General features: G+C 72.2%; 49 protein-coding genes (2 of these 49 only partly in view). 37 read left to right on the top strand and 12 right to left on the bottom strand.

Annotated elements, in window-relative coordinates; genetic code table 11:
- Both ACH45N_RS20335 and ACH45N_RS20330 read left to right on the top strand, forming a co-directional pair.
- On the top strand, positions 1-381 hold the final stretch of the coding sequence (locus tag ACH45N_RS20335) for a SpoIID/LytB domain-containing protein (RefSeq protein ID WP_397397151.1). It extends 1,212 nt beyond the left edge of the window; 381 of the gene's 1,593 nt are visible here — the last part of the coding sequence; its start codon lies beyond the left edge, outside the window; it ends in the stop codon at positions 379-381.
- A 142-nt stretch (positions 382-523) separates the two neighbouring features.
- A complete protein-coding gene (locus ACH45N_RS20330; protein WP_397397149.1) occupies positions 524-3,136 on the top strand; it encodes a LamG-like jellyroll fold domain-containing protein in 2,613 nt (870 codons plus the stop codon).
- 126 nt (positions 3,137-3,262) lie between these two features.
- Here the strand turns inward: ACH45N_RS20330 and ACH45N_RS20325 are convergent, their stop codons facing one another.
- On the bottom strand, positions 3,263-3,502 hold the full coding sequence (locus tag ACH45N_RS20325; protein ID WP_051109391.1) for a hypothetical protein: 240 nt from the start codon (positions 3,500-3,502) through the stop codon (positions 3,263-3,265).
- A 198-nt stretch (positions 3,503-3,700) separates the two neighbouring features.
- Between ACH45N_RS20325 and ACH45N_RS20320 the strand changes: the two genes are divergently transcribed.
- The 23 genes from ACH45N_RS20320 to ACH45N_RS20210 all read left to right on the top strand — a co-directional run bounded on the left by ACH45N_RS20320 (position 3,701) and on the right by ACH45N_RS20210 (position 32,883).
- The gene (locus tag ACH45N_RS20320; protein ID WP_397397147.1) at positions 3,701-5,824 is read left to right on the top strand and encodes a type IIA DNA topoisomerase subunit B; all 2,124 of its coding nucleotides are present in this window, start codon (positions 3,701-3,703) and stop codon (positions 5,822-5,824) included.
- Positions 5,825-5,917: 93 nt separating this feature from the next.
- Positions 5,918-6,367, top strand: coding sequence for a DUF4430 domain-containing protein (locus ACH45N_RS20315; RefSeq protein WP_397397145.1), 450 nt, complete (start codon positions 5,918-5,920; stop codon positions 6,365-6,367).
- Positions 6,346-7,035, top strand: coding sequence for a DUF6580 family putative transport protein (locus ACH45N_RS20310; RefSeq protein ID WP_397397143.1), 690 nt, complete (start codon positions 6,346-6,348; stop codon positions 7,033-7,035). The genes ACH45N_RS20315 and ACH45N_RS20310 overlap by 22 nt, the downstream gene beginning before the upstream one ends.
- Before the next feature lie 365 nt (positions 7,036-7,400).
- On the top strand, positions 7,401-8,819 hold the full coding sequence (locus ACH45N_RS20305; protein WP_397397141.1) for a lipase family protein: 1,419 nt from the start codon (positions 7,401-7,403) through the stop codon (positions 8,817-8,819).
- A 230-nt stretch (positions 8,820-9,049) separates the two neighbouring features.
- The gene (locus tag ACH45N_RS20300) at positions 9,050-9,346 is read left to right on the top strand and encodes a WXG100 family type VII secretion target (RefSeq protein WP_182617598.1); all 297 of its coding nucleotides are present in this window, start codon (positions 9,050-9,052) and stop codon (positions 9,344-9,346) included.
- A 4-nt stretch (positions 9,347-9,350) separates the two neighbouring features.
- Entirely contained in the window at positions 9,351-9,632 is a 282-nt protein-coding gene (locus ACH45N_RS20295) for a hypothetical protein (RefSeq protein WP_397397139.1), read from the top strand.
- Between the two features lie 42 nt (positions 9,633-9,674).
- Positions 9,675-11,123, top strand: a complete 1,449-nt coding sequence (locus ACH45N_RS20290) for a hypothetical protein (protein ID WP_397397137.1) — start codon at positions 9,675-9,677, stop codon at positions 11,121-11,123.
- Entirely contained in the window at positions 11,120-11,851 is a 732-nt protein-coding gene (locus tag ACH45N_RS20285; protein ID WP_397397135.1) for a hypothetical protein, read from the top strand. The genes ACH45N_RS20290 and ACH45N_RS20285 overlap by 4 nt, the downstream gene beginning before the upstream one ends.
- Positions 11,848-12,615, top strand: coding sequence for a hypothetical protein (locus ACH45N_RS20280; RefSeq protein WP_397397133.1), 768 nt, complete (start codon positions 11,848-11,850; stop codon positions 12,613-12,615). Before ACH45N_RS20285 ends, ACH45N_RS20280 begins: the two co-directional genes overlap by 4 nt.
- An 85-nt stretch (positions 12,616-12,700) precedes the next feature.
- Complete coding sequence (locus tag ACH45N_RS20275) at positions 12,701-12,997, top strand: WXG100 family type VII secretion target (protein ID WP_182617598.1); 297 nt, start codon at positions 12,701-12,703, stop codon at positions 12,995-12,997.
- Positions 12,998-13,004: 7 nt separating this feature from the next.
- Complete coding sequence (locus ACH45N_RS20270) at positions 13,005-13,289, top strand: hypothetical protein (RefSeq protein WP_397397131.1); 285 nt, start codon at positions 13,005-13,007, stop codon at positions 13,287-13,289.
- Between the two features lie 83 nt (positions 13,290-13,372).
- Positions 13,373-14,647 carry a hypothetical protein gene (locus ACH45N_RS20265; RefSeq protein WP_397397129.1) on the top strand — a complete coding sequence of 425 codons (1,275 nt, stop codon included), beginning with the start codon at positions 13,373-13,375 and terminating at the stop codon, positions 14,645-14,647.
- Between the two features lie 72 nt (positions 14,648-14,719).
- The gene (locus ACH45N_RS20260; protein WP_397397127.1) at positions 14,720-15,370 is read left to right on the top strand and encodes a hypothetical protein; all 651 of its coding nucleotides are present in this window, start codon (positions 14,720-14,722) and stop codon (positions 15,368-15,370) included.
- Positions 15,371-15,381: 11 nt separating this feature from the next.
- Positions 15,382-16,107 (top strand): hypothetical protein, encoded by a 726-nt coding sequence (locus ACH45N_RS20255; protein WP_397397125.1) that lies wholly within the window; start codon positions 15,382-15,384, stop codon positions 16,105-16,107.
- Between the two features lie 130 nt (positions 16,108-16,237).
- A complete protein-coding gene (locus tag ACH45N_RS20250; protein WP_397397123.1) occupies positions 16,238-17,959 on the top strand; it encodes a LysM peptidoglycan-binding domain-containing protein in 1,722 nt (573 codons plus the stop codon).
- The gene (locus tag ACH45N_RS20245; RefSeq protein ID WP_397397121.1) at positions 17,952-19,793 is read left to right on the top strand and encodes a discoidin domain-containing protein; all 1,842 of its coding nucleotides are present in this window, start codon (positions 17,952-17,954) and stop codon (positions 19,791-19,793) included. The genes ACH45N_RS20250 and ACH45N_RS20245 overlap by 8 nt, the downstream gene beginning before the upstream one ends.
- A gap of 1 nt (position 19,794) precedes the next feature.
- Positions 19,795-24,255, top strand: a complete 4,461-nt coding sequence (locus ACH45N_RS20240; protein ID WP_397397119.1) for an FtsK/SpoIIIE domain-containing protein — start codon at positions 19,795-19,797, stop codon at positions 24,253-24,255.
- 124 nt (positions 24,256-24,379) lie between these two features.
- Positions 24,380-25,648 carry a HupE/UreJ family protein gene (locus ACH45N_RS20235; RefSeq protein ID WP_397397117.1) on the top strand — a complete coding sequence of 423 codons (1,269 nt, stop codon included), beginning with the start codon at positions 24,380-24,382 and terminating at the stop codon, positions 25,646-25,648.
- Between the two features lie 123 nt (positions 25,649-25,771).
- The gene (locus tag ACH45N_RS20230; RefSeq protein ID WP_397397115.1) at positions 25,772-28,222 is read left to right on the top strand and encodes a fibronectin type III domain-containing protein; all 2,451 of its coding nucleotides are present in this window, start codon (positions 25,772-25,774) and stop codon (positions 28,220-28,222) included.
- Positions 28,223-28,345: 123 nt separating this feature from the next.
- Positions 28,346-29,746, top strand: coding sequence for a WxL protein peptidoglycan domain-containing protein (locus tag ACH45N_RS20225; RefSeq protein WP_397397113.1), 1,401 nt, complete (start codon positions 28,346-28,348; stop codon positions 29,744-29,746).
- The gene (locus tag ACH45N_RS20220; RefSeq protein WP_397397111.1) at positions 29,743-30,420 is read left to right on the top strand and encodes a BMP family ABC transporter substrate-binding protein; all 678 of its coding nucleotides are present in this window, start codon (positions 29,743-29,745) and stop codon (positions 30,418-30,420) included. Before ACH45N_RS20225 ends, ACH45N_RS20220 begins: the two co-directional genes overlap by 4 nt.
- A gap of 39 nt (positions 30,421-30,459) precedes the next feature.
- Positions 30,460-30,828, top strand: coding sequence for a DUF2200 domain-containing protein (locus ACH45N_RS20215; protein WP_397397109.1), 369 nt, complete (start codon positions 30,460-30,462; stop codon positions 30,826-30,828).
- Positions 30,829-31,176: 348 nt separating this feature from the next.
- On the top strand, positions 31,177-32,883 hold the full coding sequence (locus ACH45N_RS20210) for a DUF222 domain-containing protein (protein WP_397397107.1): 1,707 nt from the start codon (positions 31,177-31,179) through the stop codon (positions 32,881-32,883).
- Between the two features lie 21 nt (positions 32,884-32,904).
- Here ACH45N_RS20210 and ACH45N_RS20205 read toward each other — a convergent pair whose 3' ends face one another.
- Positions 32,905-33,816, bottom strand: a complete 912-nt coding sequence (locus tag ACH45N_RS20205; RefSeq protein WP_397397105.1) for an SDR family NAD(P)-dependent oxidoreductase — start codon at positions 33,814-33,816, stop codon at positions 32,905-32,907.
- Positions 33,817-33,924: 108 nt separating this feature from the next.
- On the opposite strand from ACH45N_RS20205, the gene ACH45N_RS20200 reads away from it, so the two are divergent.
- A complete protein-coding gene (locus ACH45N_RS20200; RefSeq protein ID WP_397397103.1) occupies positions 33,925-34,347 on the top strand; it encodes a winged helix-turn-helix transcriptional regulator in 423 nt (140 codons plus the stop codon).
- A 150-nt stretch (positions 34,348-34,497) separates the two neighbouring features.
- Positions 34,498-35,952, top strand: a complete 1,455-nt coding sequence (locus tag ACH45N_RS20195) for a family 43 glycosylhydrolase (RefSeq protein WP_397397101.1) — start codon at positions 34,498-34,500, stop codon at positions 35,950-35,952.
- 118 nt (positions 35,953-36,070) lie between these two features.
- On the opposite strand, the gene ACH45N_RS20190 is transcribed toward ACH45N_RS20195, so the two are convergent.
- The 3 genes from ACH45N_RS20190 to ACH45N_RS20180 all read right to left on the bottom strand — a co-directional run bounded on the left by ACH45N_RS20190 (position 36,071) and on the right by ACH45N_RS20180 (position 39,794).
- Complete coding sequence (locus ACH45N_RS20190; protein ID WP_397397099.1) at positions 36,071-37,702, bottom strand: hypothetical protein; 1,632 nt, start codon at positions 37,700-37,702, stop codon at positions 36,071-36,073.
- Positions 37,703-37,815: 113 nt separating this feature from the next.
- Positions 37,816-38,784 carry a carbohydrate ABC transporter permease gene (locus ACH45N_RS20185; protein WP_397397097.1) on the bottom strand — a complete coding sequence of 323 codons (969 nt, stop codon included), beginning with the start codon at positions 38,782-38,784 and terminating at the stop codon, positions 37,816-37,818.
- Entirely contained in the window at positions 38,781-39,794 is a 1,014-nt protein-coding gene (locus ACH45N_RS20180; protein WP_397397095.1) for an ABC transporter permease, read from the bottom strand. The genes ACH45N_RS20185 and ACH45N_RS20180 overlap by 4 nt, the downstream gene beginning before the upstream one ends.
- Positions 39,795-40,138: 344 nt before the next feature.
- On the opposite strand from ACH45N_RS20180, the gene ACH45N_RS20175 reads away from it, so the two are divergent.
- On the top strand, positions 40,139-41,197 hold the full coding sequence (locus tag ACH45N_RS20175) for a LacI family DNA-binding transcriptional regulator (RefSeq protein WP_397397093.1): 1,059 nt from the start codon (positions 40,139-40,141) through the stop codon (positions 41,195-41,197).
- Positions 41,198-41,363: 166 nt separating this feature from the next.
- Here the strand turns inward: ACH45N_RS20175 and ACH45N_RS20170 are convergent, their stop codons facing one another.
- Together ACH45N_RS20170 and ACH45N_RS20165 are read right to left on the bottom strand one after the other, a co-directional pair.
- Positions 41,364-42,608 carry a glycosyltransferase gene (locus ACH45N_RS20170; protein WP_397397091.1) on the bottom strand — a complete coding sequence of 415 codons (1,245 nt, stop codon included), beginning with the start codon at positions 42,606-42,608 and terminating at the stop codon, positions 41,364-41,366.
- A gap of 71 nt (positions 42,609-42,679) precedes the next feature.
- Complete coding sequence (locus ACH45N_RS20165) at positions 42,680-43,294, bottom strand: TetR/AcrR family transcriptional regulator (RefSeq protein ID WP_397397089.1); 615 nt, start codon at positions 43,292-43,294, stop codon at positions 42,680-42,682.
- A 137-nt stretch (positions 43,295-43,431) separates the two neighbouring features.
- Here ACH45N_RS20165 and ACH45N_RS20160 point away from each other — a divergent pair, with 137 nt between their 5' ends.
- The 5 genes from ACH45N_RS20160 (at position 43,432) to ACH45N_RS20140 (ending at position 47,659) form a co-directional block, all read left to right on the top strand.
- On the top strand, positions 43,432-44,151 hold the full coding sequence (locus tag ACH45N_RS20160) for a hypothetical protein (protein WP_397397087.1): 720 nt from the start codon (positions 43,432-43,434) through the stop codon (positions 44,149-44,151).
- A gap of 49 nt (positions 44,152-44,200) precedes the next feature.
- Positions 44,201-45,745 (top strand): peptide MFS transporter, encoded by a 1,545-nt coding sequence (locus tag ACH45N_RS20155; protein ID WP_397397085.1) that lies wholly within the window; start codon positions 44,201-44,203, stop codon positions 45,743-45,745.
- A gap of 39 nt (positions 45,746-45,784) precedes the next feature.
- The gene (locus ACH45N_RS20150) at positions 45,785-46,249 is read left to right on the top strand and encodes a LysE family translocator (protein WP_397397083.1); all 465 of its coding nucleotides are present in this window, start codon (positions 45,785-45,787) and stop codon (positions 46,247-46,249) included.
- An 11-nt stretch (positions 46,250-46,260) separates the two neighbouring features.
- Positions 46,261-46,872: an AAA family ATPase gene (locus tag ACH45N_RS20145; protein WP_397397081.1), complete on the top strand. Its 612-nt coding sequence runs from the start codon at positions 46,261-46,263 to the stop codon at positions 46,870-46,872.
- 313 nt (positions 46,873-47,185) lie between these two features.
- Positions 47,186-47,659, top strand: a complete 474-nt coding sequence (locus tag ACH45N_RS20140) for a MerR family transcriptional regulator (protein ID WP_397397079.1) — start codon at positions 47,186-47,188, stop codon at positions 47,657-47,659.
- A gap of 67 nt (positions 47,660-47,726) precedes the next feature.
- On the opposite strand, the gene ACH45N_RS20135 is transcribed toward ACH45N_RS20140, so the two are convergent.
- The 3 genes from ACH45N_RS20135 to ilvD form a co-directional block, all read right to left on the bottom strand.
- Positions 47,727-48,647, bottom strand: a complete 921-nt coding sequence (locus ACH45N_RS20135; RefSeq protein WP_397397077.1) for a hypothetical protein — start codon at positions 48,645-48,647, stop codon at positions 47,727-47,729.
- A gap of 69 nt (positions 48,648-48,716) precedes the next feature.
- Positions 48,717-49,958, bottom strand: a complete 1,242-nt coding sequence (locus ACH45N_RS20130; protein WP_397397075.1) for an MFS transporter — start codon at positions 49,956-49,958, stop codon at positions 48,717-48,719.
- Positions 49,959-50,048: 90 nt separating this feature from the next.
- Positions 50,049-51,758 carry a dihydroxy-acid dehydratase gene (ilvD, locus tag ACH45N_RS20125; RefSeq protein ID WP_397397073.1) on the bottom strand — a complete coding sequence of 570 codons (1,710 nt, stop codon included), beginning with the start codon at positions 51,756-51,758 and terminating at the stop codon, positions 50,049-50,051.
- Positions 51,759-51,935: 177 nt separating this feature from the next.
- On the opposite strand from ilvD, the gene ACH45N_RS20120 reads away from it, so the two are divergent.
- The 4 genes from ACH45N_RS20120 (at position 51,936) to ACH45N_RS20105 (ending at position 56,747) form a co-directional block, all read left to right on the top strand.
- Entirely contained in the window at positions 51,936-52,928 is a 993-nt protein-coding gene (locus ACH45N_RS20120) for an aldo/keto reductase (protein ID WP_397397071.1), read from the top strand.
- A 175-nt stretch (positions 52,929-53,103) separates the two neighbouring features.
- Entirely contained in the window at positions 53,104-54,642 is a 1,539-nt protein-coding gene (locus ACH45N_RS20115) for a sugar ABC transporter ATP-binding protein (RefSeq protein WP_397397069.1), read from the top strand.
- On the top strand, positions 54,639-55,628 hold the full coding sequence (locus tag ACH45N_RS20110; RefSeq protein ID WP_397397067.1) for an ABC transporter permease: 990 nt from the start codon (positions 54,639-54,641) through the stop codon (positions 55,626-55,628). The genes ACH45N_RS20115 and ACH45N_RS20110 overlap by 4 nt, the downstream gene beginning before the upstream one ends.
- 123 nt (positions 55,629-55,751) lie before the next feature.
- Positions 55,752-56,747 (top strand): ABC transporter substrate-binding protein, encoded by a 996-nt coding sequence (locus ACH45N_RS20105; RefSeq protein WP_397397065.1) that lies wholly within the window; start codon positions 55,752-55,754, stop codon positions 56,745-56,747.
- A gap of 71 nt (positions 56,748-56,818) precedes the next feature.
- Here the strand turns inward: ACH45N_RS20105 and ACH45N_RS20100 are convergent, their stop codons facing one another.
- Positions 56,819-57,517, bottom strand: a complete 699-nt coding sequence (locus ACH45N_RS20100) for a FadR/GntR family transcriptional regulator (RefSeq protein WP_397397063.1) — start codon at positions 57,515-57,517, stop codon at positions 56,819-56,821.
- Positions 57,504-57,671, bottom strand: partial view of an enolase C-terminal domain-like protein gene (locus ACH45N_RS20095; RefSeq protein WP_397397061.1) — the end only. 1,209 nt of this gene lie beyond the right edge of the window; 168 of the gene's 1,377 nt are visible here — the last part of the coding sequence; its start codon lies beyond the right edge, outside the window; its stop codon occupies positions 57,504-57,506. The genes ACH45N_RS20100 and ACH45N_RS20095 overlap by 14 nt, the downstream gene beginning before the upstream one ends.

The following is a 57,671-nucleotide window of genomic DNA, read 5'->3' as shown; positions in this document are numbered from 1 at the left end:
GAGATCGCCGAGACGCCGTACTTCGCCTCGACCGGCCGCGGCGGGAGCTACTCGGGCACCACGAACAACCAGGACGCCTTCGGCACCGCCCCGCAGTCCCACCTCGCGCACGTCGCCGACCCCTACTCGGCGCAGGCGCCGGGCAACCCGAACACGTCCTGGACCGGGACGCTGACGCAGACGAAGGCGAAGGCCGTCTTCGACCTGGCCTGGGTCAAGTCGGTCAAGGTCACGGCCCGCTACTCCAGCGGCCAGATCAAGACGATGCAGGCTGTGTCGGTCCAGGGCACCACGCGGAACCTGACCAAGACCGCGGAGGGCTGGCGCACCACGCTCGGGTTCCGGGCCTCGTGGGCGGACACGGTCACGGCGCGGAAGTGAGCCCGTCGGTGATGAGCGCGAGGGGCGCGATGGGAATGAGCTGAACGTGGGGTAGGCGGCGCGACGGCCGGACGTTACGGTAGCCCCTGGCAACGATGCCTCCCTGTTGCCGACCGTGTTCGGGACCAGAAAGGTGACGCCGATGTCGCTAGCAAGGTCGCACCACACCCCGTCGTCCGCCCGCCCCGCACCAGCCGACGTCCGACCTCGTCCGGGCCGCCGCGCCCGACGTCGCCTCGGCGCGGCCCTCGCGGCCCTGGCCACAGGCGCCGTGCTCGCCGTCGTCCCGGGGACGGCCGCGCCGGCCGCCACCCCGGACGCGAGCCCGGGTGCCAGCCGGCCCGCGACCCAGGCGACCTGGCCGGTCAGCGACGCCCACCTGCCCACCCCGTGGACGCAGCAGGTGACGCCCGACAACGCGCTGCCGGAGTACCCACGGCCGCAGCTCACGCACGACCGCTGGGAGAACCTCAACGGCCTGTGGGAGTTCGCGGGAGCAGCTGAGGGGGAGGCCCCGCCGTTCGGCGAGACGCTCGCCGAGGAGATCCTGGTGCCCTACCCGACGGAGTCGGAGCTGTCGGGTGTCGACCGGCACGAGGACCACATGTGGTACCGCCGCACGGTCGAGGTCCCGGCGTCCTGGCGCACCGGCGGCCAGCGCGTCGTGCTCAACTTCGGTGCCGTGGACCACACGGCCACGGTCTGGGTCAACGGGCAGGAGGTGGCCCACCACGAGGGCGGCTACGGCCGGTTCTCCGCGGACGTCACCGACGCCCTCACGAGGTCGGGCCCGCAGGAGGTGCTGGTCGGGGTCACCGACCGCACGGACGCGACCTGGCAGCCCGTCGGCAAGCAGCGCAACGTCCCGGACCGCGGCATCTTCTACGAGGGCGCGTCCGGGATCTGGCAGACCGTCTGGATGGAGCCGGTCGCGCCGGGCCACGCCACGAAGCTGGACATGACCACCGACGTCGACACCAGCACCCTCACGCTCACGGTCGAGGGCAGCGCGGCGGCCGACGGCAGGCGGGTCGACGTCGTCGTCCGCGCGGGCGGGAAGGGCAAGGCCGTGGCGCAGACGGCCGGGACCGTGGGCGACGCGCTCTCGGTGCGCGTGCCGCACGCCCACCTGTGGACGCCGGACGACCCGTACCTCTACGACCTGGAGGTCCGCGTCCGCGACACGCGCGGCAAGGTCGTCGACACGGTCGGCTCGTACTTCGGCATGCGCGAGATCGGGATCGCGCCCGGCGCGGACGGGCGCAACCGCGTCACGCTCAACGGCGAGGTCGTCTTCCTGCTCTCCACGCTCGACCAGGGCTACTGGCCGGACGGCATCTACACCGCGCCCACGGACGAGGCGCTCGCGTTCGACCTGGAGCAGCACAAGGAGCTGGGCTTCAACACGGTGCGCAAGCACATCAAGGTGGAGCCGGACCGCTGGTTCTACCACGCCGACCGGCTCGGCCTGCTGGTGTGGCAGGACATGCCGGCGATGAAGCCCGGCCGTCCGCCGGTCGAGGCGCAGGAACGGTTCGAGCGCGAGCTGCACGAGATGGTCGACCAGAACTCGAGCTGGACCTCGGTGATCGGCTGGGTGCCCTTCAACGAGGGCTGGGGCGAGTGGTCCCAGGAGGCGACCGGGCGGATCGCCCGCGAGGTCAAGGCCCAGGACCCGACCCGCCTCGTCAACGCCCACTCCGGCGTCAACTGCTGCGACTCGCTGGGGGACAGCGGCGCGGGCGACGTCATCGACTGGCACCAGTACGTGGGCCCCGCCCAGCCGGTACCGGACGCCACGCGCGCCTCGATCGACGGCGAGCACGGCGGGTTCGGCCTCGAGGTGGACGGGCACATGTGGTTCGAGGACGGCCACGCCTACGAGATGACGCCCGACGTCGCCACGCTCACCCGGCGCTACGTCGAGAACCAGGAGGACGTGCTCATCGCCGCGCAGCAGTGCGGCATCAGCGGGTCGATCTACACGCAGATCACGGACGTCGAGCACGAGGTCAACGGCTTTTTCACCTACGACCGGCAGGTCGAGAAGATGGACTTCGGGCAGGTGCGCGCCGTGAACGAGTCGATCATCGAGGGCGCGGACGGCTCGGGCGCGGAACCGCCCGTCGTCGACCCCGGGACCCCGGGGCTGGCCGGGGTGCACGCCTGGGGCTTCGACGAGGGCACGGGCACCGTGGCCGCGGACGGCGTCGGCGACGCCGACGCGACGCTGACGGGCACCACCTGGGCCGACGGCGTGGCGGGCGGCGCCCTGTCGTTCGACGGCGCCGGCGAGGCCGACACGGGGCGGACCCTGGTGCGGACCGACGGCTCCTACAGCGTCTCGGCGTGGGCGCGGCTGGACGTGGCCGACGGCGGTTTCCAGACCGTCGTCAGCCAGGACACCGGCGGCAACAGCGCGTTCTTCCTCCAGTACTCCGGGCAGGACCAGCGCTGGGCGATGAGCTTCGTGGGCGCGCGTGCGCTGTCGCCCACCAAGCCGGAGCCGGGCCGCTGGTACCACCTGGTGGGCGTGCGCGACGCCGCGACGGGGGAGCTGTCGCTCTACGTGGACGGCGAGCGGGTCGCCACGAGGAACGTCTGCACCGCACCGGAGACGCAGGGGCCGCTCGTGATCGGCCGCGGCCAGTACGGGGGCAACGAGGTCGACCACCTGCGCGGGGACGTCGACGACGTCCGGGTCTTCGACCGGGCCCTGACCGCCGAGGAGGTCGCGCAGCTCGCGGCGGGCTGAGGCGCCGGGCCCGAACGGAACCGTGCCCGGACATGACGACGCCGGCGGTGGGTCACCCTTCGGGGTGGCTCACCGCCGGCGTCGGTCTGTCGGCGTCTGTGGTCCGGTGGTCGTCCGGCCTGGGTGTCAGGCCTGGCCGTGCTCCGCGTGGAGCCGGTCGGTCTCGTCCTGGACATGGGTGGCGACGTCCGCGTAGGCGGACGCGTGTGCGCGCGCGTGGTGGCCGCAGAAGAGCAGCTCGCCCACGGGCAGAACGACGCGCACGTAGGCCTGCGCGCCGCAGCGGTCGCAGCGGTCGAGGGCGGTGAGCGGTTCGGTCGTCAAGGTCGTCACATCTCCATCCAACCATTCGCTCGCGCGGTTCATGCCGGCCCGGGTGGGCGGTTCGCTGCGAGCATAGCGGCGTCGCTCACACTTCTGGTGCCGTTCCGCCCCCAATTGCGCTGAAAGGGTAATTTCCGTCATGGGGTGAAAACTGGCGTCACACAGCCGTTCGCAGGGCGTTCGGGCCACGTCGCGGGGCGCCTGACGTGGGTTGTCGGTGACCTCGTCTACGCTGTCGCCGTGACCGCAACGTCCGAGTCGTACACCGCTCGCCACCTGTCCGTCCTCGAGGGCCTCGAGGCGGTGCGTAAGCGTCCCGGTATGTACATCGGGACCACCGACTCCCGTGGCCTGATGCACTGCCTCTGGGAAGTCATCGACAACTCCGTCGACGAGGCCCTGGGCGGCCACGCCACGAAGATCGGCGTCGTGCTGCACGCCGACACCTCGGTGACCGTCTCGGACGACGGGCGCGGCATCCCCGTCGACATCGAGCCCAAGACGGGCCTGAGCGGCGTCGAGGTGGTCTACACCAAGCTGCACGCGGGCGGTAAGTTCGGCGGCGGCTCCTACCAGGCGTCCGGTGGTCTGCACGGCGTCGGCGCCTCCGTGGTGAACGCGCTGTCCTCCCGCCTCGACGTCGAGGTCGACCGCGGCGGCAAGACGCACCGCATGACCTTCCACCGTGGCGAGCCGGGCAACTTCTTGGACCCGGCGTCCGGTCCCAGCCCCGACGCGCAGTTCCAGCCCTTCGTGGACCACTCCGAGCTCGCCGTGGTCGGCAAGGTGCCGCGCGGCCGCACCGGTACGCGCGTGCGCTACTGGGCCGACCGGCAGATCTTCCCCAAGTCCGCGGTGTTCAGCTACGACGAGCTGGTCACGCGCGTCCGGCAGACCACGTTCCTGGTGCCGGGCCTCGAGATCGTGGTGCGGGACGAGCGCGGCCTGCCCGGCACGCCGGGCGAGAACGGCCCGCACGAGGAGTCCTTCAAGCACACCGGCGGCGCCGCCGACTTCGTCGAGTTCCTCGCCCCCGACACGCCCGTCACGGCGACGTGGGTGCTGCAGGGCTCGGGCAGCTTCACCGAGACCGTGCCGGTGCTGGACGAGCGCGGCCACATGTCGCCGCGCGAGGTGCAGCGCGAGTGCGAGGTCGACATCGCGCTGCGCTGGGGCACGGGCTACGACACCGAGGTGCGCTCGTTCGTCAACATCATCTCGACGCCCAAGGGCGGCACGCACCTGACGGGCTTCGAGCAGGGTCTGCTCAAGGTGATCCGCAAGGGCGTGGAGACCAACGCGCGCAAGCTCAAGGTCTCCACCAAGGACGGCGCGGAGCGCATCGAGAAGGACGACGTGCTCGCGGGCCTCACGGCCGTGGTCACCGTCCGTCTCGCGGAGCCGCAGTTCGAGGGCCAGACCAAGGAGGTGCTGGGCACCGGCCCGGTGCGCCAGATCGTCTCCCGCGTGGTCGAGAAGGAGATCCAGGCCCGCCTGACCTCCACCACCCGCGACGGCAAGACGCAGGCCTCGCTGCTCCTGGACAAGATCGTCGCCGAGATGCGCGCCCGCATCACGGCCCGCAAGCAGAAGGAGATCTCGCGCCGCAAGAACGCGCTGGAGACCTCCTCGCTGCCGGCCAAGCTCGCGGACTGCCGCTCGAACGACGTCGAGCGGTCCGAGCTGTTCATCGTCGAGGGCGACAGCGCGCTCGGCACCGCCAAGCTGGCCCGGTCCAGCGACTTCCAGGCGCTGCTGCCGATCCGCGGCAAGATCCTGAACGTCCAGAAGGCGTCGATCAGCGACATGCTCCGCAACGCGGAGTGCGCGGCCATCATCCAGGTGCTCGGCGCCGGCTCCGGCCGGTCCTTCGACATCGAGGCGGCGCGCTACGGCAAGATCATCATGATGACCGACGCCGACGTCGACGGCGCCCACATCCGCACCCTGCTGCTGACCCTCTTCTACCGCTACATGAAGCCGATGGTGGAGGCCGGCCGCGTGTTCGCGGCGGTGCCCCCGCTGCACCGGGTCGAGGTGATCGGCAACGGCCGGCGCAAGAACGAGTACATCTACACGTACTCCGAGGCCGAGCTGGGCGTCACGCTCAAGAAGCTCGACCGCGCGGGCCGGCGCTACAAGCCGGACATCCAGCGGTACAAGGGCCTGGGCGAGATGGACGCCGACCAGCTCGCGGAGACCACGATGGACCCGCGCCACCGCACGCTGCGCCGCGTGACCGCGGAGCACGCCGAGGCCGCCGAGCGGGCCTTCGAGCTCCTCATGGGCACCGACGTCGCGCCGCGCAAGGAGTTCCTCATCGCGGGGGCCGCCGAGCTCGACCGGTCGCGGATCGACGCCTGAGACCGGGCCGAGTCCGACGCCTGAGTCCGACGCCTGAGATCGGCGCCTGAGACGGCGGCGCCGTCGTGTGCACGCCGACCTAGACTGGCCGGCGTGAACACGACTTCCCGCCATCCCCTCCGGACCGTCGCCTCCGCGGCGGCCGCCCTTCTCGTCGCCGGCCTGCTCGCGGCCTGCGCCGGTACGGCGGCGGAGCCGGAGCCGATGGTCTCGGCGACGCTGGGACAGCAGTCGGCAGACGAGTCGTCGCCGTCTGCCGAGGCCTCGCTGTCGACCGACGCGTCGGGCGAGGTCGAGGGCCTCAGCTACGGCGGCCGGACCGGCGCGACCGCCCTGGAGCTGCTGCTGGAGGCCGACCCGTCGGCCGAGGTCACGGGGGAGGGCGCCAACGCGTTCGTCACCGCGATCGGCGGCCGGGTCGCCGACGACTCGAAGAGCGAGTTCTGGTCGCTCGCCGTGGACGGCGAGCTCGCGCAGGTCGGCGCCGGGGCGCTGGAGACCGAGGACGGTCAGGAGATCACGTGGACCCTCGAGACGTACTGACGCCGCCGTCGGACGGACGCGACGAGACGGCCCGCGAGGTGCCGGGGCGTGCCCCCGCTCGACGTGACCCCGCTCGTCGTGAACCCGCGCGTCGTGACCTGACCGTCCGGGAGCTGGCCCACCGCTGGTGGCGGCCCGCGACCGTGGTGCTCGTGCTGGCCGCCGCCGTGGGGTGGCGGCTGGTGGCGCCCGGCCTCGGCGCGCCCCCGAACCTGGAGATCGCCACCGCGGCGACCTTTCTCGCCGTGCTCCTGCTCCGCAACCGGTGGGCGGCCGTGGTGCCGTTCGCCGTGGTCGCGGTGAGCGACGCGGTGCTCGGCAACACGCAGATCATGTGGTTCACCTGGTCGGCGTGGGCCGTGGTGGGCGCCGGCGCGATCCTTGCGCGGCACCTGCGCGGGCCCCGGCGGTACGCGGCGGCGCTCGGCGTGGGCGTCGTCGGCTCGCTGTGGTTCTTCGCCTGGACCAACTTCGGCGTCTGGCTGCTGGACGGGATGTACCCGTCGACCCTGGACGGTCTGCTCGCGAGCTACGTGGCGGGCCTGCCGTTCCTGCGCACCATGCTGCTCGGCAACCTGGTGCTGGTGCCGTTCGCCGCGCTGCTCGCCGGCCTGGTGGAGCGCGCCGAGACGGCCGCGTCGGCGGCCCCCGCGGTCGCCCGGGGCTGAGCCGCGGGCCGCTCGCGGCTGAGCTCAGCTGATCGCCGGGCAACTGTTCCTGACCTCGGTCCGTTGCACCGAGATCGGTCCGTCGCACCCAGATCGGTCCATCGAACGACCGACCTCGGTGCAACCGACCGATCTCGGCGGTCCGGGGGCGGGCAGCCAGCGTGCTACCCAGGCCGAGCGCGCCAGCTGAGCCGTGCGTGCCAGCGTGCCAGCCGTCGACCGCATGGCTGGGCTCCGGTCCGGGAGCGGACTTTTCTGTCCGGATGCTGTTGTCTCCGTGCTATTGCGGTTAGAGTCAGTAGCGGCCCGCTCGCGGGTGCGGGCGCTCAACGCCGAGCGTCCGAGGACCTCACCGAGGAGATCCGATGCCGCTCGTCCACCACTCGCACGTCTCGCACCTGTCGTCCGCCATCCCGAAGGCCGTTCCCGACACCGTCCGCGAGAGGGGCCGCAGGGCTGTTTCCTCGGCAGTCCGGCGTCGAGCTCGACTGCGCTGGACAGCCGTCGTCGCGGCCGTGACCGTGCTCGCTCTGCCCGCGGTCGCCGTCCCGGCCGCGGCGACGTCCGACCCGTCCGACCCGTCCGTCCAGCCCGGCGCCGCGTCCGTCTCGTCCGGCCCGTCCGACCAGCCCGGCCCGTCCGACCAGGCCGACCCGGCGTCCAACCCTGTGTCCGACGTGCCCGACGTCCCCGTCGTGCCGAACCAGGCCGTCCCGCTCGACGACTTCTACACCCCGCCGACCCCCCTGCCCGACGGCGCGAACGGCGAGGTGGTGCGGTGGCGCGAGGAGCCCCGGCAGCTCAGCGCCCGCAACTACCTGGTGATGTACCACTCGACGAACGCCACCGGCCAGGACATCCCGGTGACCGGCCGGGTGCTGGTGCCCACCACGCCCTGGCGGGGCGAGGGGCCGCGGCCGATCGTGTCCGTGGCGAGCGGGACGCGCGGCGTCGGCGACACGTGCGCGCCGTCGCGCTGGCTCGACTACGAGCGGCCCTTCATCGAGCCGATGCTGCTGGCCGGCTGGGCGGTCGTGGTGACCGACTACGAGGGGCTGGGCACGCCGGGCGGGCACACGTACGTCGTCGGGCAGTCGGAGGGGCGCACCGTCATCGACATCGTGCGTGCCGCCACGAACCTGCCGGCCACCGGCTTGCAGGCCGGGGGCAAGGTCGCGTTCTCCGGGTACTCGCAGGGCGGCGGGGGAGCGATGTGGGCGGGCGAGCTGCAGCCGGAGTACGCGCCGGAGCTCGACCTGGTCGGCGTCGCCGCGGGCGGGGTGCCCGCCGATCTCAGCGAGGTCGCGGACGGGCTCGACGGCCAGGTCGGGTTCGGGTTCCTCCTCTTCGCTGCCTACGGGCTCGACGCCGCCTACCCCGAGCTCGATCTCGGGTCGTACCTCAACGAGCGGGGCCGCGCGACGTACGAGCGGGAGAAGGACGCCTGCGTCGAGGCGACGATCGCCCACGCGTTCCAGAACATCGGGATGTTCACCTCGACCAACCCGCTCCGGTCGCCGCAGTGGCAGGCGCGGCTCGCCGAGAACCGGCTCGGGGCCAACCCGCCCGACGTCCCGATCCGCCTCTTCCACGGGACGCTCGACGAGATCGTGGCACCGGGCCAGGCCAGGGCGCTGCGGGACGAGTACTGCGCCGCCGGCGCGGAGGTCCAGTGGGAGTGGCACCTCGGCGAGCACGTCTCGACGATGGTGACCGGGGCACCCGGCGTCATCACGTTCCTCGACCGGCGGTTCAAGGACCGGCCGTTCCTGGTGCACTGCTGACGGCGCTGCCGAGGGTGAGGCACCGCTGAAGTCCATGCAAAAGCGCAGGTAAGACCCACTTTTTGTGCCGCCGACGACGGGTCCCGGGTGATCCCCGGGCCCGTCGTCGCCATGCCGCGTGCCGTTCCCCCGCTGTTCACTCCGGCGTCGCCGTCCGGTTAGTCCCATTGATGACGATTGCCGGGTACGTGAGTCCGTCCGAGAACGACCAACGCACGAGGGGTTCTGTCATGGCCAACATCAATGTGACCTTCCAGCAGATGGAGGACGCTTCCCAGCGCATGAAGCAGGAGGCGGACGACATGCAGCACAAGCTGGACCAGCTGCGTTCGATGGTGGACAACCTGGTGCAGGACGGTTACGTGACGGACAAGTCCTCCAAGCGGTTCGACGAGTCCTACAAGGAGCTCGACAAGGGTGGCAAGCAGGTCATGGAGGGTCTGACCGGTATCGGTGAGTACCTGAAGCAGGCCGCCGAGGCGCTCCGCAAGACCGACGAAGAGCTCGCGAACGCCCTGAACAAGTAGTCCCGTGGCCGACCTCGTAGTCACGTCGGTCGCCGTCGACGAGGCCGCCGAGCAGCTGGCGGCGATCATCGACGAGTTCAAGAACATGGGAAAGCTGTGGGAGGACGGCACCGTCTGGGGCCACGACACGGTCAAGAAGGCCATGGACGACTTCGTCGAGGACTGGTGGGTCAAGCGGGAGAAGCTGACCACCAACCTCTCGGACCTGCAGAAGAAGATGGCGCAGGCCGCGGAGCAGTGGAACGACCTGGAGATCGAGCTCGCGGCGTCGTTCGACGAGCAGTAGCTAACGAGCCAGTAGCAGACGAGCAGCAGGAGGACGACGAGGATGGGCGACACCCGGGCCGGGGAATGGCATCTGCTCGACTACGACTCCGACCCCGTCCCGGCCGACGTGGCCGGGCTGGACCCGGTGATCAAGCACTACGAGGACATCGCGCTGGCGATGTCGACGCAGGCCAAGCTGCTCAAGAAGATCGGCGACGGCGACGAGACCCTGCTCAAGGGCAAGGCTGCCGACGCCATGCGCAAGCGCTCCCGGGAGAGTGCTGACGCGCTGAACAAGGCGTCCGGCCGGTACGACGACATCCGGGACGCGCTGCGCACCTTCCGCCCGGAGCTGGAGTACGCACGCTCGGAGACGGGCCTGGCACTGACGGCGGCCCAGGACGCGGCCGCCGCGCAGAAGGGTGCCGAGGGCCTGCCCGACCCGGTGAACGCCGACCGGCCGGACGACGCGCCGCCGCTCACCGACCAGGAGAAGCAGGAGTCCGAGAGCCGCGCCGGCAAGATCAACGAGGCCAGGGGCGACCTGGAGGCGGCCAAGGCCAAGGCGCGGGCAGCCATGGTCAAGTTCGACGCCGCGGCCACCGCCGCCGCGAACAAGATCCGCGAGAACTGGGGCGACGACGGCCTGCACCACAGCGGCTGGGAAGCGTTCCTGCACAAGCTGAACAAGTTCCTCAAGAAGCTGGTCGAGATCCTGATGTACATCGGGATGGCGCTGGCGATACTCAGCATCCTCATCCCGGGCCTCGGCATGCTCACGCTGCTGAGCGTGATCGCGACCGTGGTCTCCGTCGCGGCGAGCTTCATCCTGGCCGTGCAGGGTGAGGGCAGCTGGCTGAGTGTCATCATCGGCATCCTGAGCCTGGGCCTGATCGGCGTCGCGGCCAAGATGGCCGGCTCGCTCAAGACCATCCAGGCGGCCCAGCTCGGCTCCAAGGTGAAGTTCACACCGGGGGCGATCAAGGAGCTGAACAGCCTCGCCAGCCGGCTGGCCATCTACTCCAAGAACCCGATGCGTCCGTTCGACCGGTTCATGACCGGCAAGCTCGGGGCCCAGATCAAGCCGTTCACGAACTGGGGCAACTTCATCCAGACCACGCGCGTGTCACCGGGCTGGTGGCAGATCGGCAAGCCGAACGCGTGGGTCAAGGGCGACTTCAGCAAGTTCGGCGCGTGGTTCAAGAACGACTCGAGCCGCTTCCTGGCCGCTGTCAAGGGCGGCCCGTGGCGCTGGGACCGGCTGATCGGCATCAGCGACATCAAGGACGTGCAGAAGATCAACGCGGCGCTCAGTCAGCTCGGGATCACCGGGTTCGCCATCAAGCCGTGGATGTACATCGGCCCCGTCTCGTACACGTTCGGCTGGTCCATGCGGCCGTTCAGCCTGATCAACCCGTCGAACTTCAACCCGACCGACCCGCGCTGGAGCCTCGACGGCTGGCGCGACGCCGACTACAGCGGCCTCTACTCGGAGCAGACGGGCCTATGAGGACACCGGAGACCCGCACGACCCGCACGACCCGCACGACCCGCACGACCCGCACGACCCGCACGACCAGCCCGTCCCGTGCCCTGGCGGCGTCCTGGGAGTGGCGGCTGGACCTGCCCGACGGCTGGCTGGAGGTCCCGGGCGGCATCACCGGGGCCGCCGAGGACCTCGCCGCCTGGGAGCGCGGGGCCAGGGCGGTCGTGCGGGAGTCGCTCGAGCCCGTACCCGACGAGTCGGGCACGCCGGTCGAGCTGGACGACGACGCACGCGCCCAGCTCGACCAGCTGGCCGCGATCTCGGTGGCGAACCTCCGGGAGTTCGCCGACGGCATGGCCCCCGGCGACCATCGCGTCGTCGCGGCCCTCGGGGTGCTGGGACGCAGCCCGGTCCCGGTGCTCGTCGCCGTCGGGATCAGTGACCCGGCCGCGCCCGACGACGACCTCCTGGCCGCGCTCGGCGCGACGGGCGGCCACCCGGCGGCGCCACCCGCCGTCGAGTACCCCGACATGCCCGACGGCGACGGGGTGCGGGTGATCCGCCTCGACATCGGCGAGGAGAGCGGGGGCGCCTGGATGAGCGTGGGACTGGGGCGCCGCACCGAGCACCCGGACGCCGTGGTGGACACGGTGCTGGTCTGGCGCACCCAGGACCTCGTGCTCGGCGCGGCGATGGTGGAGCTGCTCGACGAGCTCATGCCGGCCGTACGGATCGACCGGGCCGCGGCATGACCGGGCCCGCGGCAGGACCGGCAACGGGGCCCGGAGCAGGACCGGCCGCAGGATCGCCGGCGACGCCGACCGACACCTGGGCCTTCCTCCTGCCCCCGGGATGGGCGCGGTTCCCGCTCGGCGAGGGGCGCGGCAAGGAGCGCGACGCCGCCGTCGACGAGGTGGTCGCCCGTGCGCTGCCGGAGGACCGGGCGCTCGGCGGCGGTCCGCAGGACACCGGCGTCGCGGCGCACCGGGAGCTGCTCCGGGCCGCGCTCCGCGTGGCGCTCGCCGGCACGAGCACCGGCACGAGCACCGGCACCAGCATCGGCACCAGCACCGGAGCCGTCTACCTCCCGACCGTCCCGATCGCGGGCATCGCCGTCCCGGCGTCGATCACCGAGACCGAGCTCTTCGGCGAGGTGGGGCGCAGCCCCGCCGACGTCGCGGAGCGGGTGCTGGGCCGGACCCACGACACGTGTGAGGCGGTTGACCTGGACGGACGTCCGGGTGCGCGGGTCGTGCGGACCGGGCACGATGTGCACCGAGAGGGCGGTCGGCCGGCACGCTCCACACGTGAGGTGACGTATGTCGTCTCCCGGGACGAGGCGGCCGGCGACTGGCTGGTCCTGTCCTTCAGCACCGGCTGGACCAGCCGGGACACCGAGCGGCTGGCCGAGACACTGGTCGAGTTCTTCGACGCCGTCATGGCCACGTTCCGCTGGACCGGACCCGGTTCGAACCCCGGGCACCTGCCCGGACGAAGGGTCCCCGGATCCGCGTAAGGGATTACCCGAAGATTCACCCCAGGGGTGTCCGGTTCATGTACGATCGCCCTGTTTTCCACGAGGCAACCCGAGAGGACCGATCATGGCCAACATCAATGTGACCTTCCAGCAGATGGAGGACGCTTCCCAGCGCATGAAGCAGGAGGCGGACGACATGCAGCACAAGCTGGACCAGCTGCGTTCGATGGTGGACAACCTGGTGCAGGACGGTTACGTGACGGACAAGTCCTCCAAGCGCTTCGACGAGTCCTACAAGGAGCTCGACAAGGGTGGCAAGCAGGTCATGGAGGGTCTGACCGGTATCGGTGAGTACCTGAAGCAGGCCGCCGAGGCGCTCCGCAAGACCGACGAGGAACTCGCCAACGCGCTGAACAAGTAGTCGTCAGATGGCCGACCTCGTCGTTACCTCGATCGCCGTCGACGAAGCTGCCGAGCAGCTGAAGTCGGTGCTCCATGAGCTCGAGAACATGAAAGAGCTCTGGGACGACGGCGACCTCTGGGGTCACAGGACGGTGAAGAACGCCATGGGCGACTTCGTCGACAGCTGGTGGGTCAAGCGGGAGAAGCTCCAGGAAAACCTCAAGGACCTCCAGGACAAGATGGAGAAGGCCGCCGAGACCTGGAACAACACCGAGATCGAGCTGGAGAAGTCGCTCACGCCCGAGAGCTGAGCCGACGGACCCGAGGCTCGACAGACCCGAAGACCTGGTCGCCGCCGGACGGCGCGGCCAGGCCCGAACTATGAGGAGGCCGGATGAGCGCCGCCCGCGTGGGTGAGTGGCATCTGCTGGACTACGACGACGACCCTGTTCCGGCCGAGGCGTCCGGTCTGGATGCGGTGATCAAGCACTACAAGGACATCGCCGAGATGATGACCACGCAGGCGGCGCTCCTCAAGAAGATCGGCGACGGCGACGAGACCCTGCTCAAGGGTGAGGCGGCCGACGCCATGCGGGGACGCGCCGGGGAGAGCCACGAGCACCTCGCCGCCGCCGCAGGTCGGTACGACGACGTCCGCGCCGCCCTGGAGGCCTACCGTCCCGAGCTGGAGACCGCGCGCTCGGAGACGGGCAAGGCCCTGGCGAAGGCCGAGGACGCGGCCGCGGCCCAGAAGGGCGCCGAGGGCCTGCCGGACCCGGTGAACGCGGACCGGCCGGACGACGCGCCGCCGCTCACCGAGCAGGAGAAGCAGGAGTCCCAGAACCGGTCGAACAAGATCGAGGGCGCCAAGGGCGAGCTGGCGGCGGCCAAGGCCATCGCCGTCGCCGCGATGTCGGCCCTCGACTCGGCAGCCGAGCGGGCGGCCGCCAAGATCAAGGAGAACTGGGGCGACGACGGGCTCAAGCACAGCGGCTGGGAAGCCTTCGTGCACGGGTTCAACAAGTTCCTCAAGGGGCTGGTCGAGATCCTCGGCTACATCGGCATGGCGCTCGCCGTGCTCGCGATCCTCCTGCCCGGGGTGGGGGCGTTGGCGCTGGCCGGCCTGATCGTCGGCGTCGTGAGCCTGGTCGCCTCGATCGTGCTCGCGGCCCAGGGCGAGGCGAGCTGGATGGGCGTCATCCTCGGTGTCATCGGCGTCGCGGCGGCCGGCGTCGGCATGGTGGTCGCGAAGTCGATCACGGCGTCGGTGAAGGCGGCACAGGGTGCGGTGCTCGCCGGCAAGGGTGGCTCGAGCACGTTCATCGGCACCCTGGGCGGTTTCATCATCAAGCCGATGCAGCTGCAGAAGATCTCGATCATGATCACGAACAAGCTGCCCGGCTGGGCCTCGATCGTGTCCCCGATCAAGTCCTGGTCGCTCAGCGGCGCGCTCGGCCTCGGCGGGCTCAAGGAGCTCAGCCTGCTCGGCCTGTGGGGCGCGAAGTTCACGATCAAGCCGTGGATCTACGTCGCCGGTCCGGGTGCCATGCTGTCGGGTCTCATCAGCGGCCTCTGGGGCGCCGTGCCGCCCACGAGCTTCCCGGGCGAGGACCGCCGCGGGGACTGGACCGGGGAGACCGACTACGAGTACAACCACCTCACCACCTGAGCCAGGAGCCGATTCAGTGTTTGCGACTTCGTGTGCGACTCCGCTGTGTGCGACGAGACGTAGGGGGCCGGCATGAGCGGCGTCGGCGTCCAGGACTGGACCTGGACCATCGAGCCGCCGGCCGGCTGGCTGGTCGTGCCCTCCACGGTGACCGAGCCCGCCGAGACGGTGGGCGCGTGGCAGGGAGAGGCCGTCGAGCTCCTGCTCACGTCGTTCCTGCCGGAGGAAGCGGACGGCGGGACGGCGCAGCCCGACGCCGGCCACGTGGAGCTCGTCCGCGACTCGCTGGCGCAGACGGTCGCGAGCCTGGTGGCGTTCGCCGACGGGGCGGCGACCGAGGGCGCCCGGGCGGTCGCGGGCCTCGGCCTGCTGGACCGCGGCCCCGTCCCGGTGCTCGTCACCGTCGGCATGATGGACCCGGACGAGTCGGACGACGCACTCATGACCGTGCTCGGCGCGACCGGCGGCAACCCGGTGAACCCGCCGAGCATCGAGTACCCCGAGCTGCCCGACGGCGACGGCATCCAGGTCACCCGCGTGGACATCGACGAGGCGGGCGGTGCCTGGGTGACGGTCGCCGTCGGCCGGCGCACCGAGCACCCGGAGACCGTGGTGGACACGGCCCTGATCTGGCGCAGCCAGGACCTCGTGCTCGTCCCCACGATCCTGGACACGCTCGTCGGCCTGCTGCCGGCCGTGAAGATCATCCGGAGCGAACCGTGAGCGAGAGTCCCGTGAACGAGAATCCTGTGCGTCAGGCCCCCGCGAGCCAGGCTCCCGCGAGCGAGAACCCCGGGCGGCCGGGCGGCAAGCCGACCGACGCCTGGGTGATGCTCCTGCCGCCCGGCTGGGCCCGGTTCCCGACGGGTGAGGGCCGCCAGCGCGAGCTGGACGAGGCGGTCGAGCAGGTCGTCGCCCGGTCCCTCCCGGACTCCCTGCCCCGTGACAAGGCCGAGCCGTTCCGGCACATGCTGCGCGACGAGCTGCACAAGACGCTGGGCCAGGCGCGCGACGCCGGCACCGGCGCGGTCTACCTGCCGACCGAGCCCATGGAGGGCGTGATCGTCCCGGGCTCGATCGCGGAGATCGAGGTGGTCAGCGACGTCGGCACCGACCCGACCCGGATCGTCACCAGCATCCTGAGCGACGGGTACGAGCAGAGCGAGCTGGTCGAGATCGACGGCCGCCCCGGCGTCCGCGTGGTGCACACCGAGCACGGCGTCAAGAGCGAGGACCTGGAGCTGTCGACCCGGCAGGTGCTGTACGCGGTCTCCCGGGACGAGACCGACGGCGAGTGGCTGGTGCTGTCGTTCACCACGATCTGGAACAGCGAGAACACGGAGCGCCTGGCCGAGGCCATGGTGCTCTTCTTCGACGCCGTGATGACGACGTTCCGCTGGGCCGGCCCCGGCACGAACCCCCTCAAGCTGCCGGAACGCAGCGTTCCCGGCTCGGCCTGAGCGACCTCCTGAACGACCCTGAGCGACGTCCTGAACGACCCTGCACGACCCGGGCCTGAACCACCCGGCGCACCACCCCTGACTGACGCGGCTCACCCTGGAGCGCGACACATCTGAAGACGGAGCAACTGTGCAGCACGCACCCCGCATCGCCGCCGCTCTCGCAGCGGCGGCCCTGTTCACGACAGCCGTCACGGTTCCTCTCGCGGCCGCCGCGCAGGCGGCCAGCACGGGTCCCGTTCTCGTGGGCGCAGCCCACACCACGGTCCACGCCGGCCCTGCCGCGCACGGCTTCGCCGCCCACGGCTTCGCCACTCATGACCTCGCGGCTGACAAGCTCGCCACGGCCACGAAGGACGGCGAGAAGGTCAAGTACTACGTGGTCCCCGCCAAGCCGGAGGGCCAGCAGGAGTTCCTGTTCGACATCGCCCAGCGGTTCCTCGGCGACGGCAACCGGTACAGCGAGATCTTCGAGCTGAACAAGGGCCGCACGCAGCCCGACGGCAACGCCCTGGTCGACGAGACCGTCCTGCTGCCGGGCTGGGTCCTCCAGATGCCCGACGACGCTGCGGGCGAGGGCATCGAGACCGGCGTGCTGCCGACGGGGCCCGCCGCGGGCGCCGGCGAGGCGAGCCCGTCGCCCGAGGCGTCGGTCGCGCCGTCCGTGCCCTACTACGTGATCGCGACGACGCCCGAGGGCGAGCCGGAGTTCCTCTACGGGATCGCCGAGCGGTTCCTGGGCGACGGCGAGCGGTACACGGAGATCTTCGAGCTGAACGAGGGCCGCACGCAGCCCGACGGCGGCAAGCTCACCGACCCGGAGACCGTGACGGTCGGCTGGGTGCTCCAGCTGCCCGAGGACGCCAAGGGCGAGGGCCTGCAGAACGGCCCGCTCCCGGGCCCGAGCGCGCCGCCCGAGCAGAACGCCCCGACCGAGGCGACGGACCCGGCCGGCGCGGCCGGTCCGGATGAGCAGTCCACCGGCGGGTCCGGGCTCGAGCCCGTGCTGATCGGCATCGGCCTCGCCGTGGTCGCGGCGGCCCTCGTGCTCCTCGTGGTCTACGCGGTGCGCCGCTCGCGCTCCGGCCGCGCGGAGCCCTTCGACGACAGCCTGCTGCGCACCGACACGTCGGCGTCGTGGATGGTGGACCGCGCCCTGCGGGTGCTGCTCGCGTCGTGCGAGCGCGACGGCGTCGAGGTGCCGGGCGTCACCGGCGTCTTCATCGAGGGCGGCGCGATGCGGCTGCGGCTGGCCGGACCGGTCTCGCCGGCGGCCGAGCCGTGGGTGGCGAACGAGGACGGCCAGAGCTGGTCGGCACCCCTGGCGCGGCTGCAGGCGGCGCCCGCCAGCGAGGCCTCGACCGCGCAGTTCTCGCGGCTGGTCACGATCGGTGTGGCCGAGACCGGCCGGGTGCTGGTCGACTTCGCCCGCGCCCGCGGCGTCATCAGCCTGGACGGTCCCACCCGCGCCCGGCACGAGGTGCTGCGCCGCTGGCTGGGCGAGCTGACGGGCAACCCGTGGTCGAACGACCCGCGCGTGGTCATGGTGGGCAACGGCCTGCCGCAGCCGGAGCAGGTCGAGCACCTGGCGGCGATCGAGCAGGTGATCCCCGAGCTCGACGCGACCGCCGGCGGCGTGCTCGTGCTGTCGCAGGCGCCGTCGGTGGCGCAGCAGGACCTGCTGGCCGCCCGGTTCGCCGACCCGCGCTTCGCCTGGGTGGTCATCGTGCTCGGCGAGTCGACGTCGGCGAAGTGGCGGATCACCGCCGGCGACGACGGCTGGCTGCGCAGCGGCTTTCTGCCCGACGTCCGCTATACGGAGCAGACGGCGGTGCGACGGGCCGGTGAGTGAGCGACTGACAGGGGTCGCGCGCCGCGTCCTGGCGACGACCCTGGTGACCGCGCTGCTCGTCACGCTCGTCGGCACCGTTCTCCCGGGGGTCGCGCCGGCGCGGGCGGCGGAGGACCCGGTGCTGCTCTCGCAGGGCAGGCCCGCCGTCGCGTCGTCGCTGGAGAAGCCCGAGTTCCCCGCGCGCCAGGCCGTGGACGGCAACCCGAGCACCCGGTGGTCGAGCGCGTTCAGCGACCCGCAGTGGATCCGGATCGACCTGGGCCGGTCCACGACCGTGCACCGGGTCGAGATCGACTGGGAGGTCTCCTACGCCACGGACTACCGGATCGAGCTGTCGAACGACGGCGAGTCCTGGGAGACGCACTGGTTCGGCCCGGGCGACGGCGGCAACGACGTGATCAACATCCTCGGCGAGGGCCGCTTCGTGCGGATGTACTCCGGGGCGCGCGTCGGCACGGCGGGCAACTCCATCTGGGAGATGCGGGTCTACGGCGAGCCGGAGCCGACGCCGACCCCGACGCCGTCGCCGAAGAAGCCGGACCCGAGGCCGAGCGTGACGCAGCAGGCGGAGGCCACCCCGACCCCGACGCCCACGCCGACGCCCGTGCCGAGCCGCAGCGGCCCGCCGGGCTCGGTGCTGTACTACGTGGTCCGGGCGACGCCCGACGACAACGTCGAGAAGCTCAACGACATCGCCGAGCGGTTCCTGGGCGACCGGGAGCGCTGGCCGGAGATCGCCGCGCTGACCGAGGGGCACCGGCAGCCCGACGGCGAGTACCTGACCGACCCGAGGACCCTGACGCCCGGCTGGGTGCTCCGGATGCCGAAGGACGCCGTCGGCAAGGGCCTGAAGTTCGGCCCGCTGCCGGGGTACGAGGGGCCGTCCCCCTCGCCGTCGGCCACGCCCTCGCTCGAACCGACCGCGGCCCCGGCGTCGACCGGCGACGTGGCCGGGGCCGCGGACGCGGCCTTCACCGTGCCCGTCGTCCCGGTCCTGCTGGTCGTCGGCGGGCTGGTGCTCCTCGCGCTCCTGGGGCTGGTGCCGCTGTGGCTGGTGCGCCGGCGCAAGCGGCACGAGCCCTTCGACGACAGCCTGCTGCGCACCGACACCTCGGCGGCGTGGACCGTCGACCGGGCGCTGCGTGTGCTGATGGCGGCCTGCGAGCGCGACGGCCTGGAGATACCCGGCACGACCGGGGTGTTCATCGAGGGCAGCTCGCTGCGGTTGCGGCTGACCAACCCGGCCTCCCCGGCCCCGGCCCCGTGGCAGGTGAGCGAGGACGGGCAGAGCTGGTCCGCGCCGCTGGCGAAGCTCCAGTCCGGGGCGGCGTCGGAGAACCCGACCACCCGGTTCGCGCGGCTGGTCAACCTGGGGATCGGGGAGACGGGCCGGGTGCTCGTGGACTTCTCCGTGGCCCGCGGCGTGATCAGCCTGGACGGCCCCACGAGGGTGCGGCACGAGGTGCTGCGCCGCTGGCTGGGCGAGCTGACGGGCAACCCGTGGTCGAACGACCCGCGCGTGGTCATGGTGGGCAACGGCCTGCCCCGGCCCGAGCAGGTGGAGCACCTGGCAGGGATCGAGCAGGTGCTGCCCGAGCTGGAGGTGGGTGACGGCGGCGTGCTGGTCCTCTCGCAGGCGCCGTCCGCGGCGCAGCAGGACCTGCTCGCGGCCCGGTTCGCCGGCCCGGAGTTCACCTGGGTGGTGATCGTCCTCGGCCAGGCCCCGTCCGCGAAGTGGCGCTTCACCGCGGGGGACGACGGCTGGCTGCGCAGCGGGTTCCTGCCCGACGTGCGCTTCGACGAGCAGACCGCCGTGCGGCGGGGAGGCGAATGACATGCACGCTCTGATCACCGTGCGCCACGGCGCGCGCGAGACGCTCCTGTCCCTGGACCTGGACGAGCGCACCAAGGCGGCCGACCTGGCCGAGCGCTTGGCGGCCGAGGTGGGCGCGCCCCGCGGCAGCACCATGTACGTGGACGGCAGCGCCGTCCAGGGCCACGGGGTGCAGGACCGCTCCGTGCACGGCGCCGCGACCACGGCCACGACCACGACCACGACCACGACCGGGACCGCGCCGGGCGCCGAGCTGCTCGTCGCCGACTCCGGCGTCCGGGACGGGGCCGTCGTCACGTTCACCGAGCCCGGGATCGGGAACGGCTTCGCGGGCGGCCCGGTCGACCTGTGCGTCACGGGCGGCATCGGCACGGGCGCGGTCGCCCGGCTCGGCGTCGGCGAGTCGATCCTGCAGGTGGGTCCCGACGGCCGGGTCCGGGTCGACGAGCCGCGTGAGGGCGGTCTCGCCGCCGTCGCCGTCGTCGTCGGCCTGGACGGCGCCGTGCGCGTGCGGCGCATGCCGGACCCCCGCTCGGTCGGCCGCCTGGTCCACCTGGACCGGTCGGAGGACCCGCTGGGCGAGGACGACGCGCCGTGGCCCGCGGGCACGCAGCTCCGGATCGGCCCGAGCGTGCTGACGGTCCAGCCGGCCACGCGGCCCGACGCCGACCTGCGGCCCGCGACCGAGCCGGGGCACCTGGACTACAACCGGCCGCCCCGCCTGCTGCCGCCGATGCCGGCGACGCACTTCCGGCTGCCGGCCGAGCCGGCGGCGCCCAGCCGCAACCCGCTGCCGTGGCTCGGCATGGCCATGCCCGCGGTGCTGGGCATCGTGATGGCGATCGCGCTGAAGCAGCCGTACTACCTGTTCTTCGCCCTGGCCTCGCCGCTGATGGGCTGGGGCAACTGGTGGATGTCCAAGCGCAACGGCGTGACCACGCACAAGGAACGGCTCAAGCAGCACGCCGAGGAGCGGGCGGCGCTGGAGGAGGAGGTGCTGGACGCGGTGCGGCGCGAGCAGCACCGGCGCCGGGTCTCCAGCCCGGGTGCCGCCGAGCTGCGCCTGATCGCCACCACGCCGACGCGGCGCCTCTGGGAGCGCCGGAGCACCGACAGCGACCACCTCACGGTCCGGCTCGGGCTCGCCGACGCCACCAGCCAGGTCGAGGTCGAGGACAGCGCCGAGCCGGAGCACCGCCGCAAGACCCGCGCGACCGTCCGGTCCGTCCCGGTCACGGTGTCGCTCAAGGAGGCCGGCGTGGTCGGCCTCGCCGGTCCGGGGGACTGGCCGCGTCGCCGGGCCCGCTGGATGGTGGGCCAGCTCGGGGTGCTGCAGAGCCCGCGCGACGTGCAGGTCTACGTGCTGACCAGCTCCGAGCACGTGCAGGACTGGGCCTGGGCGGCCTGGCTGCCGCACGCGCGTCCGGCGTTCGGCCAGGACGCCGTCGCCCTGATCGGCACGACGACGGACACCCTCGCCGCCCGCGTCGCCGAGGTGAACTCCCTGATCACGCAGCGCCGGGCCGCCATGGAGGGGGCCGGCGGCAAGGTCATGTCCGGCCCGCAGGTCGTCGTGGTGCTCGACGGCGCCCGCCGCCTGCGCGCCCTGCCCGGCGTCGTGTCCATCCTGCGCGACGGCCCCGGCGTCGGCGTGAGCGTCGTCTGCCTGGACGGCGACGAGCAGCTGCTGCCGGAGGAGTGCACCGTCGTGGCGCTCGCCCGGGTGGACGGCGGCATGACGCTGCGCCGGCAGGACGCCGACGACCTGCGCACCATCCTGGTCGACGAGGTGAAGGACGACTGGTACGAGCCCGTGGCCCGCGCCGTCGCCGCGGTGCACGACGTGACGGCCAGCGAGGGCGAGGGCCTGATCCCCGACTCGGCACGCCTCGTCGAGGTGCTCGACATCGAGGAGGTCGACGCCGAGCAGATGGTGGCGCGGTGGCGGATGATCTCGACGAGCGGCAAGGGGAGCACGGCGGCCGTCGTCGGCGTGTCCCTGGACGGGCCGTTCGTGCTCGACATGGTGCGCGACGGGCCGCACGCCCTGGTGGGCGGCACGACCGGCTCCGGCAAGTCCGAGTTCCTGCAGACCGTCGTCGCCTCGCTGGCCGTGGTGAACACGCCGGAGACCATGAACTTCGTGCTGGTCGACTACAAGGGCGGCGCGGCGTTCAGCCAGTGCGAGCAGCTGCCCCACACGGTCGGCATGGTCACCGACCTCGACACGCACCTGGTCGAGCGTGCGCTCGACTCGCTGCGCGCGGAGCTCACCTTCCGGGAGCACGTGCTGGCGGCCGCCGGTGCGAAGGACCTGGAGGACTACCTCGACGCGCAGGGTCGCGGCTACGTCGGCCCCACGCTGCCGCGCCTGATGATCGTGATCGACGAGTTCGCGTCCATGGTGCGCGAGCTGCCCGACTTCGTCACCGGCCTCGTCAACATCGCCCAGCGGGGCCGCTCGCTCGGCATCCACCTCATCCTCGCCACGCAGCGCCCGTCCGGCGTCATCTCCCCGGAGATCCGGGCCAACACGAACCTGCGCATCGCGCTGCGGATGACGGACAAGAGCGAGTCCAAGGACGTCATCGACGCGAACGAGGCCGCGGAGATCGCCAAGTCGCAGCCCGGCCGCGCCTACGCCCGGCTCGGGCACTCGTCGCTGGTCCCGTTCCAGTCGGCACGCGTGGGCGGACGGCGCCTGTCGCTGTCCGACGCCGGGCAGGTCGAGGCGCCGTTCGTGGCGCGGATCCCCGTGACCGACCTGGGCGCCCCGGTGCCCAGCCGCCCCCGGGTCAAGCGCAGCGAGGACGTCGAGACCGACCTCGCGGCGCTGGTCGAGACGCTGCGGGAGACGGCACGCGTGGGTGGCTGGGACGAGCCGCGGCGGCCGTGGCTGCCCGCGCTGCCCGACCTGCTGCCGTTCGGCCGCCTGGTGCAGCCGAGCCCGCAGTCGCAGTTCGCCTGGGCGCTGGAGGACTCGCCGTCCGACCAGCGGCAGGGGCCCGCCGTGATCGACCTGGACGAGTTCGGACACCGCTACGTGGTGGGCGCGCCGGGCAGCGGGCGCTCGACGGTGCTGCGCACCAGCGCGTTCGCCGCGGCGAGCCAGATGTCGGTGGCCGACCTGCACCTGTACGCGATCGACTGCGGCAACGGCGCGCTGACAGTGCTCAACGAGCTGCCGCACACCGGCGCCGTCGTGCAGCGCGGACAGGCCGAGCGGGCCAAGCGCCTGCTCACGCGCCTGCAGGCCGAGCTCGGCCGGCGCCAGCAGGTCCTCGCGGCCGGCAACTTCGCCAGCGTGACCGAGCAGCGTGAGCTCGCCGAGCCGGGCACCCGCCTGCCGCGCGTGCTGGTGCTGATCGACCGCTGGGAGAGCTTCATGAGCACCTACGGCGAGGTCGACAGCGGCAAGCTGGTCGAGATCGTCCAGGAGCTCCTGCGCGACGGCGCGAGCGCGGGCATCCACCTGCTCGTGTCCGGCGACCGCAGCCTGCTCTCCAGCCGGATGAGCGTGCTGACCGACGACGCGCTGGTGCTGCGGCTCACCGACAAGTTCGACTACGGGATGGTCGGCATCGACCACAAGAAGCTGCCCGAGGAGATCCAGCCGGGCCGCGCGTTCCGGTCGGGCAGCGGGCTCGAGGTGCAGGTGGCGATCCTCGGCGACGACCCGTCGGGTCGCGCCCAGACCAGCGCCGCGCGCCTCCTGGCCGCCACGGTCCGCGAGCGGGAGGACGTGGTGCCCGGCACCGGCCCCTTCCGCGTGGACGACCTGCCCTCGACGATCACGGTCGACGCCGCGTACCAGTACGTCGGTCCCGAGGCCGCGCAGCCCATGTGGGCGCTGCTCGGCGTCGGCGGCGACGACCTGACCGCGTTCGGCATGGACCTCGCCGGGGACGCGCCCGCGTTCCTGGTGGGCGGACCCTCCAAGTCGGGGCGGTCCACCATGCTCGCCGTCATGACGGAGTCGCTGCTGCGCGGCGGTACCCAGGTGGTCATCCTGGCGCCACGCCCGAGCATCCTGCGCGACCTCGAGGGCAGGGAGGGCGTGCGCGCCGTCCTGACCGGCACGGAGATCACCGAGGAGGACCTGGTGCCGCACCTCGCCCCCGACGGCGAGCCCGTGGTGCTCGTCGTCGACGACGGCGAGCTGGTCGCCGACGTCCCCGCCAAGTCCTGGCTGCGCGCGTACCTGCGCACGGCCGCCGACAACCGGCGCGGCCTGATCCTCGGCGGCGACGCCTCCGAGGTGGCGAGCGGCTTCTCCGGCTGGCAGGTCGACGTCAAGAAGAGCCGGCGCGGCGCGCTGCTCAGCCCGCAGGACCGGTTCGACGGCGACCTCGTCGGCGCGAGCCTGCCCCGCTCGGCGGTCTCGACGCAGGTGACGCCGGGCAAGGCGCTGGTGCACCTGGGGTCGGGCGAGCTGATGACGGTGCTGGTGCCGACGCTGTAGCCGCTTGACGCGGGCTGTCGCGAGCCGGGACCGGGATGCCGGTCCCGGCTCGCTCTTCTCTGTCTCCGTGTCTGTTCGCCGGTCGTTCGCGGACCGTTCATCCCCGTGGTGGATGGTGCCCCGCGTGCGTCGCTCTCTGACCGTCGCGGCCGTGTCCGCGCTCACCGCTCTCGTCTCGCTCCTCGTCCTGCCCGCCCTCGCCGCCCCGGCGGGCGCGCACGGCTTCACCTCCACCGTCTACGCCGACGCCTCGACCCCCGAACCCGGCGTCGTGCGCACCGAACTCGCCCTGGAGTACGACCTGCTCGTCGTCTCCGCCGCCGAGTACCAGGACGACCGCGCCTTCTTCGACGAGGGGATGGCCCTCTGGGAGACCGACGACGAGCCGACGGCGCTCGCGGCGCACACCGACACGGTGCTCGGCTACGTGACCGACCGGTTCGAGGTGACGGCCGACGGCGTCGCGTGCGCCCCGGCGCAGGTCGGCGACTTCGAGATCACCGACCGCGAGGGCGTGCCGTACGCCGTGCTGGTGCTGGACCACGACTGCGGTGCTGTCCCCGGCGGTGCTGTCCCCGACGGGGCGGCGTCCGGCGACGCCGGAGGCGAACCCGTCGACTACGAGGTGCGCAGCACCCTCTTCGCCGACGACGAGGGCTACGTCACCGGCACCACGACCATCCTGGACTACGAGCTCGACGGCGCCGCCGGCAGCGCGGCGCTCACGCAGCACACGCCGTCCTTCTCGACGGTCGAGCACTGGTACGAGCGCATGGGCCACTTCTTCGTGCTGGGCGCGGAGCACCTGCTGGGCGGCCCGGACCACCTGCTGTTCCTGCTCGCGCTCATCGTCGGCTCGCGCCGCCTGCGGGACGTCGTGCTCGCCGCGACGTCCTTCACGCTGGCCCACTCGGTGACGTTCCTGCTGGCCGCGCTCGGTGTGGTCAGCGCGCCGGCGGCTGTGGTCGAGCCGGTCATCGCGCTGTCGATCGCGGTGGTGGCGGCGTGGCACGTGTGGGGGATGTGGCGGGGGCGGGGAGCGCTGCATGCCGGAGTCCTGGAGCCGGCCCGGGCCGGGCGGCTCCAGCTGGAGCGCGCCGACTGGTTCCGGCTCGCCGTCGTCTTCGCCTTCGGCCTGGTCCACGGCCTCGGGTTCGCGGGGGCGCTCGGCATCGACGAGCCGTTCTCGTGGACGCTGCTGTGGTCGCTCCTGGTGTTCAACGTGGGCATCGAGGTGGTGCAGCTCGGCATCATCGCCGTCGTCTTCCCGCTGCTGATCCTGCTGCGCCGCCGGGCACCGCGCACCGCGCTGTGGACGGGCGTCGTGGTCGCGGCCGGGGTGACGGTCGTCGGGCTGTTCTGGTTCGGCCAGCGGGTGCTCGGGCTGGGCTGACCAAAGATCACCCGCCGTCACGCCGCATGTTCATCTGCCGCTCATCCCGGCGTCGGCACCGATTCGTCTCCCGGGGCAAGTGTCGGCTCGGCGCCGCTCGGCGCTCCCTTCACTGGAGGACTCATGCAAGCGAATGACCATCGCCCGGCCGCGTCCGTGCGCGGCTGGGGTCGTTCAACCGTCGCGGCGGTGGGGCTCGTCTCCGTCGTCGCGGGCGGCCTGACCTACGCCGCGACGTCGGCGGGCGCAGCAGACCTGCCCTCGACGTTCCTGGGCGGCACGACCACCTGGGCGTACTCGGACGACAACACCGACCCGGCCGCGGGCAGCAGCGACCGGCTCACCTGGACCTACGCCGGGTTCGACGACGCGGGCTGGCAGCGCGCCACCGGGCCGTTCGGCGCGAAGAACGGCTCGGCGACGCCGGACCTCGGCTCCGGCTTTCCCGTGACCACGGTGCTCGACCACTACGTGGACCCGGCCGCGGCGACGAAGGTCGCGATCCCCACGTACCACCTGCGCACGACCTTCGACGTCACGGCGGACCAGCTCGGTCAGATCGCGTCGCTGCGCGGCGACGTGACGTTCGACGACGCGGTGCAGATCTTCGTCAACGGCACCAAGGTGGCCGGTTTCGTGGACGAGCGCGTCGAGGCCGTCCCCGACGCGCAGAAGAACCTCACCTACGCCGGCGCCAGCGCCGGGAACCCGGTGAACCAGCAGTTCAGCGTGCCCGCCGACGTGCTCCAGGCCGGCGCGAACACGCTGGCGATCGGCCTCTACAACGACCGGGCGAGCAGCTCCGACGTGTACCTCGACCTCAGCTCGCTGGTCCCCGTGGAGGTGCCGGTGGAGGAGCCGACCACCACGGTGACCGACCTCGTGCTCGGCATCGGTGCGACCCAGGCCGAGCGCAACCTCGCCTGGTACTCGGACCAGGACACCGAGCAGGTCGCCCAGATCGCGCCCGCGGGCGAGGTCGTGGACGGCGCCTTCCCGGCCGACGCGGTCAGCGTCGCCGCCACGGGCGGGCCGTCGTCGAGCGGGGAGTTCTACCGCCACGCGACGTTCACGGGGCTCCAGGAGAACACCGCGTACTCCTACCGGGTGGGTACTGCGGGTGCGGCCGGTACGGAGGGCGCCTGGTCGGCGGTCTCGACGTTCCGCACGCAGGACTTCGACGGCGACTTCGACTTCCTGTTCTTCGGCGACCCGCAGCTCGGCTCGTCCGGCAACGTGCCGCGCGACACCGAGGGCTGGATCGACACGCTCGACGTCGCCACGGCCGCCTACCCGGACGCCGAGATGCTCTTCTCGGCCGGTGACCAGGTGGAGTCGGCGAGCAGCGAGGCGCAGTACGAGGCCTTCCTGTCGACGGACCACCTGCGCCAGATCCCGTTCGTGGCGAACAACGGCAACCACGACGTCGGCAACAAGGCGTACCGCCAGCACTTCAACACGCCGAACCTCGACGAGAGCGCCGGCCCCGGTTCCGGCACGAGCTCGGGCGGCGACTACTGGTTCGTCTACAACGACGTGCTGTTCCTCAACCTCAACTCCAACAGCCGGGACTACGCCTCGCACGAGCGGTTCGTGCGCGACGTCGTCGCGGAGCACGGCGACGAGGCGAAGTGGAAGGTCGTGTCGTTCCACCACTCGATCTACTCGGTGGGCCCGCACGCGACCGACAGCGACGTGATCGACCGCCGCAACACGTGGCCCACGCTCTTCTCCGAGCTGGGCATCGACCTGGTGCTCCAGGGCCACGACCACAGCTACGCCCGCTCGTACCTGATCCGCAACGGTGAGAAGGCCGACCCCGCCGAGGAGGCGGGTGCCGACGTCCTCACCCCGGGTCCCGGCGGCGTGCTGTACGTGACGGCGAACTCGGCGTCCGGCTCGAAGTACTACTCGGCGAACGCGGCCGGCTCGTGGTGGCTCTCGGCCTTCAACCAGGAGAACGTGCGCAACTACACGGCCGTGGAGGTGTCCGACGACGCCATCTCGGTGCGCACCATCCGCTCCGAGGCCAAGGACGCCGACCGCCCCGTGAACTCGGTCGTGGACCAGGTGACCATCGCCAAGCCGGTCGACCCGAACACCCAGAAGCTCCAGGTCGTGGTGCCGCAGGGCGCCCCGGGCGAGTTCGTCTGGAGCATCGACGGCGCCAACACGCTGGTCGACCTCGGCACCGCCGAGGCCGCCGGCGACCACTACGCCGCCGAGGGTTCGATCAACCCGATCCGGGTGACCGACACGCGCCGCGGCGGCCCGCAGTGGTCGCTCTCGGCCCAGGTGGGCGACTTCACCTCCGGTGACCGGTCGTTCTCCGGCAAGTACCTCGGCTGGACCCCCGACGTGATCGAGGCGGGCGGCGGCTCCCTCGCCGGCGCGCAGGTCGCGACCGGGTTCGACGGCGGACCGGGCCTGTCCGAGTCGGCGACCCTCGGCCGCGCCGCGGCCGGGCACCCCACGGGTTCGGCGCTCTTCGGCGCCGACCTCGACCTGAAGATCCCCGTCGACGTCACCGACGGGACCTACCGGGCGACGCTCACGCTCACCGCGCTGAGCTGACCGAGGCAGGACCTGCCGCGCGCCAGGCGGGCGGCGCTCTCACGAGGAGCGTCGCCCGTCCGGCGACCCGGGTCGATCCCCGTCCCGAAAACCTGTCTGTCCCGCACCACCGAAGGAAGTTCCATGTCCGTGCCCGCCGCCCGCGCGACCACGCGTCGTGTCGCCGCTCGCTCCTCGGCCGCGCTGGCGGCCCTGTCCGTGGGGCTCGCGGCCCTGGTCGTCGCCCTCGGGACAGGGCTCGCGGGGCCGGCTGCCGCTGGGCCGGCTGCCGCTGCGCCGACCGCTGCTGGGCAGTTGAGTGCTGCGCCGATGACTGCTGCGCCGATGATTGCGGCGCCCGCGACCGCGCCCACGGACGACGTCACCTGGGGCGTGCGCACCGCGACCAACGACCACGGGGCCGAGCGGGAGAACTTCCGCTACACGGTGGATCCGGGTGCCAAGGTGTCCGACGAGCTCGTCGTCACCAACCACGGCGAGACCCCGCTGAAGCTCGACATCTACGCCGCCGACGGCTACACGACGACGGCGGGGCAGCTCGACGTCCTGACGCGGGAGACCGGCGCCGAGGACGAGGAGACGGGTTCTGATGACACCGGCTCTGCCGACACCGGTTCCGTGCACGTCGGCTCCTGGCTCGACCCCGCCGTCGACCAGGTGCACCTCGCGCCCAGCGAGAGCGCCGACGTCCCCTTCACACTCCGGGTGCCCGACGACGCGACGCCCGGCGACTACGCCGGCGCGATCCTCACCTCGCGCACCGTCACCGCACAGGAGGCGGGGCTGGACTACGAGACCCGGTCCGGGATCCGCGTGTACCTGCGGGTCGCCGGCGACCTCGCGCCGAGCCTGACGGTCACCGACGCGCACGTCGAGTACCACCAGACCCTCAACCCCTTCGGGCCGGGGGACGCGACCGTCACGTACACCGTCCGCAACGACGGCAACGTCCGGCTGGCCGCGAACCAGGACGTCGGCGTCGCCGGCCCGTTCGGCTGGCTCGCCGCGCAGGGCGCGGCCGCCGACGTGCCCGAGCTCCTGCCGGGCGAGTCCTGGCCGGTGTCCGTGCCGGTCGACGGCGTGGCGCCGCTGTTCTGGCTCGGCGCCGACATCGTGCTCGTCGCCCAGCTGCCCGACGTCGAAGGTCCGACCCCCGGCGTCGCCCCCGTCGAGGCCCACGCGTCCGGCTGGGCCGTGCCGTGGCTGCCGCTCGCCGTCGTCCTGCTGCTGGTCGGGGCCGTCGTCGTGATCGTGCGCCGCCGTCGGAGCCGCGGGCGGCGCGAGGACGCCCGCGTCCAGGCCGCCGTCGCCAAGGCGCTCGCGGAGCGCGCGGCGGCGGAGGGCGTTCCTGCGGAGGGCGTTCCTGCGGATGAGGCGGAGAAGGAGGGCGCGGTGGAGGAGGGCGCGGCGGGGGAGGCCGCGGCGAAGGGAGGTACCGCGGTCGGGGCCGGGCGGTCGGCCGGCTCCGACCAGGCAGCTCCCGAGGAATCCGGGACGCCGAGGACCGGGGCGGTCGCGCCGTGAGGCGCCCGGCAGCCGGACTCACCGCGACCCTGGCTGCGGCCGCCGTCGCGCTCACCCTCACCGCGTGCGGCGCCGTCGCGCCCGGCCCGACCTCGGACGGCGCCGCCAGCCCGCCGCCCCTGACCGGGTTCGCAGCGCGGTTCGTCGGGTCCAGCCACGAGCCGGCGCCGGAGGCGACCGTCCGCCCCACGCCGGGCACGTGGGACGACGTCGCCGTCCCCGCCGGGTACACGATCGCCGTCGTCGCCCGTGGTGACGACGGCGCGACGGCGACCCTCACGGACGCCGTCGAGCACTACGCCGCGGAGCACGGGGCGGACCTGACCGTGCTGGAGGCGCGGAGCGACGACGACGTCGAGCGGCGTATCGACGAGGCCGTGGCCGGCGCGCCGGATCTGGTGATCGGTGTCGGCGACGGCGTCGTGGACGTGTTCTCCCTGATCACGGCCCAGTACCTGGAGACCGACTTCCTGGTGGTCGGGGCGCAGCTGCCGGAGCCGACCCACAACGTGACCGCCGTCGTCTGGCCGGGTGCGGAGTTCCGCGGGACGGGGCTGGGCAACGACGACGCCCACCCGGCCGCCGTCACGGCGGAACGTGCGCGCGAGGCCGTCGCCGCCGGGACGGCGAGCGTGCTGCACGACCTGACGGGCATCGTCATCGAGCTCGGCTAGCTCCTCCGCGGTGTCGGTGGGCCCGGATACAGTCGGGAGATGGCACGGGACCGGATATTCGGCATGAGCTTCGCGAGCATCTACCCGCTCTACGTGCAGAAGGTGGAGCGCAAGGGCCACACCACGGCCGAGCTGGACCAGGTGCTCACCTGGCTCACCGGCTACGACGACGCCGGCCTGCTGCAGGCGATCGACAGCGGGGTGGACCTGGAGACCTTCTTCGCGCAGGCGCCGGCGATGAACCCGAATGTGTCCCTGATCAAGGGCGTCATCTGCGGGTACCGCGTCGAGGACATCGAGGACCCGCTGATGCAGCAGATCCGGTACATGGACAAGCTGGTCGACGAGCTGGCGCGCGGCAAGAAGATGACGTCGATCCTGCGGGGGAGCGCGCCGGTCGCGCGCTGAGCCGAGGGTCGCGGGTCTCGTCGGCCCGGGGGTGGCGTGCGCACGCTCCTGTGACGCCGCGTGAGGGCAGGTGGAACCTGAGTCTGTTATCACCGAGTCCGGTCCCTTCTGCTGAGTGATGACGAGCCTCTGCAGCGTGGCTCTCGGGCCAGCGTATGCCGTGCCGGGCTTGATGAAGAGTTATCCACAGATTACAAGTGCACCTCGCGGTGCGTATGAATGTTCGAGATAATGGTGTCAGGCGGACAACGAGGGCAGGGGGTGGCGTCGGTGGAGTCGATGGAGGGAACGGGCTTTGAGGGTGCGCCCTCAGCGGGTGCGGGTGGCGTGGCGTCGTTGGAGCAGGTGTTGGACCGGATCGAGGCCGCGGTGGGGGAGCTGGCGGGTCTGGTCGCTCCGGAGGTCCTGGAGGGTTGGGGCGCTCCGACGATCACCCCGTTGATGCAGGCCCATACGAGGATCCGTAAGGTGACCGCTCGCCTGGAGGGTGTGCGGTTCACGGTGTTGCCGCGGATCGAGGACGACGGGGCGTGGCGTTCGGGCGGGATGTCGCGGACGTTCGCGTCGTGGTTGCGGTTGCGGGAAGGCGTCTCGGCGTCTACGGCACGCAAGGACGTGACGACGGCTCGTCGTCTGGCGCAGGCTCTCCCGGTGACGCGTGAGCGTCTGGTCGCGGGCGCCCTGGGAGCGGATCATGCCCGGGTGATGGCGGAGGTCGCGCCGACGAGCCGGACTCGTGAGGATGCGTTGGCGTGGTTGGTCGACACCCGTACGGGGGAGACCACGACGCCGGAGGCGTTCGTGCAGACCGTCAGTGTCGACTTCCCCGACCCTGCCGATGACCCGGAAGGAGTGCGTACCCGTGAGCGGGTCACCGAGGTCTTGGAGACCGCGATCGGTGAGGGGACGTTGGTTACGGGGGAGGGTCTGGTTCTGCGTGAGGCTTCGGTGTTGAACGCGGACCAGTTCCGGGTGGTGGCGCGCCGGTTCGCGACCGTGACGGACCCGGACACGGATGACGTGGACGATGACAGGGCGGCCCGGGGTGAGTTCCTGGATGTGTCCAAGACGCTGGGCGGGTTCCACGTGGCGGGGTTCCTGACGGATGAGCACGGTCTGCTGCTGACGACGGCGGTCAAGGCGCTGGTCGGTGCACCGGCGGTGGGCGATGACCGGAGCCCGGGGCAGCGTCGTGCGCAGGGTCTGGCGGATCTCGCGCGTGTGGTGCTGGACACGAATCAGGCTTCCTCGGGTGCGTCGATCCGTCCGCACCTGAGCGTGACGGTCTCGTGGTCGGAGCTGGTCGCTCAGGTCACTCGTACGCGGGGCGGCCTGTGCCTGACCTGCGGGCAGGTTGTCCCGGGCCGGTCGGGCGTGACAGGGGCGGGCTCAGCCGGGCCGGCGCCTTCGGCAGGAGTTGCGACCGGGCCGAGTCCGATCGTCGGACCTGGCGTCCTCGGCTCGGGTGCTGGTGCTGGTGCTGGTGCTGGTGCTGGTGCTGGTTCGGCTGTCGGGCCGGGCCTGTTGGGCTCGGGTGGTGCGGTGTTCACGGAGTCCGGTGGTCGGGTGCCGGTGGGTTTGTTGCGTCGGTTGGCGTGTGACAGTGCGGTCACCCGGGTGGTGTTCGGTGCGGATGGTGCGGTGCTGGATGTGGGGCGGGCGCAGCGGACGGTGTCGGGGCAGATGCGGCGTGGGGTGATCGCTCGGGATGGGCATTGTGTGTTCCCGGGGTGTGATCAGCCGCCGTCGCGGTGCGAGGTCCATCATGCGGTGACGCACTGGGCCCAGGGTGGTGGCACGTCGGTGGCCAACAGTGCGTTGTTGTGCTGGTTCCACCATCAGCTCGTTGATGCGCGGGGGATCGGCATGTCCTGGGCGGGTAAGCCCGCGACCGGTAACACCGCGGGGGGTGTGTTGGTGGAGACGGGGTGGGTCTTCACTGATCCGCGGGGTCACCGCATCCGAGTGCCCGAACCCATCGACCCCGCACCCATACCCGGCGAGGCCGCCGTTCCCGACGACCCGTCCGCCGTGCCACCCGCGACGGCGGCATGACGGATGCGATCCGCCGGCCGGTCAGACCGCGTCCGGGGTCAGCGCGTTGAAGACGACCTCGCGTTCGGCCCCTGTGGCGATGCGCCAGACCGCGTCGGCGAGGTCGTCGGGGTCGAGCACCGGCATGGGGGCCGAGCTGGCAGCCGAGTCAGGAGCCGGCTCAGCAGCGGAGCTAGCAGCCGAGTCAGCAGCAGGGTCGGGCGGCAGATCGAGCACCGGTTCGGGCGCCCCTGTCAGCGCACCCGCCCCTGTCAGCGCACCCGCCCCTGTCAGCGCACCCGCCCCTGTCAGCGCATCCGCTCCTCCGACGCTCGTGCCCGCCCGGCCCGCGGTCAGCATCCGGTGGATGTCGCCGCGTTCGATGAGCCCGCCCACCACGAGCGAGCCCACGTGGACGCCGTCGGGCGCGGCAGCCGCGGCGAGGGTCAGGGCGTAGGTGCGCAGGGCGGCCGAGGCTGGCGCGAACGGCCCGAGGAACGGCAGCGGGACGACCGCGCTGAGCCCCGACACGTAGACGATCGCGCCGCCGCCGCGCTCGCGCATGCCCGGCAGCACCAGTCCGGCGAGCTCGACGGCGGGGTCCACGACCTGGGCGGCGGCGGCGCGGACGTCGTCGGCGCGCGTCTCGAGGATGCCGATCGGGGCGGCGGCCGGGTTGTCGGCGCCCGGCCCGTGATAGACGACGTCGACAGGCCCGAGCCCGGCCTCTACCTCGGCGACCGCATGTCGCAGTCCGCCGGGCCTGCGCACGTCCGCGGCGACGGCGGCGGCGCGGACGCCGGCCGAGCGGAGGTCGTCCAGGTAACCGGGGTGGCGGTCGGCACTGCGGGAGACCAGGCCGACCTGGTACCCCTCCTTGCCGAACCGCCGGGCCACCGACATGCCGAGGCCTGGCCCGGCGCCCAGGACCAGCAGGGTGGGGTGAGTGCTCATTCGTGTCTCCTCGTCGTCTCGCCGTCGAGCTGCCTCGACGTGACCGTTGGATACGGTGACGTCATCGATCCTCACGGCACCGCGGACGTCTCGAAAGAAGGCACTTTCATGTCAGATGGGAACACCGGTGTGCCCCACCCCGACGGCCACACCGATGCCCACCCCGACGCCCACATGGTCGCCGCCGCCGTCGGCGGCAAGCTGCCGGGGCGGGTCCCGACCGAGGACTATGAGGCGTGCCCCGTCACGCACACCGTGCGGATGCTGGGCGACAAGTGGACGCTGCTCGTGCTGATGCTGCTCGCCGAGCGCGCGCACCGGTTCAACGAGCTCCACCGGCGCGTCGACGGGATCAGCCAGCGGATGCTGACCCGGACCCTCCGCGCGCTCGAGGACGACGGGCTGGTCTCCCGGACCGTCTTCCCCACGATTCCGCCCGGGGTCGAGTACAAGCTCACCGAACGGGGCCGCGAGCTGCTGGTCCCGCTGTCGGCCCTCGCGGACTGGGTCGTGCGGGACCGGGCGGCATAGACGCCCCCCGCGCGTCCGCGCCGCCACCGCACCGCGCTTCCCGGCCCCTTCCCTGACCTTTCTGTCACGTCTTGAGCGGCGGAATTCCGCCGATTAGCGTCACGTCGGACGCGCGACGGCGGCGTCGCGCCCGGAACGGAGGTCGTGCCCATGACAGGTCCAGCGAATGGATCTCCCGTCGACCGGCGGGCGGTCCTGGCGGGTGCCGCCGGGGTCGCCGGCTCCCTGGTGGCGGGCCTGGCCCTGCCCGCCGCGACCGCCTCGGCGGCGTCCGCGGCAGCACCGGGCCGCACGCCCGGGGGAACACCAGGCGGCGCGACCGCAGAGGCGGCACCCGGTGCGGCGACGTCGTCGGGCCACCCCGCCGGCCGCTTTCCAGCGAACTGGCCCGATCCGGAGCCTTACGGCCTCGCGGACACCCGGCCGGACCTCTGGCCGCGTGACGACAACTCCTTCGTGCTGCCGCTGGAGCTGCGCCCGCGGGACCGGGAGCTCGGCCGGGTCTGGATCCGCGACACGTACGTGAACTGCTTCGTCGTCGACGGCAAGCCCGTCTACGTCGCCACGGGGACCACGCGGGTACCGGGGCTCCCGGCGGCCGGTCCCTGGAACGACGGCATCTTCCTGTGGCTGGCCTCGTCGCTGCGCGGGCCGTGGCGGCTCGCCGACACGTCGGCGATCCGGCCCGATTCCGGTCGAGGGGCCGCGCCGGGCGCAGAGCGGGGCAAGGTCTGGTCGCCCGAGTTCGTCGGCGAGAACCGGCCCGGCCGCACCGTCGTCGCCCCGTGGCAGGAGTACTGGGACGACCACGGCCAGTTCGGCAAGCGCGGCAACGCCTGGGCGCCGGAGGTGCACTACTTCCGCGGCACCTGGTACATCGTGGCCTGCATGGGCGACCACTCCACGAAGGTCGGCTCGTTCCTGCTGATCAGCGAGGGCGGCCCCGAGGGCCCGTACCGCCTGGCCGAGGGCAACGTCGGCAAGCCCTTCGGCGACTCGTTCATCGGCGGGCCGTCGTTCATCGCGCCCGGGGCGTACCACCACATCGACGGCAGCATCTACACCGAGGACGACGACGCCTGGCTGGTGCTGCACAACCACCTGTACGCGCCGTTCCGCGACGACATGGAGGACATCGTCCCGACGACGGGCCTCCCGCTGTTCCAGCAGACGCCGTACACGCCCGAGCCGTACCTGGAGGGTGCGTACGTGTTCAAGCACGGGGGCAAGTACTTCCTGGTGCACGCGGCCTGGGACCGCACGTCGACCAACCCGGACGGAACGACCCGGAACGCCTACGACACGGCCGCGCCCGGTCGGGTGCAGTACCAGTACGACGCCGTCGTCGCCGTCGCCGACCGGTTCGAGGGCCCGTACTCGGAGCGCTGGACGGCGGGGGTGGGCGCGGGGCACAACAACTTCTTCCTCGACCACCACGGCCAGCCCTGGGCGACGTTCTTCCGCAACCCGGCCGCCGGCTACTGGGCCGACCCGTCGCGGGTCGGTGACGCGGCGGCCGCCGGCGTCGTCCGCCTGGAGTGGACGGGACCGGAGGGTAACCGCCTGTACGTGGCCCGCCGCACCCCCCACCCGCCCCACGACTGAGAGCCCGGCGGCGGTCGAACGTAGGGTCCGTCGGCGCACGGGCGCCCATGCGCCGACGAAACCTACGTTCGACGGCCGGGACCTCCTCAGCGGCGAGGCGGTCCCGGCTCGGGTCAGTTCAGCCCTGGCGGTCCGCCAGGGCCGTCTCGTACTCGTCGCGGATCGTGTCGCCGCCGCCCTTGGCCCACGCCGCGGCGGCGTCGGCCCAGGCGGTGACGGGCTTGCGCCCGGCGAGGATGTCGCCCTCCACGGAGGCGAGCTTCTCGCCGAGCTGGCCGCCCTTGCGGCTGGCCGTGTCACTGAACAGGCCCTGCACCGGGTTGCGTACCGCGGTCGGCACCACGGCGGCCTGGGCGTCGTGCTCCGCCTGCGCGACGTCGGGGTCGCCGGCCTGGAAGTTCACCCAGGGGCCCTCGACCACGTACTTGAGCCCGAGCTGGATCTCGGTGCGGCCCTGGTCGGTGAGCACCGGGTCCGTGCCGTCGAGCTCGTGGTGCACGCCCTCGACGCCGTAGGTGCGGAAGAGGTGCTCCTCGGAGCCGAACGGTGCGGCGAGGTAGTTGATCAGGCTGAGCAGCGCCTCGACGCGGCCCTCGGACTTCTTGCTGATCGACGTGATGTTCTGGACGGGCGCGCCCAGGTGGATGCCCGCCATGCCGCCGCCCTCGGCGAGCGGGGGCGCCGCGACGGCGAGCCGGAAGTTCTCGTCGATCGGGTAGTTCGAGAAGTCGGGCCACGCGCTGAACGTGTCGTCGAGCATCCGGATGGTGCCGTTGACCAGCCAGGTCTTGCGCTGCGGCTGGGTGGCCGGGACGCCGTCCGGGTGCACGAGACCGTCAGCGACCAGACGCCGGCCGAGCTCCAGGGCGTCCTGCTGGCGTTCGTGCAGGTTCGCGCTGGTGAGCTTGCCGCCCTCCTCGGACCAGCCGTTCGGGATCTCGTACATCTGGCGCAGGTACCCCAGCGGCACGCGCCCGAGCGCCCAGGTGTTGCCGCCCGAGAGCTCCTTGCACAGGTCGTAGAACTCCTCGGCGGACGTCACCTGCGGGTCGATACCCTCGGCCTCGAACCAGTCCTGGCGCGCGTAGAACACGGTGCTCTGCGCCGGCCCGCGGGGGACCGGGACGGCGAAGATCTTGCCGTTGTAGACGCAGGACTGCCAGCTCTCCGTCGGGATGTTCGCGAGGAACGGGTACTTCTTCACGGCGTCGCCCGAGAGGAGCTCGGTCAGGTCGGTCGCCCGCTCCTCCAGCAGGCTCGGCAGGCCGGGGACCTCGCCGGGGAACATCTCGAAGATGTCCGGCAGCCGGTCGCCGGCCACCGTCGTCTGGAACCGGTCGGAGTAGTCGCCGGCCGGCGTGAGCGCGATCGTCAGGGCGAAGCCGAGCCGTTCGTGCAGCTCCTGCCAGTAGGCGTTGTTGTCGACCGACGGCGGCACCGGCGTGTTCGTCAGCCCGAAGATGCCGACATCCTTGCCGTCGCCGACCGTCCCCTCCGTCACCTTCTGGGGGCTGGCCGGATACTTCAGCATGGTGTCGGGCACGCCGTCGGTGCCCTTGATGTCCATGGGCACGCCGTCGTACGGGACGTACGTGGGGAGGGCGACGCTGGCGCTGCCGGTCAGGGCACCGCCGCCGCGACCCTCGTTGCTGCAGCCGGCGAGGCCGAGCACGGCGAACGCGCCGAGGCCCATGCCTCCCATCAGCAGGCTGCGACGGCTGATGTTCGTCTCCGTGAGCAAACGGTTCATGACTACTCCTCATCGAGCGGGGTGGAGCGGGGGCAAAGCGGGGGGCAAAGCAGAGGGAATGCAGGAAAAGCAGAGGGAATGCAGGGTCGGGATGTCGGACGGCGCAGGCCGGGTCAGCCCTTGACCGCGCCCGTGAGCATCCCCTTGGCGAAGTGGCGCTGCAGGAAGGGGTAGACCAGCAGCACCGGCACGATGGAGACCACGAGGATCGCCATCTGCAGCGACGTCTGGGGTGGCAGGGCGGCGGCGTCGATGCCCAGGTCCTGGGAGCCGAGCTGGGCGCCGTCCACCACGTAGGTGCGCAGCACGAGCTGGAGGGGCCACTTGCTCGCGTCCGACATGTACAGCAGCGCGTTGAAGAACGCGTTCCAGTAGCCGACGCCGTAGAACAGGCCGACGACGGCGAGCACCGGCTTGGACAGGGGCAGCCCGATGCGCCAGAAGAGCTGCCACTCGGTGGCGCCGTCGATCCGCGCGGCGTCGATCACCTCGTTCGGGAGCTGGACGAAGAACGCCCGCACGACCACCACGTTGAACGCTGAGACCGACGTCGGGATGATCAGCGCCCACAGCGTGTCCAGCAGGCCGAGCCGCTGGACCACGAGGTAGCTCGGGATGATCCCGGGGTTGAAGAGCAGGCTGATCAGCACCACGAGCAGCATCGCCCGGACGCCGAACGCGCCCTTGCGGCTCAGGGCCCAGCCGAGCGTCGTCGTCAGCGCGAGGCTCAGCGTGGTGCCGATGCCCGTGACGACGACGCTGATCCACAGCGCCTGCGTGACGACGCCGCCGGCGAAGATCATCTGGTAGGCGCTCAGGTCGATCCCGGTGGGCAGGAGCACGAAGCCGCCCGCCTCGGTGACCTGCTCCGGCGTGGCCAGGCTGGTGGAGATGATGCCGACGAACGGCAGGATCACCAGGGCGCAGGCGATCGTCAGGACGACGCCCTTGACAGTGCGCTCCAGGGGGCCGGGCATCGCCACGCCGTCGATCACGGGGCGCGTGCGGCTGCGCGGCCGGCTGTCGTCCCTCTGGGGGCCCGGCGTGGTCGGGGCCGGTCCTGCGGTGGTGGTCGCGCTCATGCTCGGTACACCCCTTCCTCGCCGAAGGCGTGGGCGGTCTTGTTGGCGACGAGGACCAGGACCAGCCCGATCGCTCCCTTCACGAGGCCGACGGCGGCCGCGACGCCCCAGAACCCGCCCAGGACGCCCTGGTTGTAGACGTAGGTGTCGAGCACGTCGGACACACCGAGCCCGACCGCCTGCTGCTGGAGGATCAGCTGCTCGAACCCGACGCTCAGGGAGTCACCGAGCTTGAGGATGAGCAGCATGATGATGATCGGCCGCATGCCCGGCAGCGTGATGTGCCAGGTCTGGCGCCAGCGCGACGCGCCGTCGACGGCGGAGGCCTCGTACAGCGACTTGTCGATGCCGGCCAGCACCGCGAGGAACAGGATGGTGGCCCACCCGGTGTCCTTCCAGATCACCTGCGACGTGATGAGCGCGTAGAAGGCGTCGGAGTTGCCGATGACGTCGATGGGCTGCCAGCCGTGCGACCGCAGGAAGTTGTTGATCAGCCCGGCGCCGCCGAGGATCTGCTGGAACACCGCGACCACGATCACCCAGGACAGGAAGTGCGGCAGGTACAGGATCGACTGCACCCACTGGCGCACGCGGTTGGATACCAGGCTGTGCAGCAGCAGGGCCAGGATGATCGGCGCGGGGAAGACGAAGACCGTCTGCAGCAGCGTGATGACCAGGGTGTTGCGCAGCGCGGCCAGGAACTCGGGGTCGCCGGAGAACAGGATCTGGAAGTTATCGAACCCGACCCAGAGGCTGCGCTCGATGCCGAGGTACGGCTGGTAGTCCTGGAAGGCGATGACGTTCCCGCCGAGGGCCAGGTACTGGAAGACGACGATGACCGCCATGCCGGGCAGCGCCAGCAGCAGCACCGCGCGGTCGCGGGCCAGCCGCCGCCACCAGGGCAGGGGCCTGCGGATCCCCGGCGCTCCGACAGCTCCTCCGGCACCTCCTCCTGCCGTGCGACGGCGGGAGGACGCGCGTCCCGCGCGGGCCTCGTCGACCGCGGTCATCCCGCGGTCCCCGGCACGTCACGCACGTGCGGCGCGTTGTCAGGCATGGTGTCGCTCCTCGGTGAACGGACTGATGGTTTCGTCGCTGCTTGGTACATCGTTGTTCCACGGGTGATCTCGGTGCGACGGCTTGCTCCATTGCCACGGGGCTGCACCATTGCAGAGTGATCGATCACCGCTTGCGGGTTAGGCTAGGAGGTGATCGATCACTTCGCAAGGGCCTCTCCTGCGACGACGATCTGTGCCGGTGATCCGCGGGGCCGTGCCAGAATGCCCGCGTGCCACACGGACGCGGGCGCTGACCAGCGGTGATGAGCAGCGGTGATGAGCAGCGAGGACGGGGCATGGCGAACGAGAGCTCGACCCACACGGTGGCCGGCGGCGCGACCGAGAAGCGGCGCGCGACGATCTGGGAGGTCGCGAAGGCGGCCGGGGTCTCTCACCAGACCGTCTCGCGCTACCTGCGCAACGACGCCAAGATGCGCCCCGAGACCGTGGCCCGCGTGCGCCAGGCCGTCGAGGAGCTCGACTACCGCCCCAACCTGACGGCCCGGTCCATGCGCACCCGGCGCAGCGGCCGGGTGGCCGTACTGCTCCCGGCGGTGGCCACGTACGGCCCGCCGCAGATCCTGAGCGGCGTGATGGAGGTGGCCCACGAGCACGGCTACACCGTCGAGGCGCTGAGCGTCGAGGGGACGCCGGCCGACCGCTTCGAGCGCGTGCTGGAGCTCGCCGACTCCGGTCAGGTCGAGGGCGTCCTCGCCCTCGCGCCGTTGCCGCCCGGGTCCGGCGGGCGGTTCCCCGAGCGGGCCGCGATCGTCGTCTCGGCGGACTACGACGACAAGTTCCGGGGCGTCGGCGAGCTGGCCGACGGCTCACCCGTCGAGGACCTCGTCGTGCGTCTCGCGGAGCTGGGCCACCGCCGGTTCCTGCACGTGACCGGTGCGCTCGACTACGCCTCCGCCCGGGGACGCCGCGACGTCTTCGTGGCCACGGTCGAACGGCTCAGGCTCGGTCCGGCCGTGGTCGTCGAGAGCGACTGGTCGGCCGAGGGTGCCCGCGCCGCCGTCCTCTCCCTGCCGGAGAAGGACCACCCGACCGCCGTGATCGCGGCGAGCGACGTCGGCGCCGCCGGTGTGGTCCTGGGCGCCCGGGAGCGCGGGTGGACCATCCCGGGCGACCTCAGCGTGACCGGCTGGGACAACAACCAGCTCGGGGCGTACCTCGAACCCACGCTCACCACGGTCAACGTCGACCATCGCAAGCTCGGGCGGGCGGCCATGGCGCGGCTGGTCGCCACGCTCCAGCCGGAGACGGCGGCCGCACGCGAGGCCGAGGCGGCCTCGGACGGTCCGCTGAACACGATCATCTGGCGCGGCTCGACGGGCCGGGCGCCGTCCTGACGTCAGCACCCGCCGCCCGCCACAACCGCCCGCCTCAGCCGCCCGCCTCAACCGCCCGCCTCAACCGCCCAGCCCTGTTCGTTGAGTGCTGGCTATTTGCGGTTCTGACGTGCAGAACAGCGCAAATAGCCAGCACTCAACGAACGGGCGGGTCAGGTGGAGCGGGTCAGGTCAGGGCGGCGGTCAGGGTCGCGGCTACGTCGGCCGGGGTGGGCATGGCCGCGATCTGGGCAGCCACCTTTCCGGCTGACTCGGCGTAGGTCGGGTCGGTGCGGAGGGTCACGACCGCCTTGGCCACCCTCTCCGGGACGTCCGGTCCGGGCTGTACGGCGATGCCGGTGCCGGATGCGCTGACCACCGCGGCCTGGAGGAACTGGTCGGCGCCCTGGGGCACCACGACGAGCGGCAGGCCACGCGCCAGCACGCCGAGCGTCGTGCCGGCGCCGCCGTGGGTGACCACGAGGTCGACGTCGTGCAGCAGCTCCGCGAGCGGGGTGAAGGTCGCGAAGGTGATGCCCTCGGCCGCGGAACCCGTGCCGACGGAGCCCGTGCCTGCGGAACCCGTGCCTGCGGAGCCCGTGCCGGCAGAGCCGGCGACGGCGTAGTCCGCGGCGCTCGCGGTGAGGCCGAGCGTGACGACGAGGTCGACGCCGACGGTGCGCAGCTCGGCGAGGATCGGGGTCAGCGTGGCCGGGTCCGAGAAGTGCGTGCCGAACGTGACCAGCACCCGGGGGCGGTCGCCGGACGCGCCGGTACCGGCGTTCGCCGCTTCAGTGCTCGTGTTCGTGTTCGTGTTCGTGTTTGCGGCGGCGCCCGGCCCCTGGTGCGGCTCCGGTCGGACGGGGAGCCGGTTGGCGGGTGCCTGCCAGCCGGGCGGCTGGAGGAGGTCGGGGCACGGGTCGATCTGCCACCGGGCCGGGACCGGCGTCAGGCCGCGGTCGGCGTACCGGCTCGCGACGAGGGCGGTCATGCCTTCGGTGAACTCGGCGGGGATCGCCGGGCCGAACGCCATCGTGGCGACCGGCACGTCCAGCGCGGCGGCGACGAGGGGCCCCACGAAGTCGAGCGCCTCGGCCACGATCAGGTCGGGGGCGAAGGCCCGGGCGGCGGCGACGGCGTCGTCCGCGGTCAGGTCCACGCGGGTGCCCGCGAAGAAGTCGGCGACGGCCTCCGGCCGGGGGTCCGCGGCGGCGTCGACGCCGGTCCGGCGCCCCGACTCGGCGAACAGGACGTCCGCCGTCGGTCCGGCGGGGAGCAGCTTGATGTTCTCGGCGTCGAGCAGCGGCGCGAACGCCGCCGCCGTCAGGACGGCGACCTGGTCGCCGCGGTCGCGGAACGCGCGGGCGAGGGGGAGCAGGGGCAGCAGGTGCCCGTGGGCGGGAGTACTTGAGAAGAGTATGCGCACATTCATTAGTGTAGGACTACTGCGGATTGCCGAAACCCCGGCATGTCCCCTGGGCCAGGCCCTGGTCAGGATCCGGATCAGGCCCCGAGCAGCGCGAACTCGACCTGCTCCCGCAACCACGCGCGGCACGTCTCCGGGTCCCAGCCGAGGGCGCCGAGCCGCAGCCACGACTCCGGGCTGAGGTAGTAGGCCAGGACGTCGGTCGCCCGTTCGGCGCCCAGCCCCTCCCGCAGCGCGCCCAGCGTCTGCAGCCGGGCCGCGATGAGCCCGAACCGTTCGCGCAGCAGCCGTTCGGTGCCCTGGAACGTCGCGCCGATCTCCGGGTCTGCCGACGCGTTGGCGATCAGCAGGGTCATCAGCCGGCTGTGCCGGTGGACGACGTCGCCCGTGCTGTGCAGCGTGAGGGCGATGATCTCGTGGGCGTCGTCCGAGCCGGCGATCGCGGCCAACGTCTCCTGGATGCTGTCCTCGCCCGACGCCCGCTCGGTCAGGCCGCGCACCAGGCCGAGCTTGGTGCCGAACGCCACGTACACGGTGTTCGGGGACACCCCGGCCTCCTGTGCGATGCGGCCGATCGTCACCCGCGCGTAGCCGTCCTGCGCGAAGAGCGCCTCGGCCGCGTCCAGGATCGCGGCCCGTGTCGCGGCCGCCGCCTGATCGCGTACGGCGGACCGGTAGGGGCGAGATGTCATGCGGCCCAGCCTAAGGAGCGGCGGCCCGCGGCGGCCGCACGGGCTGGGCCGGACAGGGCAACGGGTTGGGGCGGACAGGGCAGGGCTGGACAGGGCAGGGCTGGACAGGACCGCCTGCCTGCGCTGAGGTAACCCGCATGAGGTGGCGCAACGGCGAGCAGGGCTACGGCATCGTCACGAAGGTCCTGCACTGGCTGACGGTCGCGCTCCTGGCCGCCCAGCTCGCGGTCGGGTACGCGATGGACGACGACGGCGACGTGCCCGACGTCGACTGCGACCCGCCGGGGGAGGACCGCAGCGGCGGCGACACCACCGACGCCGAGGAGGACCGGTTCGACCAGCTCGAGGAGGCCTGCGAGCAGGCCCAGGACCTGCGCGAGCAGGACGCCGGCGACGCCGTCGGCTCGGCGTGGTCGGACCTGTGGTCGGGCGGCGGGACCGGCAGCGGAACCGGCGGCGGGACCGGCGGCGGGACGGGCGACTGGGCGGGTGGCCTGTTCGACGGCCAGGGCGGGCTCGCCCTGCCGGCGTGGCACGTCCTGCTCGGGCTGGCGATCATCGCGATCGGCGTGCTGCGCGTGGTGTGGCGCAGCTCGACGCCGCTGCCACCCTGGGACCCGCGGCTGACCCGGACCGACCGGAAGGTGCTGCACCACGCCGAGCGGATCCTGCTCGCGATGCTGTTCGTGGTCCCGGCGACCGGGATCGCGCTGATGGTGGGCAGCACCGACCTCCTGCCGCTGCACATCGCCGCGCACCTCTGTTTCTACGCGGCGCTGGTGGCGCACGTCGGCGTGGTGGTCCGACGGCGGGTGGTGGGCCGGATGCTCTGGGGGCGGCCGACCGTGGGGCGGTGAGTTTTCCGCCCGACGTGCGCCCCGCCCCCGGGGCACCGACGATCGGGGAATGAGCACAGGCTCGGCGACACCGCCGTCAGGAACCGGACCGGACCCGACACCTCCCGCCGCCGTGGCGGGCGACCGGCGGTTCTTCGGGCATCCCCTCGGACTGATGACGCTGTTCACGACCGAGCTGTGGGAGCGGTTCAGCTACTACGGCATGCGCGCGATCCTGGTCTACTACCTGACCGACACGATCGCCAACGGCGGCCTGGGCCTCGACCAGACACTCGGCGAGGCCGTCGTCTCGATCTACGGCACCGGCGTCTACCTGCTGTCCGTGGTCGGCGGCTGGCTCGCCGACCGGGTCATCGGCGCCCGGCGCTCCACGCTCTACGGCGGCATCATCATCGCCGCCGGCCACGTATGCCTCTCCGTGCCCGCCGCCGGGTTCTCCTACCTGGGCATCGTGCTCGTCGCCCTCGGCACCGGCCTGCTCAAGCCCAACGTGTCCTCGATGGTGGGCTCCCTGTACGACCGGCAGGACCCGCGCCGCGAGTCGGCGTTCTCGATCTTCTACATGGGCATCAACATCGGCTCGTTCTTCTCGCCGATCATCGTCGGCGCCGTGCGCGCCGTCTGGGGTTACCACGCCGCGTTCTCCGTGGCCGCGATCGGCATGGGGATCGCGCTGGTGTTCTTCGTGCTCGGCCGCAAGAACCTGCACGGCGCGGGCGACGTCGTCCCCAACCCCATCCTGCCGGGAGAGCGGCCGGCGCTGGCGCGGATGTTCGCGATCATCCTCGGCGCCGTGGTCGTGGTGTACGTCATCGCCGTGCTCGTGGCCGGCGGCTGGGGCGTGCACGCCCTCATCGACGCCCTGAGCTACATCGCGTTCCTCGCCCCCATCGCGTTCTTCATCATGATGTACCGCTCGCCGCGCGTGACCGACGCCGAACGCCCCCGCCTGGTCGCCTACATCCCGCTGTTCGTGGCGGCCATGCTCTTCTTCATGATCTTCGAGCAGGCCGCGACGACGCTCGCGACCTTCGCGGCCGACCGGACCTCGCGCGAGGTCCTCGGGTTCACCGTGAGCCCCGAGTTCTTCCAGTCGATCAACCCGGCCTCGATCATCATCCTGGCCCCGGTGTTCGCCTGGCTGTGGGTCCGCACCAAGGACCGGCCGCCGACGCCGTACAAGTTCGCGATCGGCCTGGCGCTCGCGGCCCTCTCGTTCCTGGTGCTGGCGGCGGCGTCCGCCATCGCGGGCGACGACCTCACGCCCGGCTGGGTGCTCGTGGTCGTGTACGTGATCCAGACGCTCGGTGAGCTGTGCCTCTCCCCGGTGGGCCTGGCCGCGACGACCCTGCTCGCGCCGCGCGCCTACCAGGGGCAGGCCATGGCGCTGTGGTTCCTCGCGCCCGCCGCCGGGCAGGCCATCACGGCGCAGCTCGTCCAGGCGACCGAGGGCGCGTCCGACACCGCGTACTTCGGCGGCATCGGCCTGGTCGCCCTGGGCTTCGCAGCCGTCCTCGCGCTGCTCGGGCCGTGGGTCACGCGGCACGTGCGCCGCGCCGACCAGCTCGAAGGGGTGCACACGAGCGGGGAGTAGCGGGGAGCAGCGGGGAGTAGCGGAGAATAGGGTGGCGCCATGCCGACCATCGAGACCCTCGTCGCGTTCACGGTGCTCAAGCTGCTGGGCGCCGGCTACCTGGTCTACCTGGGTGTGCAGGCGATCCGGCACCGGCGCGACGGCGTGGGGCCGGACGGCGAGGGGGCCGGCGCAGCGGTGCGCCGGGCGCCGTCGCACGGGGCGATCCTGCGCCAGGGCTTCGTCGTGGGCGTGACCAACCCCAAGACGATCGTGTTCTTCGTGGCCGCGCTGCCCCAGTTCGTCGACGTGCGCGCCGGGCAGGTGCCGCTGCAGATGATGGTGCTCGGCCTGGTGTTCACGCTGGTCGCGCTCGTCCTCGACAGCCTGTGGGCGCTCCTGGCGGGTGCGGCGCGCACGTGGTTCGCGTCGTCGCCGCGCCGCCTCTCGGCGATCCGGGCCACGGGCGGCGGCATGATGATCGGCCTCGGCGGGACGCTCGCACTCAGCGGCAGCAGGGCGTGAACGAGCAGGGCTTGAACGAGCAGGGCGTGAACGAGCAGGGCGTGAACGAGCAGAGCGTGACCGGGAGCACCGGTACCCGCCTCGCCGTCGTGCGCGGACCGTCCGGGGCGGGCAAGTCGACCGTGGCTGCGGAGCTGCGCCGCAGGATGGGCCGGGGGACGGCGCTCGTGCAGCAGGACTACCTGCGTCGCATCCTGCTGTGGGAGAAGGACGTGCCCGGCGGGGTCAACATCGGGCTGATCGACACCGTGGTGCGCCACTCGCTCGACGCCGGCTACTCCGTGGTGCTGGAGGGCATCCTGGCGTTCGACCACTACGGGCCCATGCTCACCGCCCTGGTCTCCGACCACGCCGGGACGACGGCGTGCGTGTACCTGGACGTGCCGTTCGACGAGACGATCCGCCGGCACACGACCCGCCCGCAGGCTGCCGACTTCACGCCCGAGCAGATGGCGGACTGGTTCGCCCCCGACGACCGGCTGCGTGTCGCGGAGGAGTTCGTCGTGGGGCCGGAGTCGTCGGCCGAGGAAACCGTCGGGAAGCTGTTGGCGGCGCTGGATGGCAGCCGGGTTCGCGATGAGAAATCACCGGCGGGAAAAGTGCGCCCACAGGGGATGAATTGATCTATACCATTGCCGACTTTCCGCGCAATCCTGCGGGTGAGGGCTAAATCCCACCTGATACGTTGCAATAGGTAGTTGCCGTGTCTGGGACGGGGACTATCGAGCGACCCCCTCCGCAGAGGGCCCCTGCGGAGGGGCAGAACGGGTCTGCGCGTGGACGTGTCCGTGGTGTGGGCGGCTCTGCTGTGGGCGGCCCAGGGGTGGGCGACGTGGGCGGCTCTGGCGCGCGCCCGTGCTCCCGTCGCGCCGGTACGGTCTGTCCCACGCGTGCGGTCTGATGCACGCGTTGCCCGTCGACCGAAGGAGGAGATCGTTGCGCACCAGCGAGCTGGCGGCCCTCGCCGGCGTGACGATCCGTGCCCTACGGAACTATCACCGCATCGGGCTGCTCGAGGAGCCGGGCAGCCTGGTGGACGACGACGGCGATGCGGCCGACGACTCCGCAGCCGACGACTCCGCCGACGACGACCGCGAGTACGGCGTGCGCCACCTGGCCCGGCTGCTGCGGATCGCGCGCCTGACCGAGCTGGGCGTGCCGCTGGCCGTGCTGCCCGAGGTGCTCGACGACCCCGACGCCGCCGCGGACCTGCTGGACCGGCTCGACCGCGAGGCGGCCGCCGAGATCAGGCGCCTCGCCTGTCGACGGGCCGTGATCGCCGTGCTCAGGGAGCACGGGACCGTGCCCGACCTGCCGGCCGAGCGGCCGTCGCAGGTCGGGGCGCCGGTCCGCGACGGTCGGCACGTCCGCGCGCTGCACACCGTCGAGGAGCGCGGGCGGGGCGACTGACGCCGGCGCCGGTCGCGTCCGCGTCTCGCCTCGCCTCTCACGCCGGGCTCGCCTCTCACGCTGGGCTTCAGCGCCCGCGTGCCGCGCGGCGACGACGGCGGCGGGCCTGCGCCGCGCGGTCCTCGGCGTCGTCCAGCTCGTTCTCGACCGCGGTCAGGTCGGCCCGCGCCTCGTCCGCCTCCGCACGGGCCTCGTCGAGGGCGCGGTGCGCCGCGTCGCGCTCGGCGGTCAGCTGCGCGAGCTCCTCGTCCAGGCGCGCGGCCGCGTCCTTCGCGTGCTCGACGGCGGTGTCCGCGGCGTCCACACGGTCGCTCGCGTCGTCGCGCCGGGCCTCCAGCCGGTCGACCTGCGCGGAGGTCTCCTCGACGGCTCGTTCGGCAGCCGCTGCCGGGTCGGGCTCGGCGTCTTCCGCGGCTTTCCCCGGCTCCGCCGCGTCCGGCCGCAGCGGCACGAGGTCCGCCTCCTCGCCGTGCTCGTCGACGATCCCGAAGCCGGCGTGCTGCAGGCCGCGCGCCAGACGTCCGGCGCGGACGGCGGCGCCGGCGTCCGCGTCCATGACGGCGGCCGTCAGCGTCTCGGTGAGGCGGTCGAGGACGGCGGCCGACACCGGCCGCCCGCCGACCTCGCCGGCGTCCCGCACCGCGCTGACCAGCGCCTCGGTGCGCTCCCGGCGCAGGTGGTCCAGGGCCTTGATGCGGGCGCGGTCGCGGTCCTGCGTGGCGGCGCGGAGCTCGTCGCCGACCGCGGTCAGCGCCGCGACGTCGTCCGGGCGCTCCCGCACCACGTGGTTGATCACCCACGCCGCGACCGACGGTTTGGGCAGGCGCTTGATCCGCTCCGCGCCGAGCCGGTCGCCGTCGTCGGCCACCTGTCTGGCCGCGGCGTCGCGGGCGGCCACGAAGCCGTCGAGCGGCTGCGTGTACAGGGCGTCGACCATCGCGTCGAGATCCGTCGCGTCGGGATCAGGGGGTTCGGGCCGCGCTGTCACGGTCTCACCGTGGCACGGCCGCCGTCGTTCCGCCCGACAGCGTGCCGACGCCGGCCCCGCTTCCCCCGCCTACGCCGGCGCGCCGCCCCCGGAGCGGCGGTCCCGGTCGGCCCGGCCGGTCCAGTGCCCCACCCAGAGGGCGCCCAGCAGGGCCAGCACACCGATGAGGACCGGCGCCGCGGCCAGCGGCGCGATCGCGGCGACGGCCGAGACGAGCAGGGGCCCGCCGGTGTTGCCGATGTCGCCGCACAGCCGCCAGCCACCGAGGAACTGCGACCGGCCCTCCTCCGGCGCGACGTCGGCCCCCAGGGTCATGACGATCCCCGAGCCGAGCCCGTTGCCCAGCGCGATGAGTGCCATCACGAGGCCGACGGTGAGCGCCGAGTCGGCCAGGGGGAGCAGCAGGCAGCCGACGCCGACGGCGACGACCACGGGCACCGCCACGATCCGCCGGCCCTTGGTGTCGAGCAGCCAGCCGCCCGGGAGGGTCAGGGCGATGTCGATCGTCGCCGCGACGGCGAACAGCAGGGAGACGACGGCGGCGGAGATGTGCACGTGGTCGGCCCACAGCGGCAGCAGGCCGGTGCGCACCGACCGCGAGGCGCCGATGATGATGACGGCCACGCCGAGGGTGAGCAGGGTGCGGCGGTGCTCCCACAGCACGGAGTGCACCGGCAGCGGGACGGCGCCCCGGCGGACGCGGCCGAAGTCCGGCATCCGCGTGACGATCAGCGCCGACGCGACCGACGCGCACGCCGCGAGCAGGAACACCGAGCGCACGCCGAACAGGTGGATCAGGAGCGCGCCCAGCAGCGGGCCCACGAGGATGCCCAGGCGCATCGACCCGCCGAGCAGCGCCATGCCGCGCGCCCGGTGGCTCACCGGCACCGCGTCGATGAGGAACCCCTGCCGGGCCAGCAGGAACGCCGTCCAGCTCATGCCGCTGACGAAGACGCACACGCACAGCAGCCAGACCGAGGGCACGAAGAACGCGACCAGCATCGCCACCGCGTCGACCAGCCCGGCGATCACCAGGGTGCGGCGCTCGCCGAGCCGCGCCACGAGCGCGCCCGAGGGCAGCGAGTTGGCGAGCTGCCCGATGCCCAGCAGGGCGACGACGAACGCCGCCAGCGCCGTGCCCGCCCCCAGGTCGCCGGCGTGGATCGCCAGCACGGGCATGACGGCGCCGTGGCCGATCGAGCTGACGACAGACGGCAGGTAGGCGACGACGGCGATGTCGCGAAAACGGAAGTCCCGGTCGTCCCCGGTACCTTCCGCACCAGGACCGCCGCTACCGCCGTCGCTCGTCACACCGCCATCGTGCCAGATAGTTACCCTCGGCAACGACCTGGTCCGCAGTGTGGGCGGCACTCCAGCCCTACCCCTATTCGAGCACCGCCCCTATTCGAGCACGGCCCCCTTCGACGCCGACTGGACCAGCTTCGAGTACTTGGCGAGCACGCCCCGCTGGTACGAGTGCGGCAGCGGCGCCCAGCCCGCCGAGCGGGCCTCCAGCTCGGCCGGGTCGACCAGCAGGTCGAGCGTCTTGCTCGCCACGTCGAGGCGGATGCGGTCGCCGTCGCGGACAAAGGCGATGGGTCCGGCATCGACCGCCTCGGGCGCGATGTGCCCCACGCACAGGCCGGTGGTGCCGCCGGAGAAGCGGCCGTCGGTGATGAGCAGCACGTCCTTGCCGAGGCCCGCGCCCTTGATGGCGCCGGTGATGGCCAGCATCTCGCGCATGCCCGGACCGCCCTTGGGGCCCTCGTAGCGGATGACGACGACGTCGCCGGCCTGGATCCTCCCGTCCTCCAGCGCGTCGAGCGCGCCCCGCTCCCGCTCGAACACGCGCGCGGTGCCCTCGAAGACGTCGGAGTCGAAGCCCGCCGACTTGACGACGGCGCCCTGCGGGGCCAGCGACCCGTTCAGGATCGTGATGCCGCCGGTGCGGTGGATCGGGTTGTCCATGGCCCGCAGGATCTTGCCGTCCGGGTCGGGCGGCGCGATGTCGGCGAGGTTCTCGGCCATGGTGCGGCCCGTGACGGTCAGGGCGTCGCCGTGCAGCAGCCCGGCGTCGAGCAGCGCCTTCATCACCACGGGCACGCCGCCGATCCGGTCGACGTCGTTCATGACGTACTGCCCGAACGGCTTGAGGTCGCCCAGGTGCGGCACGCGGTCGGCGACGCGCGAGAAGTCGTCGAGGGTGAGCTCCACCTCGGCCTCGTGCGCGATGGCGAGCAGGTGCAGCACCGCGTTCGTGGACCCGCCGAACGCCATGACGACGGCGATCGCGTTCTCGAACGCCTCCTTGGTCAGGATGTCGCGCGCCGTGATGCCCTTGCGGAGCAGGTTCACCACGGCCTCGCCGGACCGGTGCGCCCAGGTGTCACGGCGGCGGTCGGCCGCGGGCGGCGCCGCGGAGCCGGGCAGCGACATGCCGAGCGCCTCGGCCGCCGACGCCATCGTGTTGGCCGTGTACATGCCGCCGCAGGCGCCCTCGCCGGGACAGATCGCGCGTTCGATGCGGTCGACGTCCTCCTGGCTCATCAGCCCGCGCGAGCACGCGCCGACCGCCTCGAAGGCGTCGATGATCGTGACCTGCTTCTCGGTGCCGTCGGTCAGCTTGACCCAGCCCGGCATGATCGAGCCGGCGTAGAGGAACACGCTGGACAGGTCCAGCCGGGCGGCGGCCATCAGCATGCCCGGCAGCGACTTGTCGCAGCCGGCCAGCAGCACCGAGCCGTCCAGGCGCTCGGCCTGCATGACGGTCTCGACGGAGTCGGCGATCACCTCGCGGGACACGAGCGAGAAGTGCATGCCCTCGTGCCCCATCGAGATGCCGTCCGAGACGGAGATGGTGCCGAACTCCAGCGGGTAGCCGCCCGCCGCGTGCACGCCCTCCTTGCTCGCCTGCGCGAGCCGGTCCAGCGAGAGGTTGCAGGGCGTGATCTCGTTCCACGAGCTCGCGACGCCGATCTGCGGTTTGGCGAAGTCTTCGTCACCCAGCCCGACGGCGCGGAGCATGCCGCGCGACGCGGTGGCCTCCAGGCCGTCGGTCACCTGTCGGGAGCGGGGCTTGACGTCGACCGGGGGGTTCTCGTCAGTGGTCATCCTGCATTGTGCCTCGCCTGAGCTGCCCCGCGCGCCTCGCGGGGCCCAGGGGAGCTGCCGACTGATCGTCCCGAACGTCCGTTCCGCGAGCCGCACTCGACGTGCTATACATCTGATGTTTTCGCCGGTGCTGTCCAGTCGGCGTCGTCCAGCCGGTGCCGTCGAGGAGGACCACACATGCTGACCACCGAGGTGCGCGCCACCGGCGTCCGGCTCACCACGCTCGGGTGCGGTGCCGCCCCGGCCGGCAACCTGTACCGGGCGACCACGGACGAGCAGGCCCACGCGACCTTCCAGGCCGCGTGGGACGCCGGGATCCGGTACTTCGACACGGCGCCGCACTACGGCCTCGGCCTGTCCGAGCGCCGGCTCGGCGCCTACCTGCGCACCCGGCCGCGCGACGAGGCGGTGGTGTCCACGAAGGTCGGACGACTGCTCGTCCCGTCGCCCGAGACCGCAGACCGCACCGACCCCGAGATGTTCGACGTGCCCGCCACCACGCGCCGGGTCTGGGACTTCTCCCGCGACGGCGTGCTCGCCTCGATCGAGGCCAGCCTGGAGCGCACCGGCCTGGACCGGTTCGACGTCGTCTACCTGCACGACCCCGACGAGCACTGGGCGCAGGCCGCCCACGAGGCGCTGCCTGCGCTCGTCGAGCTGCGCGACCAGGGCGTGGTCGGCGCGATCGGTGCCGGGATGAACCAGTCCGCGATGCTGACCCGGTTCGTGCGCGAGACCGACGTCGACGTGGTCATGTGCGCCGGGCGGTTCACGCTCCTGGAACAGCCCGCGCTGGCCGACCTGCTTCCTGCTGCGGCCGAGCGGGGCGTCGCGGTCGTCGCGGCCGCCGTCTACAACTCGGGGCTCCTGGCGCACGACCGGCCGCCGTCGGACGCGACCTACGACTACGCGCCCGTTCCCGCCGGGCCGCTCGACCGGGCCCGCCGCATCGCCGCGGTGTGCGAGGAGCACGGGGTCACGCTGCCCCAGGCGGCGCTCGCCTACGTGCGCACGCACCCGGCGGTGGTCAGCACCGTCGTGGGGCTGGGTGAGCCGGGGCACGCGGTGCAGGCCGCGCAGCGGGCGGCGGTGCGGGTGCCGGACGACCTGTGGCCGGCGCTGGCCGACGCCGGGCTGCTCGCGCCGGCGGCAGTGCCGGCCGCACGCTGACACTCAAGAACATCCGATCTATGTGCGCCCGGAGGCGGCATCGCGCGCCAAAACCACGCGAATATCCCGTAAAGCCTTGAGATGCATCCGATGTCTGCGGTTGAATGCCAGCAGTTGGCTGCGAGTGGTTGGACGCAAGTGGTTGGACGCAAGGCACGTACGCAAGGGAGCTCACGTGACGAACGGCCCGGTACTTCTCCGTGCCACGGGGATCAGCAAGTCCTTCCCCGGGGTGCGCGCGCTCGACGACGTCCACCTCGACCTGCGGCACGGCGAGGTGCTGGCGCTCGTCGGCGAGAACGGGGCGGGCAAGTCCACGCTCCTCAAGCTGCTCTCCGGGATCCACCGGCCCGACGCGGGGACCATGGAGCTCGACGGCACGCCGATGAGCCCTTCCGGGCCCCGGGAGGCCAACGAGCTCGGCATCAGCGTGATCCACCAGGAGTTCCACCTCATGCCCGACCTCACGGTCGCGCAGAACATCTTCATCGGCCGCGAGCCCCGGCGCGCCGGGCTGCTCATCCGGGACGACGAGCTGGAGCGCCGCACGGGCAAGCTCTTCGAGCGGCTCGGCATCCCGCTGGACCCGCGGCAGCCCGTGGCGCACCTCAGCGTCGCCGGCCAGCAGATGGTCGAGATCGCCAAGGCCCTCTCGTTCGACGCCCGCGTGCTGATCATGGACGAGCCGACGGCGGCGCTCACCGAGACCGAGGTCGCGACGCTGTTCCGGATCGTGCGCGACTTCGTCTCGCCGCGCACCGGCGTCATCTACGTGTCGCACCGGATGGACGAGATCAAGGAGATCTCCGACCGCATCACGGTGCTGCGCGACGGCCGGTACGTCGACACGCTGCCGACGGCGACCACCGAGACCCGGGACGTCATCGCCGCCATGGTGGGGCGGCAGCTCGCGACCGGGGTGCGGCCCGGGCCGGCGCCCGAGGTGGCGGACCGGGAGGTGGCGCTCGCGGTGCGTGGCCTCAGCACCCGCTCGCTCCTCAACGACGTGTCGTTCGAGCTGCGCCGCGGCGAGATCCTCGGCCTCGCGGGGCTCATGGGCGCCGGCCGCACCGAGGTGGCCCGGGCGATCATCGGGGCGGACCGGTCCACGGGCGTGGTCGAGGTGGCCGGGCGGCCCGTCACGGTGCGCAGCCCCGCCGACGCCGTCCGGCACGGCATCGGCTACCTCTCGGAGGACCGCAAGCGGTACGGGCTGCTGCTGGACCAGGACGTGGTGCGCAACGTCATGCTGTCCTCGCTGCGCGGCATGACGCGCGGCGGGTTCGTGCGGGACGCCGACGGGCGCCGGGTCGCCACTGAGATGGTGGACCGCCTCTCGATCCGGACGCCGTCGGTGACCCAGCGGACCAAGAACCTCTCGGGCGGCAACCAGCAGAAGGTGGTCCTGGCCAAGTGGCTGGTGCGGGACTGCGACGTGCTGATCGTCGACGAGCCGACGCGCGGGATCGACGTCGGCGCCAAGGACGAGATCTACACGCTGCTCACGGGGCTGGCCGCGCAGGGCAAGTCGATCGTCGTCATCTCGTCGGAGCTGCCGGAGGTGCTGCGGCTGGCCGACCGGATCGTCGTCATGTGCGAGGGCCGGGTCACCGGGACGCTCGCCAACGCCGACGCGACCCAGCACCACATCATGGAGCTCGCGACGCGGTTCGGTGCGGACCGCTCGCTCGTCACGACCGGAGGCGACGCATGACCACGACCATCTTGGGCAGGGCCGGGCTGGGCAAGAACGGGCTGGGCAACCGCCAGCAGCTCCAGCAGCTCCTCGCCTTCGGCGGGCTGGTGGTCATCTTCGTGTTCTTCTCGGTGGCCAGCCCGTACTTCCTGGACTGGGCCAACGTGAAGGGCATCCTGCTGGCCACGGCCGTCACCGGGATCATGGCGCTGGGCGCCACGCTCGTCATCGCCACCGGCGGGATCGACCTCTCGGTGGGCACCGGCATGACGCTGTGCTCGGTGATGACCGGCGTGTTCCTGGCCAACCTCGGCCTGCCGCTCGTCGTCGGGGTGCTGGGCGGGCTCGCGATCGGGGCGCTGATCGGCCTGCTCAACGGGCTGAACGTCGCCTACCTGCGGCTGCCGCCGTTCATCGCGACGCTCGCGATGATGATGGTGGCGCAGGGCCTGTCGCTCGTCATCTCGGGCACCAAGCCCATCTACTTCAGCGACGTGCCCGGGTTCGGCCAGCTCGCGGGCGGCGAGCTGCTGCCGGGGCTGCCGAACGCCGTCCTCATCTTCTTCGTCGCCGCCGTGCTGGCGGGCGTGACGCTCAGCAAGACGCTCACCGGGCGCTACGCCCTCTCCATCGGCTCCAACGAGGAGGCGACGGCGATCTCCGGCGTCGACGTCCGGCGCTGGAAGGTGGTCATCTACGTGGTGGCCGGCCTGTTCACGGGGCTCGCCGGCGTCGTCATGGCCTCCCGGCTCAACTCCGCGCAGCCCGGCCTCGGGCTGGGGTACGAGCTGGAGGCCATCGCCGCCGTCGTCATCGGCGGCACCTCGCTGCGCGGCGGCAAGGCGACGATCCTCGGCACCGTCATCGGCGCGCTCATCATGGCGACGCTCACCAACGGCCTGCGGATCATGTCGATCCCGCAGGAGTGGCAGAAGGTCGCCGTCGGCATCGTGATCGTGCTGGCGGTGTACGCCGACATGCTGCGGCGCGGCAAGGAGGCGTGACGAGGAGCCTGACGCCGCCGTCCGGCCTGCCCGAGCCGACCCTGCCCGACCCGACCCGCCCGACCCGACCCGCCCGACCTGAACACAGACGTTCGACCCGACCATCGAAGGAGCTGGACTCGGATGAACAGCAGCACCACACGCAGGCGCCTGACGGCCCTTGCCGCGGCCACCTCCGTGACCGCCCTCGTCCTCGCCCTCGGGGCGTGCGCCTCGGGCGGCTCGGCAGGCGGAGCGCCCGGGACGGGCGACAAGCCCTACGTCGCCCTGGTCTCCAAGGGCTTCCAGCACCAGTTCTGGCAGGCGGTCAAGCAGGGCGCCGACGACGCCGCGGCCGAGCTCGACGTCGAGGTCACGTTCGAGGGGCCGGAGACCGAGACCGAGGTGGAGAAGCAGCTCACCATGCTGCAGACGGCCCTGGACAAGAGCCCCGACGCGATCGGCTACGCGGCCCTCGACTCCGAGGCGTCCATCCCGATGATGACGGACGCGCAGTCGCGCGGGATCCCCGTCATCGCCTTCGACTCGGGTGTGGACTCGGACGTGCCCGTGACCACGGTGTCCACGGACAACCTCGCCGCGTCGGCCGAGGCGGCCAAGCACATGGCCGAGCTGGTCGGCAGCGGCAAGATCGCGATCGTGGGGCACGACCAGACGTCCCAGACCGGCCAGCAGCGCGTCGAGGGGTTCACGCAGTACATCGAGGAGAACGCGCCCGACATCGAGATCGTCGACACCCAGTACGCCGCGGGCGACCAGCTCAAGTCGGCCGACGCCGCGAAGGCGATCATGCAGGCCCACCCCGACCTCAAGGGCATCTACGGCACCAACGAGGGGTCGGCGATCGGCGTCGTCAAGGCGGTGCAGGAGTCCGGCCGGGCCGGGGAGCTCACGGTGATCGGCTTCGACTCCGGCACGGCGCAGACCGACGCGATCCGCGACGGGCTGATGGCCGGGGCGATCACCCAGGACCCGATCAGGATGGGCTACGAGACGGTGAAGGCCGCCGTCGCCGCGATCGACGGCGAGGAGGTCGAGCCCGTCATCGACTCCGGCTTCTACTGGTACGACGAGACGAACATCGATGACGAGGAGATCGCCGCGGTCCTCTACGAGTAGGTCCTGTCAGACCCCATCCACGTGTCAGACGTACAGGTCACCCGGGGGACCTGTGCGTCTGACACGTGGGCTCAGTCGTCGAGGTTCTCCGGCTTCGGCAGCCAGTCCTCGACGCCCAGGAGGTGGGCCGCCATCCGGATGCGGGCGGCCTCGGGATCACGTGCGGCGAGCGCGCGCCAGATGGCCTCGTGCTCGCCGTGCGTGCGCGCCTCGATGCCCTCGGCGTGCAGCACGCGCCACAGGCGCGCCCGTACGGTGCGGCCGGCGAACGACTCGATCAGGGCCTCCAGCACCGGGTTGCCGGTGTGCGCCGCGATCACGCGGTGGAACGCGATGTCCACCTCGATGAACCGGTCGTGGTCCACCTCCGCGCCGTCCAGCACCTCGGACACCTGGTCCAGGACGGCCCGGGCCTCGGCGAGCGCGGCGTCGGTCATCCGGGTCGCGGCCAGCCCAGCGGCCTCCGTCTCCAGGACGCGGCGGACGCTGTGGAACGCGGGCATGGCGCCGTCGTCCTGCAGGTCGAGGACCAGGGACATGGGGGAGAGCAGGCGCGCCGGGTCGAGGGAGGTGACGTACGTGCCGTCACCCTGCCGGGTGTGCAGCACGCCGAGGATCGACAGCGCGCGCACGCCCTCGCGCAGGGAGCCGCGGGAGACCTGCAGCTCGTCGGCCAGGTCCTTCTCGACGGGCAGGCGGTCGCCGGGGCGCAGCCTGCCGTCGAGGATCATCCTGCGGATGCCGTCGACGACCTCGTCAGTGCGGGACATGCTGGGAAGTATCTCGCACCCAGTACGTTCCCTGCGGGAACCGGAACCGGTCCAGCGACTCCTCGTACATCTGCGTGGAGTAGCCCGGCAGGGACGGCAGCACGTACGCCGTGCCGGCGCCGCGGTCCTCGACGACGCACGGGTCGGTGAAGTG

This window comes from Promicromonospora sp. NPDC019610, from assembly GCF_044389365.1.
Lineage (GTDB): Bacteria > Actinomycetota > Actinomycetes > Actinomycetales > Cellulomonadaceae > Promicromonospora.
This window is presented reverse-complemented; position numbering and strand designations above follow the sequence as displayed.

Bases quoted from the DNA above. Each gene is read 5' to 3' on its own strand.
- ACH45N_RS20110 (WP_397397067.1), top strand. From the start codon at position 54,639: ATGACCACGACCATCTTGGGCAGGGCCGGGCTGGGCAAGAACGGGCTG.
- ACH45N_RS20300 (WP_182617598.1), top strand. From the start codon at position 9,050: ATGGCCAACATCAATGTGACCTTCCAGCAGATGGAGGACGCTTCCCAG.
- ACH45N_RS20165 (WP_397397089.1), bottom strand. From the start codon at position 43,294: ATGACATCTCGCCCCTACCGGTCCGCCGTACGCGATCAGGCGGCGGCC.
- ACH45N_RS20200 (WP_397397103.1), top strand. From the start codon at position 33,925: ATGTCAGATGGGAACACCGGTGTGCCCCACCCCGACGGCCACACCGAT.
- ACH45N_RS20325 (WP_051109391.1), bottom strand. From the start codon at position 3,502: ATGAACCGCGCGAGCGAATGGTTGGATGGAGATGTGACGACCTTGACG.
- ACH45N_RS20185 (WP_397397097.1), bottom strand. From the start codon at position 38,784: ATGAGCGCGACCACCACCGCAGGACCGGCCCCGACCACGCCGGGCCCC.
- ACH45N_RS20225 (WP_397397113.1), top strand. From the start codon at position 28,346: ATGTCCGTGCCCGCCGCCCGCGCGACCACGCGTCGTGTCGCCGCTCGC.
- ACH45N_RS20190 (WP_397397099.1), bottom strand. From the start codon at position 37,702: ATGAACCGTTTGCTCACGGAGACGAACATCAGCCGTCGCAGCCTGCTG.
- ACH45N_RS20275 (WP_182617598.1), top strand. From the start codon at position 12,701: ATGGCCAACATCAATGTGACCTTCCAGCAGATGGAGGACGCTTCCCAG.
- ACH45N_RS20160 (WP_397397087.1), top strand. From the start codon at position 43,432: ATGAGGTGGCGCAACGGCGAGCAGGGCTACGGCATCGTCACGAAGGTC.
- ACH45N_RS20285 (WP_397397135.1), top strand. From the start codon at position 11,120: ATGAGGACACCGGAGACCCGCACGACCCGCACGACCCGCACGACCCGC.
- ACH45N_RS20290 (WP_397397137.1), top strand. From the start codon at position 9,675: ATGGGCGACACCCGGGCCGGGGAATGGCATCTGCTCGACTACGACTCC.
- ACH45N_RS20260 (WP_397397127.1), top strand. From the start codon at position 14,720: ATGAGCGGCGTCGGCGTCCAGGACTGGACCTGGACCATCGAGCCGCCG.
- ACH45N_RS20170 (WP_397397091.1), bottom strand. From the start codon at position 42,608: ATGAATGTGCGCATACTCTTCTCAAGTACTCCCGCCCACGGGCACCTG.
- ACH45N_RS20270 (WP_397397131.1), top strand. From the start codon at position 13,005: ATGGCCGACCTCGTCGTTACCTCGATCGCCGTCGACGAAGCTGCCGAG.
- ACH45N_RS20280 (WP_397397133.1), top strand. From the start codon at position 11,848: ATGACCGGGCCCGCGGCAGGACCGGCAACGGGGCCCGGAGCAGGACCG.
- ACH45N_RS20155 (WP_397397085.1), top strand. From the start codon at position 44,201: ATGAGCACAGGCTCGGCGACACCGCCGTCAGGAACCGGACCGGACCCG.
- ACH45N_RS20205 (WP_397397105.1), bottom strand. From the start codon at position 33,816: ATGAGCACTCACCCCACCCTGCTGGTCCTGGGCGCCGGGCCAGGCCTC.
- ACH45N_RS20330 (WP_397397149.1), top strand. From the start codon at position 524: ATGTCGCTAGCAAGGTCGCACCACACCCCGTCGTCCGCCCGCCCCGCA.
- ACH45N_RS20150 (WP_397397083.1), top strand. From the start codon at position 45,785: ATGCCGACCATCGAGACCCTCGTCGCGTTCACGGTGCTCAAGCTGCTG.
- ilvD (WP_397397073.1), bottom strand. From the start codon at position 51,758: ATGACCACTGACGAGAACCCCCCGGTCGACGTCAAGCCCCGCTCCCGA.
- ACH45N_RS20305 (WP_397397141.1), top strand. From the start codon at position 7,401: ATGCCGCTCGTCCACCACTCGCACGTCTCGCACCTGTCGTCCGCCATC.
- ACH45N_RS20265 (WP_397397129.1), top strand. From the start codon at position 13,373: ATGAGCGCCGCCCGCGTGGGTGAGTGGCATCTGCTGGACTACGACGAC.
- ACH45N_RS20230 (WP_397397115.1), top strand. From the start codon at position 25,772: ATGCAAGCGAATGACCATCGCCCGGCCGCGTCCGTGCGCGGCTGGGGT.
- ACH45N_RS20175 (WP_397397093.1), top strand. From the start codon at position 40,139: ATGGCGAACGAGAGCTCGACCCACACGGTGGCCGGCGGCGCGACCGAG.
- ACH45N_RS20120 (WP_397397071.1), top strand. From the start codon at position 51,936: ATGCTGACCACCGAGGTGCGCGCCACCGGCGTCCGGCTCACCACGCTC.
- ACH45N_RS20180 (WP_397397095.1), bottom strand. From the start codon at position 39,794: ATGACCGCGGTCGACGAGGCCCGCGCGGGACGCGCGTCCTCCCGCCGT.
- ACH45N_RS20240 (WP_397397119.1), top strand. From the start codon at position 19,795: ATGCACGCTCTGATCACCGTGCGCCACGGCGCGCGCGAGACGCTCCTG.
- ACH45N_RS20100 (WP_397397063.1), bottom strand. From the start codon at position 57,517: ATGTCCCGCACTGACGAGGTCGTCGACGGCATCCGCAGGATGATCCTC.
- ACH45N_RS20105 (WP_397397065.1), top strand. From the start codon at position 55,752: ATGAACAGCAGCACCACACGCAGGCGCCTGACGGCCCTTGCCGCGGCC.
- ACH45N_RS20195 (WP_397397101.1), top strand. From the start codon at position 34,498: ATGACAGGTCCAGCGAATGGATCTCCCGTCGACCGGCGGGCGGTCCTG.
- ACH45N_RS20215 (WP_397397109.1), top strand. From the start codon at position 30,460: ATGGCACGGGACCGGATATTCGGCATGAGCTTCGCGAGCATCTACCCG.